The organism is Bacillus cereus group sp. MYBK14-1 (assembly GCF_051916885.1).
Classification (GTDB): domain Bacteria; phylum Bacillota; class Bacilli; order Bacillales; family Bacillaceae_G; genus Bacillus_A; species Bacillus_A cereus.
Map to the genome: position 1 here is coordinate 517,519 of NZ_JBQAHM010000001.1, position 57,464 is coordinate 574,982.

Genomic DNA, 57,464 nt, shown 5'->3' on the forward strand with positions numbered 1-57,464 from the left:
GAACCAGTAAATGAGTTTGAATTAACTGTACCGGAGCAGGCAATTAGTACCGCAATGTATAAGCTCGCTGCCGTTCCAGCAACTTTTGCAGAGCCTATATTATATAATGATTCTTACCAATTAACAGGATCATTACCTGTTGCGAAAACAGAGAATTTTTAAACGCATGCTTCATTCATTTACAGAAGGAGAAGGCATATTTACAACGAAGCCAGCTGGTTTCACAAAGCTTATGGCTCCCTTCCCTACTCGAAAACGTGTTGATTATAATCCGCTGAATCGTAAGGATTATTTACTTCATGTTTTGAAGGCTTATTAAAGTAAAAGAGGTGCAATTCGCACCTCTCTTGCATGTATTAATAGGTTAGTTTGTCCTAACAACTTCTTTAAGTTTTCCTATTATTTTCGCTATAGCCTCAATTGAATTTTCCGTTTCATATCCCCCAACATTTACAGAATGATTCGCATTTTTGACAACTCCAATCTGTAAATTCGTTTTATGTAACTGATCAACTTGATCTGCATTGTATTGATGATCTTTATCCCCCATAACTAAAAACCCTTCGTGATTACTATGCAAGATAGAATCAAAAATCGTATCAAACGTCAGTAACGGTGTCAGTAATATCATTTTCGACTGTAAAAACTCTTCTCTCTTCATTAAATCATTCGCAATTGGAATTGTTCCGAGTGACTTCCCTAAAAATATAGTATCGTTGTATTGCTCAGCTTTTAATACTTCCTTCATTACAGGATTCATATCATCCATCATTATTTTTGTTACTTCTTCCATTGGTTTATTCATTACTTGTTCGTCGTAAGAATAATGAATATGTACAACATCAATTTTATGTTCAAGCATAAGCATCGTCGCGTAATAAAATAACGGCTTATCATAATTGTATCCTGAACCTGAAAACATAAAGCAAACCGTACTAGAACCTTTTTCGATATGTGTGTAATAAATTACTTTGTCATTTATATGTATCTCTTTTTTAATCCCCTTCATCCTTTTCTCCTCCGAATACATTTAATCTTGTAAAATGATATGTTCTGTATGAACTGCTATATTCTTTACTTTCTCTTTTATAAATGCAGGCTGTAAATTATATGCATGTAACTCTTCTACCGGCACCCACTTAAACAAATATGTTCTATCCTCTTCTTCCAAAATATATTGATCCGCTCCATTTGCAGGTAATTCATGTAGCTCTACTTCATAATAAAAACTAATCTCATGAAACTTTTGCTCAGAAAGTGTAAAGAAATTTTCTACTGACCATATTAATCTCTTCCCTTTAATAGGAGCAGCTAGTTCTTCTGCAAGTTCCCGTTGTAACGCATCCTCACTGTTTTCTAACATTTTCACTCTTCCGCCCGGTACGTACCAAAAATCTTCACCGTCACCTTGCAGAATAAGTATTTTATTATCCTGTTTACAAATTGCTCCGACTCGGTAATTAAAACATGTTTCCTCAACTTTAAACGTAAGATCCATCCGTAACGCCCCTTTATATAAATATCGAATTATTACAAAACAATTATGTAATTACTGTACAAATAAGGTTACTAAATTTATCCACTCCATTCAATGGTTTTTGAATTTTCTAAACTATTATTTTTCATCATTACAAGTGTATATACATATGTTACAATCATATTGCACACTAGAAAACATTATGGGGGTACGGATGGAAACGTTATTAATCCAGCAAACTGAGAAATCAAATAAGTTTTGGAAAATCGTTGTGAAAGAAAAAGACTATGTTGTGTTTTACGGAAAAATTGGCACAGCTGGCAGTGTGAAAGCGAAAGAGTTTGAAACAGAAGAAGAATGTATGAATGAAGCTAATAAACTAGTTGCTTCCAAACGTAAAAAAGGATATACAGACCCGTTGCCTGGGGAAGATTACATAAAAGAAAAAACGATAACCGAAGAAGAATTTTGGGAGCTACTTCATCGTGCAAAAACGAAAGGTGAGGACCAAGAAGAACAAATAGAATGGCTTACTTCTCACCTTGCTAAACGTACAGTACATGAAATTGTAGCTTTTGATACGCATATGCATCGCCTTTTGAAAGACTCCTATACCTCCCGTTTATGGGCAGCAGCCTATATTATTATGGGTGGCTGTTCAGATGATACTTTCGATTACTTCCGCGGATGGTTATTATATCAAGGAAAAGAGACATACAAAGCTTGTATTGAAGATCCAGAACGATTAATTCCTGTATTAGAAAATTTGAGTGAGTATGACGTCCCAGAGATTGAAGAACTTACTCTATATTTCGGGCAAGAAGTTTACATGGAGAAGACTGGGGATGAAGATGATACTTACTTTACACTATACCATGTCTTAACAAATGAAGAGTTTGAGGAAGTTGATATCGAGTTAGATTGGGATGAAGACGATGAGGAAGGTTTAAAAAAGATGTTTCCTAAGCTATGGGAGATGTACGGAGAAGAACCAATTGAGTGGTAGATTAATTATTCGTGAAAAAGTGCCTTGTTTCTTTAGTAACAAGGCACTTTTTTTGATACTATATTTAAATTATTATCTTTCCACTCTCCCACCACTCCATAAAAGTCTTTAAAGAAGGAGCAACCCACGTTCTACTATCATTTTCATGGTTCCATACATATATATCATCTCTTTGTACTTTTCCATTCAAAATGGAATAGCCAAACAAATCACCATTTCCCCCATCAGTAAAAAATAATAAACAGTCAAAAGGCATGTATAAATCCTTAAAATCAACTATATTTCTCATACTCATATTTTCAGTTTTAATTTTTGAAGCAGACCATATAAAGTCACCGTATTCACCTTCTATACCGTTTGTTTCCTGTAATAATTGATATAAATCATTCGGTAACTCCACATGTAAACATTTTTGTATATCAGTAAGTTCATCCTTCGTAGCTGGGTTTTTCAAGCTTAAATTTGATGAGATACTGTGAATGGTGTCTTTCCACATCACCTTTTCCTCCTTATGTGCAATCAAGCATATTCAAAGAACTCCGCTAAATTTATTGATACCATCTTTCTAACAATTTCTTCTCCCTCTCGCCTGAAATACCTGCTTTTAATTCCCATTCTTCCGTACTCTCCATCCACTCATACACATCTGTAACTGTCTCTTCTATTCTTCTAAAAGTAAGCCCTTCTTTCACAGCATTCTCGATACTTATAGTAAACCCGCCTTTCCACGGCTTCGTTTCCCCTTCTAATGAAAAAATTTCTGGAAGCCATAAAGGCATTTCTGTCCAAGGCTGCACATTATGTTCATTCATAAACGATTCCTCTACCCAAACGAATTCAGCATCACTATTCATAACCTTTTTACACGTATTTAATAGCTCTTCCATCGTCAAATCATAATTTGGACCTGTTACATTGAATGTACCTGCATTTTTGTTTTCTGCCATGTTTAGTCCCCAATTTGCGACGTCTTTTATATCAACTATCTGCACTGGACGGTCTTTTCTTCCTGGAACTAACACCTTACCTCCTTTTGCTACACGCTGAATCCAATATGGAAGCCGATCTGTATAATCAAACATTCCTGAAAGAAGTCCTGCTCTTACGTGTAAAACACGCCCAGGCCAATACTTCTCTGCTTCTTTTTCACATAATACTTTAAGCGCACCATAATGCTCATAAGGAGATATTTCACCATTTTCTACAGTCTTTATTTGCTCAGCCGTCGGTTCAGGTTGTAATATATAGTCTTCTTTTATGTCATGCGGAATCCAATCTTTATATACGGAAAGGCTTGAGATGAATATATAGTGTTCAATATTATCTTTAAGTACTTCTCCAACATTTCTAATGTGATGTGGAGAAAATCCACATGTATCTATGACAACGTCCCATTTTCGATTTTCTAAACTTGATACATCTCCATTTCTGTCACCGATAAGCTGCTCCACTTCTAGAAAAATCTCCCGGTTTGTTCCACGATTAAATAATGTAACTTCATGCCCTCTCTGTAAAGCCTCTTCTACAAAAGCTCTTCCTAAAAAACGTGTACCACCTAGTATTAAAATTTTCATGGTTCTCCCCCATTCGTGATTAATAACCCTTCCTAATGTTTAACGATTTTTTATTGAGGAAAGTTACGGGGAGCGTTTAAATTTTTCTACAAGCTCACCATTACTCTGTTAAAAGTATATACTCTTTGATTAATCTCCATCTATCATTTGCTTCTGGCACAACTTCAGAAGCCATCACCACCACCAATTCCTTCTCTGGAATACAACAAATCATATTCCCCCCATCACCCATAGCGCAGTATGAAAAGATTCCATCTTCTTCTCGTAACCACCATAAGTAACCATATTGATTTTGGTTCATTTCTGTCGATTCTTTTATCCATGATTTTGATAGAACTTGTTTTCCATTATGAATACCTTCATTCAAATACATCTGTCCAAACTTAGCCATATCCCTAACCGTTAACGTTACTCCCCAGCCGCCCGTCGAAATACCATTTGGATCGTGAACCCATCCTTTCACATCTTTTCCGAATAAGTCATCGAATCCAAATGCTTTCATATTGTAGTTTGGAATTTCGCTCATGCCCAGTGGTTGAAATAAGTACTCATTCGCAAATTCACGTGCACTTTTCCCTGTTGCATTCGTAATAATCGCTGATAGTACATGCGCTCCTGCAGATGAGTATTTAAAAGATCCAATTTTTCCGCCGTTTCCTATCCTATTTAACGTATACTTTACCCAATCTCGTTGCATACATAGTTCTTCTAACGGCTCCTGCCAGTCTACGAAAGGATGTGGAGCTGTCATTGTCAACAGATGTCGTACTGTTATTTCAGATGAATTAACGTTATATTCCGGGAAAAATTCTATTACTCTTTGATCAACGCTTTTTATATAGCCCTTATCTATACATATCCCAATTAGCGCAGAGATTATCGTTTTTGTGACTGACGCTATGTGAAATGCATCATCTGGACCGTAACCGTTATAATATTTTCCAAAAATAACATTACCTTTCTGCACTACTAACATACCATTCATATTTTCATATTCTTCTTTTATAATCTGATCTAACTTTTCAGCAGTTTTCATTATTCCTTCCCCTTTAACCTATAATTAAAAAGGTTCGATAGGTACATATATATCAACTATATGTTTATGCTTTGGATGCTGCTTTGGGTCATTTCTATATACTTCAAAAGGATACGAATCTCTCGGTTTATATCCGCTATTTGGAAGCCACTCACCGTATATAAAGTCCCATGCTCCTTTATATTCATCTTGGCATATTTCAAAATGTCCTACTGCATACTTTCCAGAAGGTATTACCATTATTCCAACGTCGTTCGTTTCTACTGTGGATTCATCTGAAATTGTTACACATAAACTTGTTCTTAAATGATATTCCTCAGTAAATTCATGATGATCGTGGTAAATGGTTAATACTTTCGTATCATCAAATACATGATAGTTTTGCTTAGCTGCGTAATGAAATAGTTTTTCTATCATTTCTGGAAAAGCTATAGTTAACTCCTCATATGTACCGATATGTCTTATGTATGCGACGTTTATATCGTCCGCTGTTACAATTTCAACATTTCCTCGAACCTTCTTACATTCATTGTATTGAGAAATTCCCCTTACGTCTTTGCAATTCTTGCTATTATAGTTTCGATATTGAGACGGACTTACTCCGTAATAATTTTTAAATGTACGGGAGAAAACTGCTGAATCTGTGAAACCAAAATGGTAAGCGATATCCGTAATCGTCATATCCAATCGATATGTAAGAAGGTTTGTTGCCCTTTCTAACTTCAATCGATTTACATATCGTGATAACGGCTCGTCTACTATTCCTTTAAAAATTCGATGAAAATGAAACTTTGAAAATCCAGCTACCTCGGCTAGCTCTTCAATAGATAGTGAACTATTTATGTTTGATTCTATATAATCTTGAACTGTATGTATGCGTCTTACATACTCATTTCTGCTTTGTTTATTTTCCATACTAATACCTCCTCACAACAAAAAGGCTAACTTTGTGCTAGCCTACTTTTACACATTTTTCAAAAATAAAACTCTACTACCGCCATTCCCATCATAATTTGTATGTACCGATACACCCTCTATCTCATCATCCCCAGCCTCAATTTGAAAGCCAATCTCCCTATGAAACTGTATCGATTTTTTATTAACTGGTGACGTGATTGCTTTTACAACTTTACGGTTATTTGCACGTGCGACATCAAAGAAATACGAATACAATGTCGATGCAATTCCTCTTCTTCTATACTTCGGATTGACACCGATAAAATGAACGTACGCTTCCTCTTTATGCGTTTGTGAGAAGAATCCGCATAAGAAACCTAACGTTTCTCCCTCTTCTTCAATAATAAAACTCGTTTCTTGAAAGTGAATGAAGAACAATTTTGGCAACATGGCAGCCATGTCTCTCCCGCCCCACCAATCATTTAAAACAGAATGAATCTTTACATAATCTTCCCCTTGGATGTTTCTTACTCGCATATGTTTCTCCCTCTCACTCACTTCATTTTTTCATAAATTTTAATGACTGTTTCTACTAATAGGATGAATACCCATATCCCGCAAAATACGAGAACTGACTGAAATATAGAACCTAGCATAACAATACTTATTAAACCTAATTCTGATCCTGAAATGGACATTTCATCAAACCCCAGGTTATGTATAAATGGACCAGTTGAAAAAGCCATTAAAATAGATCCTATTAAATAAATCACACTCATTATTTTGAATATTTTTATAGAAAGATACAAAGTTTGTTTTTCTTCCACTTGTGATAATTCGATTTCTCCACTCGCAATTCCTTTTTGTAAACAGTCCTCACATAGAAATTCTTCCTTAATTTTTTTACCACCGTGCAATGTACCTGTAATTTCTTTACAGCGCGAACACTTTCGATTTATCATTTTGTTATCACTCCAATCTCGTAAGATTATACTTATACAATTCTATTTTCACCTTATTATTCCTTTTGTGTATTTTATAGAGAGGTGACGTGTCTTATGATATCTAAACTTATTTTTGGTTATAAAAAGCCTACTGAGCAATATGTATTACGGCCTAGTTGTTATGCAATTATTTTTAACTCAACTTCTTCAAACATTGCTATTATCCAAAAAGGAGACCGTTATTTTTTACCTGGTGGCGGTATGGAAGGTACCGAAACAAAAGATGAATGCTTACATCGTGAACTACTAGAGGAATTAGGATGGGCAATTGAAATTAATCAATATATCGGTAATGCAATGCGATATTTTTATGCGGAAAAAGAAGATACATATTATTTAAACGATGGATTTTTTTATATTGCGAACATGGTGCAGACACAAACTGAAAACTGTGAGGAAGATCATGTTTTGCGGTGGATGTCTCCTTTACTTGCTGTAGAGCTTCTCATTCATGATCATCAAAAATGGGCTGTTGAACAAGCGCTTTTATTACAAAAACCAAAAGGATCTCCTTCTATATGAAAGAGATCCTTTTTATTGTTAACTTACTTTTTTCAAATTGAGAGCTGGCTTTTGAATTCCACCCTTTTTTACAACATATAAGCCGATAAAGATTATAAGTCCGCCAACGAGTTGCATCATGTTGATTTGCTCTCCGATAGTTACTGCCGCGAAGATAACTGCGAACAATGGTACAAGATACATATAAACCATTACTTTCGTTGAGCCTATTTTACTAATACCGACATACCACATTGCAAGTCCGAAGATTGTCGCGAAGACGATTGAATATGCTAGAGACCCCCAGCTTGGCATGTCTACTGGCCACGTTAATGTATTTACGTTGAATAAACAATATACAACGAGAGGTACAATTCCAATTAAAGTTGACCAAGATGTGACTCTCATTGCGGAATATTTTGTTATAAGAGGTTGCGCTAATATTGGGTACCATCCCCACGCAATCGCTGCGACTAATCCAATTATGTTTCCGAGCCACGCATATTCGTAAGTAGCTCCTCCTGTATGCCCTGTTAATAAAACGAATGCTGCACCAACAAAGGCCACTATTGAACCAATTTGTACTTTCATCGAAAAACGTTCTTGTTTGTGCAATACTGCTAATATCCCTGTAAAAATAGGTGACATTGCAATTAATAATGAGGCGTTCGTTGCTGAAGTATATTTTACAGATAGCATAAACATCGTTTGATACATTGCCGTTCCAACGATACCAACTGCTACTAATCGTAACCAATCTTTTCTTTCAATACGTAATGAGCGTTCCATTAAAAATGTAATAAGTAATAATACCGGTGATGCTACTAAAAATCGTAAACTATTAAATTGAATGGATGACATAAATGCCACGCCATACTTTCCTATTGTATAATTTGCTCCCCATACTAACGCTACTGATACTAGGAGCCATTCCATTTGCCATCTTTTCATCCGAATCTCCCCTTCCATATTTAGCATAGTAAAATTGGCTGGATATAACACCGTCCAATTGGCTGTTTTTTTACCCAGCCAATTTGTTATACTTAATGTATATAAGAGATGCGGAGGCGTTTGTATGGAATGGAAGCTAGATAACGACAGTAAAATCCCTATTTATCAGCAAGTTGTTGACTTTATTGAAAAGCGTATTACATACGGAGAACTTCCACCTGGTAGCTTCCTCCCTTCCGAACGGAAATTAGCTATGCAGTTAAATGTAAACCGAAGTACAGTAACGACTGCTTATAATGAACTACGTGCTATGGGGATTGTAGAAAGTACGACTGGTAAAGGGACACGTGTAAGTACACATATGTGGGGCGTCTCTCCAACATTAACGCCGAACTGGAGAAATTTCGTAGAAGGTGGTACTTTTTTACCAAACTTACCGTTACTTCGCCATATTCGTGCGGAAGTACAACAAAATGAAAATATCATTGATTTCGCAAACGGAGAGCTCGGTTGTAACCTCTATCCGCACGATCAACTACAAACGATTTTACGAGAACAACCGTTAACACATTCATTAAGTTATGATCATCCGCAAGGCTATCTCCCGCTAAGACAAGCGGTCGTAAAATATATGAAGGAATATTTAAAAGTTGAAGCGACTGAGCAATCCATTATGATTACATCTGGCGCACAGCAAGCACTTCACCTTATCGTACAATGTTTATTAAATCCCGGTGATGCAGTCGCTTTCGAAAGTCCTTCACACTGTTATTCCTTACCGTTATTCCAATCAGCAGGTATTCGTATTTTCCCTTTACCTGTCGATGAACACGGTATTAACCCAGACGATGTGCAAGAATTATATAGAAAGCATCGTATAAAAATGATCTTTTTAAATCCAAACTTCCAAAATCCTACGGGAACAATGCTTCATCCAAACCGTAGAAAAAAACTGTTATCACTTTGCGCAGACTTACGAATTGCGATTGTTGAAGATGATCCTTCTAGTTTACTTACGCTAGAAAAGAAACAACCTTGCCCTACTTTGAAATCAATTGATGAAAATGGAACTGTCATTTATGTACATTCCTTATCAAAAATGATTGCACCAGGCTTACGAGTTGGTTGGCTCGTTGCCCCGCAGTCTGTAGTAGAAAGGTTATCCGACGCAAGGCACCAAATGGAATTAGGTATGAGCATTTTCCCACAGTGGCTTATGCAACAATTTTTTGAAACTGTACCATTTCAGTCGCATATCGTACCGTTACGAAAACAACTAGCAGAAAAAAGAGACGTTATCGTCCACGCTCTAAACGAGCAACTTCATGATAAAATCTCTTTTTCAAATCCGACCGGTGGAATATACATATGGGGAAAATTAAAAGAACCGATAAACGAAAAACAACTTATTATGCAAAGTTTAAAACAAGAAATTGCTTTTATGCCAGGTAGTATTTTCGGCGCAAAAGATGGTTATATACGTTTATCTTATGGAAAAGTGAATATTAATCAAATTGAGGAAGGTATTTCTCGTTTGCGGGAGGCTATTTTGGTTTGTGAAAAATAACGTGAGATAAAGCTTTCTCGTTTGACAAAAGAAAAATCTACCATTATTATCAACACGAACCTAGTTATAGGAGTGATAAAAATGAAAATTTACGTTGATGCAGATGCTTGTCCTGTAAAAGATGTAATTATTTTTGAAGCTACGAATGCAGAAATCCCTGTAACCCTCGTTACTAGCTTTTCTCATTATTCTAATGCGGAACAACCAAAAGGTGTGGAAACAATATATGTTGATTCCGGAGCAGATGCTGCTGATTACCGAATTATGCAGTTAGCAAAAAAAGAAGATTTAATCGTAACACAAGATTACGGTCTTGCTTCGCTCGCTTTAGCAAAAGGCTGTATCGTACTACACCATAAAGGCTATAAGTATACGAATGATAACATTGAACAATTGTTACAAACACGATATTTAAGTGCAATGGTTCGAAAAAGTGGTAAGCGTACAAAAGGACCGAAACCATTTACAGCAGAAGATAAAGAGAAATTTAGAGCGCTCTTTAAAAGTATGATCGCACTTTAAAAATGAATCGTCTATTTGCTAGGAAAACTTCGCAAAACAAAGAAGAGAATATCGTAATGAACATTCTCTTCTTGAGGTTTACCCGTTTAGAATGAAGGTAAATTATCTAAGTTATTTTCTTTTATTCCATCCGGTTCACTACGTATAATATCTCTGCCATACTTATGAAATACGTCCACATGAGCTAACTTCCCTGATTTTGCTTCATTAAGAGCAGTCATATAATCTAACTCTCTCCCGCTACTTGTTTTAAACGCTATTAAATCTCCATCATCATTTTTACGAACAGCAACAATTTGTTCTGCTCCTGTATTGACTTCATGGCCTACTTCAAATTGAGCTTGCTCTTCTCCTTGATGTAAATAATCATTATACACCTTTTCAAAGTCTTTTTTGTCCATAAAACTCACCTCCAACACATTTTATTAGTATGGTTGGGAGGTAGTGGTTTTATGTACTTTTCTCTTAGAAAAACGTATTTTTAATACCTACGCAACCCTTTCAAAGTCTCCAATATATCATCTGTAAAGGCTGTGCTACCCTCTGTCTCTAAAACTCTAAAATATAAACTTCTTAAGAAAGCTCTAATATTTTGTACTAAAATATCATATTGAGGATGCGGGATGTCTTCAACAATTGCTATACTATGTAACCAGTTGCTCCACTCTTCTTCAGTTAAAAGATTTTGGTTACGTAACGACATAATTGGTGCTACTAATCTCTCATCCTCAAAGTGAATGTATACGTAGTCATGTAAGCGTACCTTCTGACGAACGGCAGCTAGTATTGCATATGAGAACTCACGATTTTGGATTGTACGCGCTAAAGCATCAAGCGCATCTGCTGCATGTGCAGTAGAGTGTGCCCAGCCTTTTCCTTCTACGTAGCCCCTTACATCTTCTTCTAAATATACATATTCCAACACTTGTTCTGCCACACTGTACAATTGTTCTTCCGATAACAACGGTTCTCTTTCATGAACAGATAAAATAAGTGGTGGAATTAATACGGAGAATGCACGTTTAAATACAGAGTCTGTTCCCTTTTCACCAATTTTATAAAATAAATAATCAGGACTAATTGCTTGTAACATTAATCCTCTTAACTCTTTTTGTCTAAATACATCATTTGTAATCCATGTGTGAAGCGTACTATAAATTAAATCATCACGTAATTCAGCATCAGGTGATCCGATATAATCTAGCATCCATTGCGCATATGGATATGCATCTACGTCTTCTGGTACAGCATAATTGTTATTTTTAATTTGTAGTAGTTCTTCTTTTAGTTCGAGTACTTCATTCATTATATTTCTTGTCCCCTTTTTGCGTTTTTTATTGTCTTATCCCCTTTTATTTGCTTCATAAAATTAATTTAATTATAACAATAAACAAAAGGCTATACATATATTTCTGATTATGTATTACGCTCTTTCATGAAATATAACTTCTGGATTTCCTAAATCACTATTCTTAAATATAACATTCGCACACTCTTTTGGATTATGCTCATCTATATACATCTTACAGGCCGCATGATATCTGTTCAAAAACATCTTCTCTGCTTCTTCATAACTTCCAAAAGCTTCAGTTTCCCGCTTAGCACCACGTTTTCTCGCAATCTCAAAATTTGTATCTACAAAGATTTTGTAATCAAATAAATACGCAACGTCTTTTTTCAATAGAAACGTTCCATCTACTATTAATATCATATTTTGCGTGGCCAATAGCGGCTCATTATGTACAGGCATATTCGTTATTAAGTTATGAGAAATCGTTTCATACTGTAAATTTCCGTTAGGTCCTAAAGGCATTAATAATCTTTCTTTGAAAGCTGTATAATCGTGTGCATCTTCATAATACCCTCTTGCAGATTCTTTTCCTTTTGCATAGCGAATCACTCTTGGATTATGAAAATCATCAATGCTTGCGCGTGTTACTGGTAATCCTCGTTTTTTTATTTCTTCTGCTAATTCGTTTGCAAATGTTGTTTTTCCTGATGCTGTAATACCACTTACTCCAACTCTTGTTGGATAGGTTAAGTTTAGCTTTACAATATGATCTGCAATTTCTTTGATTCGTTGTTTTCGGTTCATGATATCTCCCTTTATAATTAGTTTACATAATATAATTATAAGTAACAATTCATGTCACTATTTGTCGGTAAATCGATATCCTTTGTCGAATCGTTGATATATCGAAAAAATCGTTGATATATTTTAAGTTATGATAGATATATTTGAAAAATCGTTGATATATTATTAGCTTACTTCCCCTTAAACCCCCGATATAAGGCCGTCCGTAACTCTTGCTTATACTCTTCAATTTCTGGCATTTCGAGTTCTTCTGCTAATCTGATAGCTAATTCAATATCATACGGTACTCGTACAAGTTGAATAGAAAAGCTCGCCGCTTCTTTTTCATTATATGTTCCTTCAAATATTAAATAGGAAGCTTGCGTTATTTCAAGTGGGTTTCCTACGCTACCGGCATTACATAACGTTTTCCCTCTGAAATTTTGAACGAACGCTTGGTGAACATCACCGTAACAAACGACATCTGGTTTTCTTTCTCCTTCTATATTTTCTGTCAAATCACTATTTTCGAACATACTAATACGTTCTTCTCTTGAAGCGTGTGGTTGAATTCTTTCATATAAACTTCTCGGTGAAGCGTGAAACATACGAATGAGTTTTCCACTCATAAAAAATTCGATTGAAAATGGTAAACTTCTTAAATAATCATTTTGTTCTTCCGATAATTGTTTTTGATGCCATTTTAATGCTTCAAATTCAGTCGGCTTTGTAATAAAATCATCCCAGTTTCCCATTACGACTACTTCACATTCTTTACGAATGATTTCAATTGCTTCACTGGAATGAGGTCCTTTTCCTACTAAATCTCCAAGGCAAATAATGCGCTCGATTCCTCTTAATTTAATATCATTCAACACGGATTCTAATGCTTGAATATTACCGTGAATATCTGAAATTACTGCTATTTTATCCATATAAATTACTCCTTTATTTATTAAATTCGCTTGATTGATACCATTTTGGAATATAAGATGAAAAATGATTATGATCTTCTAAAATTCCATTTAATCTTTCCTTCATATCATCTACTAAATGCGGTGTACTTCGATTCGTCCAAACGATATCCGCTGGGAATGTCATCGCGACGTACAATGTATACAGTTTCCAAAAATGAAGCGATGGTTCGCCTCCGAAATAACCGTGAACTTGTCCAACCGCAAATGGTTTACTTATTCTTATAGTAAAAATCGCTACGTTATAAAAATCGTGTATTGGATCACCAAAATCATATCCACCAAAATCGATAACGATAAATTCCTTATTATGAATCATGCTATTTGCTGGATGGAAGTCATCATGTAAAAATCTTATTGGACGATTTCCCAATAAATCTTTATGATTTTCTACAAAGGTTAATACTGGCTTCAAATCCAGAAAATTCACCTCGTAATCTGTTAGTGCCTCTATGTATCTTTCGTATTTATTCCATCTAGATGTTTCCCATTTATTACTTGCACTTTCTCTTTCAATTGAGTGAATCCTCTTTAATACTTCCCCTGCTTTTCTTCCTGCCTTATACTGTTCTTCCACCGATAACTTCGTTAAACCTTCTTCACCATTTATACCTCGGGTCCATTCAAATACTTGAACACATTTATTTAATTTCTCAATTATTATGAAATGAATTAACTTGGGTGTTGGAATATGTAATGACTCTAATCGTTTCATATACGTATATTCTTCTTGTTTACGTTCAAAATGAACAGCATCACATACTTTTACAAAATAGATTTCTTGATTCTTTAATTCAATTTTATACTTCTCTTCATGTGAAAAACCTTTTGAAATAGCTGTACACGTTGCAATACGAGGCCATTCTAGTATTCTCTCTATCTCTCTAAGCATTTCTTCCAAAGCATTCACCTCTATTAATATATGTACAAACTACCTAGCACTTCATGCTCTCGTTTATTTCCACCTTTAAACTCTACTGCAAATGGATATTCACCATTCTTATTCAAATGTTCTAGTACTAGCCCTTCTCCAATCGGTTCACAAAACTGCACATGAATATCTCCAAATACTACACTTTGACACTCGGCATTCCATTTTTCATTTTTCACAACTGAGCTTGTAGATAGCTCCATTACTTCTTTCCATTTCCGTACTGTTTCTCGAACATTTTTTACTGCGTAATGAATCGTTTCAATTTGTTGCACTTTGTTTTTATGTTCAGTAATCGTCCCACTGTTACGTAAATCGTTTCTTCTTTCTTCGTCCGTTTCATTCCACTGTATAAAGAAAGGTAATTTCGGTCCGTTCTCTTCTTGCTTAACGAATAACATTTTCCATTCTAAAAGTCGGCCATCTTTTCTCATGCGTTTCCCTTCAAATGGCCCTATCGTATGTAAGCCGTACTTATTAAAGTTAACTGCTAGCTCCTCAATTGCATCTGTTCGGATCGCGATTTGTAGCATTCCTTCTCCATTTTGTAGTTTCACCACTGTTTCTTGTACTAATGGATTTTCTGCTTCTTTCGCTTTTTCTTCATGTTGAACTGCTAAAAATTCTATATATGATAAATCAAAATAACTTAAACTATTCCAAGTACCCCAATTCGTATGCTCTCCGCCTAATACAGTATGAAATCCAAGTTCCTGTATTTGTTTTGCCGCTTCCTCCGGTGTACCATGAACTGTGTGAACGAGATGATCAAATCGTAACATGTCTTTCTCCCCTTTCTCTCCATCCTTTTATTGTATATTTTATTTTTCTTTCATTCAATTCAAAAACTTTAAAACCTAGTTGATTTATACGATTAATATGTATTATAATGAAACAAATTTAATTATTGCTGATTGGAAAAACCAAAGGCACTTTTCTCATACGGGAAAAGTGTCTTTTTCATTTATTATTACAGGGGGATTATTTATGCAGAAATTAATTGTCTTTGCTATTATTGGATTTTTCGCTCAACTGATCGATGGAGCACTCGGAATGGCGTATGGGGTAACGTCTACTTCACTATTATTAATGTTTGGTATTGCACCGGCTGTAGCTTCCGCATCGGTTCATTTAGCTGAAGTCGTTACAACTGCAGCTTCTGGCGCATCTCATATCAAATTTGGAAACGTTGATAAATATACAGTTTCCAGGCTTACATTACCTGGGGCAATCGGCGCATTTGTTGGGGCATGTTTTTTAAGCAATTTACCTGGTGATGTAATTAAACCGTACATTTCCGTATTTTTATTTACTTTAGGGGTTTATATTTTATTACGATTCATCATTCAAAAACAAATTGTCACTTCAAATAAGCGTATGTCTGCAAAACAACTTGTGCCGCTTGGTTTATTCGCTGGATTCGTTGATTCAACTGGTGGCGGTGGTTGGGGGCCGATTACGACACCTGTTCTTCTAGCAAGAGGAAATGAAGCTAGAAAAGTTATTGGATCTGTAGATACGAGTGAATTTCCTGTTTCACTCGCTGCAACAATCGGCTTCTTCATCTCACTTGGCTGGGAACAAGTAAGCTGGGTTTGGGTATTTTCTCTCATGCTCGGTGGTATCGTAGCGGCACCAATCGCGGCATGGCTAGTTCGCATCGTTCCTTCTCATTTACTTGGCGTATTAGTTGGTGGTCTTATTATCTTTACAAACATTCGTACACTGCTTACTACATTTAAAGTGGATCCAACTATTATTTCACTTTCTTACGTTGCAGTTGGTCTTGTCGTTATTATTTCTATTTTCATTGCTGTTCGTAATCATTCCAATCGTCCTAATACGTCAACGGCTGAGTATCCGAATGATCAGAAGCAAATGCTACCATAACTATAAAAAATACCGCTCAATTTAGAGCGGTATTTTTTATTTTTCTATTTTCCAATTAATCATCATTTCTGTAGCATTTACTCTCTTCATATGTAACTTTTCTAAAACACGCATCGAACTATAATTATCTAGAAGTGTCTCTGCAATTATTGTTTCTACCTCACCTGTTTTGAAAGCCCAATCGATTAGTTCTTTTACAGCTTCTGTTGCATAGCCCTGATTCCAATATTTCTCAATGATTCCATAGCCAATTTCTACTGTTTGATTCTCGTTTGGTTTCCCTTTAAACCCAATATCACCTAAAACGCTATCATCTTCTTTTCGAAGAACATACCACGCCCCCCATGGTAATAAAGTTGCATCTTTTTTTACATTCTTTACATGCCCTACAATATGCGGGCCGCTATTGTATCCTTGCTCGTTAGCGACTTGAATCCTCTCTTCTGTACACGGCACTATATAGAGCCTTTCTGTTTCTAATTTCATTTTGATTTCCCCTTTTCAATTAAACAATACCTCAATTTTACTAAAAATAAAAAGAATATTCATTCTATTTGTTAAATTTACACTTATTCTTTGAAACGAATTTAAGGAATAATCCTCTTTTGATAGTTATGTCGAATTATATTTTTCTGAATTTTCTTTTAATTTAGAGGGTTTTTCAATATTTTTTGCGAAACATTTGTATAACAATTTTTTCTTTGCTTATTGCTACATAATAGTAGGTTCGGGTGGAGTTTTGCAAGCGTTTCCTATACAATAACCGATATTTTTTGACTTTTCCTAACAAAATATCTTGCAATATATTCAGAAAGTCATTACAATTGCCATATATTAAAAATCTTAGCAATATATAAATCCTCATCAATCCGATGAGGTAGAGGTTGCGACTTTTAATAGTAAAACGGACGAGACACAGAGAATGTCAGCTGACTCCGTTTGAAAGGAAAAGTTGCCGAAGTTTATATTTCTTCTCTGGAAATATGAGCTGGGGCTGTCTCCGAAAGGAACAGAACTGTCACGTTTACAAAATTACCGTGTAAACGTGGGGTGCTATCTTAACGGAAGGGTATGATGGGGTGGTTATTTGTGAAACGTTCCGCCAAATTCCTTTGGCGGTTTTTTGTATTTTTCTCCCCCGCTCCTTCCTAACCTACAAGAAAAGGAGTGTTGAACATGAATAGCGCAACAAATCAATCTACCTCTAAAACGCAAACTACACAAGGACAAGGTGAATTAAAACGCGGATTAAAATCTCGTCACCTTACGATGATTTCTCTCGGTGGTACAATTGGTACCGGACTATTTCTTGCCAGCGGTGGTGTCATCCATACAGCTGGACCTGGTGGCGCATTAATTGCATACGCCGCAATTGGAATTATGGTTTATTTTTTAATGACAAGCTTAGCTGAACTTGCAGCTTACATGCCTGTTACTGGATCTTTTAGTACGTATGCAACAAAATTTGTTGATCCATCACTTGGCTTTGCACTTGGATGGAACTATTGGTATAACTGGGCAATTACGATTGCTGCTGAACTTGCAGCCGTAACATTAATTATGAAATTTTGGTTCCCAGATACCCCTTCTCTTATTTGGAGCGGATTATGTTTAGCTATTATTTTCCTTTTAAACTATTTATCTGTTAAAGGGTTTGGTGAATCTGAATATTGGTTCGCACTTATTAAAGTAGTTACGATTATTATCTTTTTAATTGTTGGTTTCATGATGATTTTTGGAATTATGGGCGGTGAAACGGTTGGATTTAAAAACTTCACTGTTGCAGATGCACCATTTAACGGCGGTATCATGGCAATTATCGGTGTGTTTATGGCAGCTGGTTTCTCATTCCAAGGTACTGAACTATTAGGAGTAGCTGCTGGTGAAACTTCTGATCCAGAGCGTAATATTCCGAAAGCGATTCGTTCAATCTTTTGGCGTATTCTTTTATTCTATATCCTTGCAATTCTCGTTATCGGTTTATTAATTCCTTATACAACTGAAAGCCTTGCTGCAAGTGATGTTACAGTAAGTCCGTTTACACTTATTTTTGAAAAAGCGGGCGTTGCCTTTGCTGCTTCTGTTATGAACGCTGTTATTTTAACGGCAGTACTATCTGCTGGTAACTCTGGTATGTATGCATCAACTCGTATGCTTTGGGATTTAGCTCGCCAAGGAAAAGCACCAAAGTTTCTTGGTAAATTAGATAGCCGCGGTGTACCTGTTAACGCATTAATCGTAACATCGATTGTCGGTAGTATCGCTTTCATTGCTTCTTTATTCGGTGACGGTGTTGTATACATTTGGTTATTAAATGCATCAGGAATGTCTGGCTTTATCGCTTGGGTCGGCATTGCAATTAGTCATTACCGTTTCCGTAAAGCATATATTGCACAAGGAAAAGATTTGAAAGACTTACCATATAGAGCAAAATGGTTCCCATTTGGTCCAATCTTCGCATTTACACTTTGTATCATCGTAATTTTAGGACAAAACTACGGCGCATTTATGGGTGAATCAATCGATTGGAATGGCGTACTCGTTTCTTACATCGGTTTACCACTCTTCTTAGTACTATGGTTAGGATATAAATTTACGAAAAAAACAAAAGTGATTCCACTTGATAAATGTGAACTAAAATAAAGTGAAACGAGCAAACAAATTTGTTTGCTCGTTTTTTGTTGCAAACCTCTTTGCTTCCCTATTGCTCCTGTTTTTGCCATAATAGAAGAAATATAAATAAAAGGTTGGGATACAATGAACATTCGCATTACTGATGAAGCAAAAGCAGCTATACATAGATTAGAACGTGAAGACAAAAAGATCATTCGCATTAGAGGAACAATGACAAACTCTTGTAGTATTTTCGTTGATGTCGATTTAATTTGGGATACATTTAACGCAGATGATGTTGTATATGAAGATGCGGAGCTTATCGTACAAATGGATTCATTTACGAAAGACTACACTGGTGATACAGTGAAGCTTGATTATAAGACGACAGGTTTTAGTATTACGACTCCGAGTGAGACTTTGGTTTATGGATTGTCGATTAAAAAATAAAAATTGTTTTCATTTGACCACCGAGGTGAAAAAATGGGTAAATATGTTCCGTTAAAATTTTTATTTAATGAAGAATTAGCAGAAAAAACAGCTGATTCTATTTGTAAACACGATCCTTGTTTCTCTAAAAGCATCTTTGTAGATTCTGTAGCTTGTAAAGTTGAAAATTTAGAGTTAAAACAGCGTATTGAAGTAATTGCAGATGAATTACACAATGCTTTACAAAAAGATTTTAATGCTGCAATACATATATTACTGAAAACATTAGGACCAGAAAATACAACAGAAGTAGGCACATTTACAAATGGATATATGTACATGCCTGTTGCAAAATACGTTGAAAAATATGGGCTTAACGATTTTAAAATCTCGTTTAATGCAATGTATGAAATAACGAAAAGGAATACTGCTGAATATGCCATTCGGCCCTTTCTTGAAACATACCATGAAGATACACTAAACATATTACAACAGTGGATTCATGACGAAAACAGCCACATTAGGAGATTAGTTTCTGAAGGTACAAGACCAAGGCTTCCTTGGGCTAAAAAAATAGGAGCTCTAAAAGGTGATTTTCAGTACAATTTACAACTTCTTGAACCATTAATGAATGACCCTTCTAAATATGTTCAAAAATCTGTAGCCAATCATATTAACGATATTACGAAAGAAGATAAAGAACTCGTTTTTCAGTGGTTACAGCAATTACGTGATAAACAGCATCCTATTAATCCTTGGATTATAAAACATGGGTTAAGAACAGTTATTAAAAATGGTACTTTACCAAAAGATTTTTGTTTTTAAGTATTTTAAACAAAACCGCTTATGCTTCAAAAATGAAGTATAAGCGGTTTTCCTTTTGAATACAGAAATAACAAACGTAAAAAGCACTTTAAATTTCTTCTTTATATCATTATTTTACTAGCTCTTCTATGTTATTACTTTCCTTAATTTTTTCGGATGATAGCCAGAGTGAATAACTTGTTCCATCCTTGTTCCTTAAAAATATGTTAAATTCCTTATTATATAGTTCTTCTTTAAGAATAGTGACTACCTTTCTCAAATCCTCTATTACATATGGATCATTTCTATATTTTATCTCACTGTCATTGAAAACTAATGTCAATTCATACTCTAGACAATTGCCGTCTTTCGGGTGTGGACAAATAATATCCTCAATTTCAAAGTGGCTATTTTGTATCTCATTTAATCTTTCGCCTACTTTGGTTTCAGTTTGAACCAAATATGTCCAATAACCGTTTACTGTGTTTTTCATTGTTAAAAGCAGTTCTTCTTTCGTTATAGCTTTTTGTATATTTTGAAAAGGGAAACCTATAGATTTACCATTATAATCCTCAATTTCAAGTTTTGTTATCTTTCTATTACTCTTCTGAATGAATTGGATTAGAGCATATAAACGATCTAATTCTTTTGATTGGAATTGACTGTAATCAATCTTGTCACTCATTTTTAAAGTTAATAATAACGTATCCGTTGGTTTCTCCTCTATATCATCATCCACTATATATTGAAAAACATTTTTATTTTCAGGTTCCACGTAACCTAATTTTTTAATTTCTTCTAGCATTGGTTTAAATTTCTTATATTCCTCATATGTTTTTTTTCCGTATTGATATTCATCACCTTTTATTCTTGAGTATACTAAGCCATCAACCTCTACTCTAAATTGAATATTTTTATTGTTTTTCGCTTGAACAGTATGGTATGTATGCCCCATATTCCCTTCGTGTATAGCACCCCAATCTGTTACAATCACATCAATTCCGTGCTTTTTTTTCACATATTTTTTCACCTGATCTTCATCTTCATAATTACAACCACTTAAACATAAGAAACATAACAATAGTAACATTACATTTTTTATTCTTTTCATATAGCACCTTGCCCTCTTTTCGCATAAACAAAATATTCCATATATAAAGAATACTAAATCGTTGAATGTTTTCAAAGAATTAAAATATTTTTACAATCAGTTTATATATTTATTTCTTTTATTAATGGCTCTAATAAATTTTACTATTGATAATCGAATATAATAAAAAGAAACCTAAATTTAAGGTTTCCCATTTTTACCAATAATTCAGATTTTAATAGATATTTTTTAGCCAAGTAATAATTCGTAGTACCTGAACCGGCTCAAACCAAGTAATGAAAAACAGGACAACAAAGAAAAAGATAAGTGATATGAATTTTACTCTTCCATCTTCACGTCTAGCAATTGCTATAAAACTTAGAACCATTCCAATTTAAAAAGAAATATACCCTAATAGGATAATAGGCTCAGAATAGCTATCTATTATCCTATTTAATCCAAATAATAATAGTCCAAAAGTCATCAAGATTATTGAAAACACACTAAATTTTTTCATAATTCAACCTCCAATATAATTTTACTATTTTATGGAGAGAATAATTTTTTATGCGTATGAATGAACAATTACACTATAAAAATAGATAACTCAATTTATTTTTTCATTAAACAACTGCCTTCTTTTATTCCTTCAAAGGATTTCCACTCAATTATCCCGAATATATAAATAACCATTCTCACAAGGAGCGAATTTATATGAATCTATTCGAACACGAAACGTAAAACCGCTTCTCTTTCATAAGAGGTCCTCCCGTTCTCCTTTCTCATCATATCATTCATTGAAAAATAGGAGGACATAATTATGAAACGTGATCCATTATTTTTAACTTTATTAGAAAGTGCAAATACACATTTTAGCGGTTGGGATTTTTCTTTCATTTCAGAAACGGGTCGAATGAAGAGCGAGCCTTTATCGTGGTCGTACGGCAGTACTGCTTTCCAACTTATGCAACGCGCTAAATCAATGCTAGATATGGGGACTGGCGGCGGAGAGTTTTTATCTATGTTACAACCGTTCCCGTCAACTATTTATGCTACTGAGGGCTACGCTCCAAACGTGCCAATTGCTCGAAAGAAATTAGAGCCTTTAGGGGTTACTGTTGTAGAGGTGAACGATGATACTGCATTGCCATTTCAAGATGGTCAGTTTAATCTAATCCTAAACCAACATGAATCATATGCTGCTTCTGAAGTAAAAAGAATCCTTTCTCAAAATGGGATTTTCCTTACACAACAAGTTGGTGGTCTCGATTGTGTGGAACTTAATGAGCAATTTAACGCACCGCTAAATAACGAATTTGCAAGTTGGTCACTTGAAGCAGCATGTAGTGAGTTAGAGGAAACTGGATTTACTATTTTAGAAGCAAAGGAAGAATTCCCTTTCCAACGATTTTATGATATTGGCGCTATCGTCTATTATTTAAAAGCAATTCCGTGGCAAATTCCTGATTTTACTGTCGAAAGGTATTATGAGGAGTTATATCGTATACATGAAATTATCTTACAAAAAGGATATTTTGATGTGAAACAACATCGGTTTATCATTAAGGCGATTCGTGACTAACGGAAAAGAGGTGGCAAAGCCACCTCTTTTCCGTTTACGTATGTTCTCTACTCTTTCACCATAAGAAAAGTTATATCATACATATTACAATTCTGACCAATAAATTGTATTTCTGAAACATATAATCACTTCGTATATATAATGAGAACAAAAACGTGATTTTTCACTATCCTCTTCTATTGAGAAATGAGTTGTTTTTCATATCGCTTGTTCGCATCATCTTCTGTCAAACATGCAGTTGTGTAATTAATAATATTCCGGTTATCGTACGTGAATATATGTTTTAACTTATTTTCTTCTGTTATTACTGTCGGTAAGTATTTTGGTAAGTTGCTAACTACACCTCTATTATCACCATCTAATATCCAATCAATTTCTTTCCATTCTAATAATCCTTCAGCCGTACGTAATGGTGTATTCATTTGCATTCCATCTGGAAAATCAGCAACGAACACATACATTCCTTCACTAGCCTGGGGCTCATCTTTACCTTTAAAAACAACAGTCCCTTTATACGTTACACTTGAAAGTTCTATACCCGTTTCCTCAAACGTTTCTCTAATTATTCCTTCGTATGGCGTTTCATTCTCTTCTATTTTTCCTCCAACACCATTCCACATCCCCATATTCGGCTTTTTATTTCTATTTAATAGCAGTATTTTATCGCTTTTTCTAATAAAACAAATTGTGTATTTGTACATACGATCATTTCCTTTCATTTTCCACATGAGTTATTTGGCTTATTTTCAAGTAAAAACACTCGCCTTACAATTCCTTACTACATAATATATAGTACAACTTTCATGCGTAAACACTTTACGTCAAACGAGAGAATCCTTTTTAGAAAGGAGAATTTAAAATCGATAATATAAGCAATGAATTTCTAAACCAATATTACAACAGCCTCGTGTGGTTAAACGATACACACTGGTTCGGGGTTCCAATCTGTAAACTTCCCTCTGATCTCTTTTTGTATCAAGAAATTATTTATGAATTAAAGCCCGATTTAATTATTGAATGCGGGACTTTTCACGGTGGTAGTGCACTGTATTTAGCTTCTATGTTAGATTTAATTGGAAAAGGTCACGTACTTACTATCGATATAACTCCGCAGCCAAATCGGCCATCACATAATCGGATTACGTATTTAACAGCATCTTCTGTTTCTGTGCAGGCCATCCAAACAATTGTAAGCATGCGCAAACCTAATGATGTGGTTTTAGTTATTTTAGATTCTGATCATAGTAAAGAACATGTCTCCAAAGAACTATTACTATATAAATCTATCGTCACTACTGGCAGTTATATGATTGTAGAAGATACCTCCATTAATGGAAATCCGCTTCTTCCCGATTGGGGTCCTGGCCCGATGGAAGCTGTGGATGAGTTTTTAACTAAAAATAATAACTTCATAATCGACGAGTCTAAACATAAATTTTTCATATCATTTAATCCAAAAGGTTTTTTAAAGAAAATAAAGTGAAACTTTAATAAGTGGGGTTTTGCTCATCCCCCACTTATTCTATCATTTTCATTTTTGAAAAAGGATAATATACAAATTCCACCTTGCCTATTATGTTATCTTCTTCAATATATCCTAAGCCATTTCGACTATCTCTACTTACTTCGCGGTTATCTCCCATTACAAATAACTTATTTGGCGGAATTTTTGTCTTTTGAAAATTATAAAACACTTGTGTGTTGTTAAATAAATCTTTGTTTGTATATGGTTCTTCTTGCTTTTTATCGTTCACATATACCTTTCCGTTCGTTATGTTAATTACATCACCAGGAAGCCCTATTACACGTTTCACATAATATTTCGATTCATCCTCTTCTTTTATAATGACAATTTCTCCGTGTTGTAAATTAGAAAGACGTACTACCGCTTTATTTACAAATACGTAGTCTTCTTCATATAAAGTCGGCTGCATCGATTCCCCTTCCACCTTACATAAAGTAAAAGAATGGTAGCCTATGACTATCACCAATATAAATAGTATGTACTTTCCCCAGCCTCTCTTAATCTCCTTTTTCATATCCATTCCCACCTTATAAAGCGCTTTTTAACTCAAAAAATATATCACTGCACAATATGTTTCCATGCAGTGATACTATTTTTACTGTGCCTTGTTCGGTTGTTCTACTGGAATTGAATTTGCATTTGATCTATTTGTTTTTAATTCAAAATACGCATCCAAAATCTCTTTACCAATCGCAGAATTAATTCCTGATTTATCATCATTCACCCATGGTACAACAACTGAAAAAGCTACTTCCGGATCAGCATCATATGGTGCATAACCGGCAAGAGTTAAATTATAACATTTTTTTCGGTTGTTGTTCTCATCTCTTCCAATATCACTTTCTCCACCATATACTGTCTCAGCTGTTCCTGTTTTTCCCGCTGGTTTATATGGTAGACCTTTAAACGTTCCGGTACCTGTTCCGTCAGCTTCTTGAAAAACTCTTCTAAATCCTTCTTTTACATGATTAATGTACGAAGTGTCCATATCCACTCTATTTAATACAACTGGTTCAATCGACCGAACGACTTTTCCTACATCCTCTGGTCTATTCGGTTGCTCTCTAACTTCTTGTACAATTTGTGGTTTCATTCGGTAACCGCCATTTGCAATTGTGGAAATATATTGTGCAAGCTGAAGCGGCGTATATGTATCATACTGTCCAATCGCGTAATCAAGTAAAAATCCAGGTATGTTATCAGTTCTACCTACTTGACCAATTGATTCATTTGGCAGGTCAATACCAGTCGACACACCTAGGCCAAATTGTCTAAAATAGTAGCGCATTTTATTAAATGTTTCTTGTTTAATGTCTAATGGATTGTTTGGGACATAATTAATGCCTGCCATTTTTAAAGCCGTATTAAACATATAAACGTTCGATGACACTTGCAAAGCTCTTAAATCATCAATATCCCCAAATTCTTTCCACGATTTCTTCGGCTTAGAACTTCCTTTAAAATACATTGGCGCATCAAAGAAATGTGTATACGGCTTAATCGCTTCTGTTTGATATCCAGTTAATACAGTAGCCCCTTTTACAGTTGACCCTAACTCATAAGAACTTGTCATCGTTCCTAATGCATAATCTTCTATTTGCATCCCGCCATCTTTATTTACAATTTTCTTTCCTGCCATTGATAAAATTTGACCGTTTTTCGGATTCATCATTACTACGAACGCACGATCCATCATCGGCTCTGCAGCATGAAAGGCTCGTAAATTCTTTTCAAGGCTTCCCTCTACTCTTTTCTGTAAATCCATATCGACTGTTAACATCAAGTTATTTCCACTTTTTCCTTCAGTCACTTTTTCTGTTCGAACAATCTTCCCTGCTTTATCCATAATATTTTTAGACTGTTCCTTCGTTCCATGTAGTGCATCTTCATATTGTTTTTCAATGTAACTTTTACCAATACGGTCGTTTCGATTATAATCACGAACTAAATAATAATCTAATTGTTCTCTTGGCAATCCTTCATTTTCATTAGAAACGCTACCTAGTATAGAGCGCAGTATTTTATCATTTGGGTATTCACGTTCCCAATCTACTGTCGTATCTACCCCTGGTAAGCTTGCCAACCTTTCACTAACGACAGCATATTCATTTTGACTTACATCTTTTTTAACGATTTGCGGCGTCATTTTATATCCCGCATTCATTTTGCTTTTAATTACTAATACTTCTATATCTTCCTTTGAAAGCTCATTTAATTCTTCTTGTGTAATTCTTTCCCGGCGCAGTTCTTCTACTTTTTTATCTAACTCTTTTCCTTCTATTTCTTGCTTTCTAAATTTACTCTCATCTTCTTTCGTTACTTTCGCTGCTGCCCGCTTTTCATTTAACTGCATCCAAAAATCTTTCTTATCTGTCTCTGTTAACTTATCCATGTCCTCTTGCGACATTTCAATTAGCTTAGCTAAATCTCTTGCTACTTGTAAAACTTCTTTCGAGTCTACTCCTCTCATTTTCGTATATGTAACGGTTCGCAATGGTTTATTATTTACAATAACGTGACCTTGTCGATCAAACATTTTCCCTCTAGGAACGGGAGTACTTACCGTTACATCTTCCTTTTTGTTTACTTCATTTCTATACGTTTCTCCATCAATGATTTGTACTTTACCTAATTGAATTATAATAGCTGAAAATAAAAGAAAGACAATAAAAAATAGTACATTTAACCGAAATGGAATATGAGTCTTTTTCTTTTTCGATTGTTTTTTCTGCTCCTTTTTCTGTCTCATTTCGCTCCCTCGCTTTATTCTATTAACATTTCTACGCAAAATCATTATGTATCAAATTTATTTATATGATATATATAGAATTTTATATTAATTATAAAAGAAATAAAAGATTTAATTTTCAGTTTTTTGTTTTTACATCCTATTTATTACCATTCCCTTAATGCACAATAACATGAATATTATTCTAAAAGAAAAATGGGGCAAATTGATTTTTATAAATTATAGAGATGTTGTTACTACATTATCAAAATGTTTTCATATGGCTTAAAACAGTGATTACTCAAATAAAAAACTGAGGCAGATACCTCAGTTTTTTCGATAACTTATTTCATTGAAGATAACCCTTCAACAAACTCACCAATCTTATTTTGAAAAACAAAATCAAAGTTATATTCCTGTCCTGTTAACTCTTCATTTACTAAAATAGTTGTTGCTCCTACTTCCCTCTTTGCGATTTCCGGGAATGAAGCGACAGGTTGTACTTTTAATGACGTTCCCATAACGAGAAGTACACCTGTTTCATATAAACGTTTCATCGCATTTTGATATTGCGGCAATGTATCTCCGTATAAAACAACATCTGGATTTAAAATAAAATTACACTTCTCACAACGCGGTACTTCATGATCAATCATATACTGTAAATCATAGCCTGATTTACATTTTGGACAATGTGCTGTTTGAAGTGTTCCATGTAAATCAATGACATGCTTACTGCCACCTAATTGATGTAAACCGTCAATATTTTGCGTTAAAATCGTAATATCTTTCCCTTGTTCTTCTAGCTCAGCTAAAAAGCGATGGCCACGATTTGGTTTATATTGATGGAACGTATTAATTTGAAAGATTTCTTTATAATGCTTCCAAAATTCTTTCGGACTTCGGTTATAGTACCCTCTTGATAAGTACATCTCCACATTCGCATCAGCATACAATCCATTTGCTGAACGAAAATCTGGAATACCACTTTCCGTACTTGCACCAGCGCCTGTTAATACTGTAATTTTCTTCGCTTTTTCTAAAATTGAACGTACTTCTTCAAATTGTTGCACAAAAATCACCTCTATGTATTTTCCTATTCTTATTATACCAGTTGTTTACAGGAGGTGTTGTACAATTCATTTTACTTAATGCGTTGCGCCCCCAACCTCTACAATATCTACCTTAACTGTCGTCGTTACTTCGATTGCCAATTCTATCCCCTTACGAATAGTAGAAAGTGACATACTCGGTTGCCCTGGATAATTACTCGCTTGTTCTGGTAAAAACGGAATATGAATGAATCCGCCTTTTATTTTCTTATCATGTTTCTCTAGTTCATGCATAAGTCCATAGAATAAGTGATTACAAACGAATGTGCCTGCCGTCTGTGAAACAGATGACGGTATACCCTCTTCGCGAAGTTTTTTTACGATTGCTTTCATCGGAAGTGTAGACCAATACGCAATCGCTCCTTCTTCTACAACCGGTACATCTACCGGCTGATTCCCTTCATTGTCAGCGATTCTTGCATCATCAATATTAATTGCGATACGTTCTATCGTAATATCTGGTCTGCCCCCAGCTTGTCCAATGCATATAATAATTTCCGGCGCTAGTTCTTCTATATACTCTTTTAATACGCTTATTGATTTATGAAATACAGTTGGTACTTGTTTGCTTATTATCTTGTATTCTCCAATTGTTTTTTCATGCAAACCTTTTGCTACTTCCCAAGCTGGATTGATATTTTCTCCGCCGAACGGATCAAACCCTGTTAATAATACTGTTTTCATAGTTTTATCCTCCTAATTAGAAACGATATACTAGGCCGTACATAATAAACATATTTATGATAAAAATTGAAAGAGCAATTGGTACTTGCGCTTTAATAACCGCATTTTTATCCTTTAGCTCTAAAAGCATCGCAGGTACGATATTAAAGTTTGCTGCCATTGGAGTAAGCAGCGTTCCGCAATATCCAGCAAACATACCGAGTGCTGCCATAATTGCTGGGTTTCCGCCGTGCATTTGAACTATTAAAGGTAAGCCAATTCCGCCAGTAATAACAGCAAACGCTGCGAATGCATTTCCCATTACGACTGTAAATAGCATCATGCCTAAACAGTACGCCATAACAGCAACGAACGGATACTCTGTCGGTAGCACTTGTCCGACTAAGTCTGAAACAACTTGTCCAACGCCAGACTTCGCGAATATACCGCCAAGTGCTGCTAACATTTGTGGTAAAATTACAGCCCAGCCAACAGCTTGCAATAGTCTGCTTCCTTCTTGTACAGGTGTTGTTATTTTTGATTTTGTAATACGCATCGCCGCGACGAATGCGAGTAATGCACCAAGCGCTAATGCAACTAATGTTACTTTATCTGGATCAACAAGAGAGACATTTCCCCATTTAATTTTCCCTAAGGTCAACGTACCGATAATTGTAAAAATAGGAATTAATAGTGCAGGCATAAAAATTTTATTTTTTAATTTCTCAGCATGTTTCACACGTTCTTGTACTGGAACTTCTTTTTCCTCTGATTTTGTTACTTTATTTAGCGAGGCTAAAACGACCATAGCGAGCACGATACAGCCAACGTAAAACGAAGGAATTACATTTCCGAATAAAAATGTAACTGCAAACAATGCCCAAAATAAACTAGAACCGAATCTGTTTGGATGTTCACGATCGAATGCGATACGAACAGCGATAAAAGCAACGATTATCCCTAATACATAATAGATTGTATCCATTGTGATGATGTTCATATTAGATTGCCTCCTTCTCTTCTTTTCCTTCTGCCTTCATTGTTTTCTCTATATATTTATCAAACCTTCTAAATCTAATCCAGCTTACAATAAGTGCAGATATTGCTGTCGGAATGCCCCAAAGTGCCATATCCCATACTCCGACATGCATACCTACTGAATCGAAGAATCCTTTCATTAATAAAATAGCTCCAGTTGCGATGAAAATATCTTCTCCGAAAAACCAAGCTGTATTTTCAGCAGCTGCTGCGTTTGCTTTAATCTTTTCTCTTAATTTTTCAGGAAGTTTACCGTATTTACCTTGCGCGGCCCCTTCTGCCATCGGTGCAACGAGCGGCCTTACTGTTTGCGCATGCCCACCAATATTAAGCCCTAGTGCTGCTGACGATTCTCTTATCGTAAAATATGACATTAATACTCTTCCAGTTGTTGCTCCTTTTGATTTCGTTATAAGTGCTTCTGCTCTTTCTTTTAAACCGTAACGCTCTAAAATTCCGATTACCGGTAAAGTTAATATAATTGGCATAGACATATATCTATTTTCTATGAAAAATTTACCGAACATGCTGATCACATCATAAAAACTTAATCCTGAAACCATACCAGTAACAATACCTGCAACCATAACTACTAAAAGTGTATTTAATCTAAATAAAAAGCCCACTGCAACAAGTAGTATCCCGATTAATTTAATCATTTCTAGCACTTCCTCTCATTTTTTATTTCGGTGTACAAATAGAAACTTCGTTAAGTTTGAATGTTCTGTATATTCTTTCTGCAAATTGCACTGCTTTTTCCCCATCACCGTGTAAACAAATCGTTTGCGCCTGAACTGCTACTTTCTCTCCATTGACCGCATATACATAGCCTTCTTTCACCATTTGAAGTACTTGCTTTATCGCTTCGTCTTCATCTTTTATAAGCGCATTTTCTTCTGTACGGCTCGTTAATGTACCATCTTGCTTATATGTACGATCCGCAAAAGCCTCTTGTACGAGAGTTACTTTGTATTTTTCTGCAGCCTGTATAAACGCCTCGCTATTTGCTAATCCATAAAGTAATAGACTTGGATTTATATGATAAATTGCCTTTGCAATTGCATCTGCAATTTCCGGATTAGACGCCGCCATATTATATAAGGCACCGTGCGGCTTTACATGCTGCATTTTCCCGCCTGCCGCTTTCACAAATGCGTCTAATGCGCCTGTTTGATATAAAACATAATCGTATACTTCACTTGCTGAAACATTCATGTTTCTTCTACCAAATCCAATTAAATCAGGAAATCCAGGATGCGCCCCTACTGCTACGTTATGCTCCAAAGCTTTTTCAACAGTTTGACGCATAATAGACGGATCACCCGCATGAAAACCGCAAGCAACGTTTATAGAGGAAACGAACGGAAGAATTTCATCACCATTCCCCATTTTATAAGCGCCAAAACTTTCTCCTAAATCACAGTTTAAATCGATTGTAGTCATAATGTATTCCTCCTAATTTTAGCTTCGTAAAGCGATGAATTTCTTTAATAGATTCATATTTACTTCTTGTTCTATGTACAATTGTTCCGCTTCTTCAAGCGTAATTTTCTCAAAAGAAACATAGTCCCCCGGCTTTAGCTGGGCAAGAAGAGGTAAATCTACTGAAATGATATTTCCCATTCTCGGATAGCCACCTGTCGTTTGCCTATCTACCATTAATATAATCGGCTGTCCACCATTAGGAACTTGAATGGTTCCAAATGTAACAGGACTCGATAAAATCTCTTTTTCTTCAATCCTATTTAAAACTTCTCCCTCAACCCTATAGCCCATACGGTCAGCATAATTAGATACCTTATACTCTTTCGTAAAAAATGCCTTTCTACTTTCTTCTGTAAATTGATCGTATTCAAAGTCAGCTATGACACGAAGCTTAGGATGTTTTTTATACTTTGGTAGTACACTGTTGCTAATTGCCCATTTCGTTTTTATACGCTCATCTTTTTGTAAGTCTTGTATGAAACGATTCGCCATTTCTGGTTGTGCACCAATTTGGAAGTAGTCACCCTTTTTCAGCATTCTTCCTTCTATACCACCAATCGTAGCACGTATGTACGTACTTTTGCTTCCCATTGTACGCTCAATATGTATTCCACCCGCAAAGGTCACATACGCTCTGCAACCACTTTTCACTTTTCCAAAACAAAGCATACTACCTTCTTCCGCTAAAATGGGACGCCATAACGGGATACGTTCTCCATTCAATAACGGTTCCATATCTGCTCCGCCAATCGCAAGTAAAGTCGTTTTCTTTATTAACAATTTAGGTCCCATAATCGTCATTTCGAGTCCCGCTTCATTCTCCTCATTACCAACTAACATATTGATCATCCGAAGTGCACTTTGATCCATAGTCCCGCCAACTGGTACACCGTATTGTTGATAATGAGATCGCCCTAAATCTTGGACTGTTGTAAACATTCCTGCATGCAAAACCTCTACATCCATTCTTTAGCCCCCTCAAGTGATACGTACTCTTCCTTCGTTATTGGGATAAATCGTAAATACATACCGCTTTGAATAAAGGTTGGTGTTTCTTCTTCCGGATTAAATAAGGAGATTGGTGTTCGACCAATAATATTCCATCCACCCGGTGTTTCAAGTGGATAAATACCTGTTTGATTTCCGCCGATTCCTACCGAACCAGGTGAGATTTGTAACCGCGGTATTTCTTTTCTAGGTGTTTCTAATTCTTTTGATAGTCCTCCTAAATACGGGAACCCTGGTGTAAAACCTAACATATATACAAAATATGTAGTTTCACTATGTATTCGAATCACATCTTCTACTTGTAAACCTTTATAATGTGCAACCTCTTCTAAATCAGGTCCATATTCTCCCCCGTAGCACACTGGTATAGAAATATGTTTCACATCCTGTTTTACTTCTTCTTTATAAGAATCACACAGCTCCTTTATATACTGGCGAACGTAATCATGTGACCTTTCACGTCTCTCATTTCCCTTCCATACTTCGTATACATTGTAGTAAACAGCTAATGAAGTAAACGACGGAACGCACTCTATCATTCCTGCAAACGGATGTTGCTGCAGTGCTTGAAATAACCGCTGTACTTTCTCATATATATCCCTCTTAATTTCTTCACCAAATATAACAATAATTGCTTGATCCCCTAACGCAGAAAATTTCATCCTACTCCCTCTTTCTATGCCAAAAAGCCGAGTTCTTTCGAAATGCGATGCGCTGTTTCTTTCACCTTCGCAATAAAATATGAAATGTTACTTTCGTTGTACTCAATTGCTAATCCCGAAATACTAATGCCTGCTACAACCGTTCCATCGCTCGCGAAAATGGGTGCTGCTATCGCGGCTGTATGATTTTCTAACTCAGCATAACTAATGGTGTAGCCTTCCTTTTTTGCCATTTGCAACACTTCTAACAATTGTTTCTTATCCACGATTGTTCCATCTGCAAACTGTTTTAAATCCACTTCCTCTATGTATCTCCGTTTCTCTTCCTCAGAGAAATACGATAGTAAAATTCTTGGACATGCGCCAGCATAAAGCGGTGCTCTTCTTCCAACCGCCGTATACACGCGTACCGGCTGAACACCTTCCATTTTTTCAACATAAATTGCGTCATTTCCATCCTGAATTATTAAATTAACTGCCTGTCCTAAACTATCTCTAAGTTCTTTCATATAAGGAATTGCTATATTTCTTACTGATAATCGTTGTGAAACAAGTTGACCGAACCGTAAAAATACGACCCCTAAACGATATTTCCCCTTTTCGTTTTTTTGTAAAAACTCCATCTCTTCCAACGAGCCAATTAAACGATAAACAGATGTTTTCGGCATATTTGTAAGCTGAACCATCTCTGTTAAACTTAGCTCTTCATGCTCATAAAACAACTCCAAAATATCCATTGTCTTAACTGCCGTTTTATTTATACTCATTCTATCTCCCTTTCGTTCCGAATTACGGAACTTAAATTCCGTTTTTCGAAACAAACATATAATTTAAAATTATAAAATATTCTTTCAATTCAATCAATAGATTTTAAGCAAATAAAAAAGTATGGAAGAATATCTCTCCCATACTTCACCACACTTTATAACGCTCTTACTTGTTCCAACGGCCAGAAAACAGCTTGTCCTTTTCCGACAATTTCATCTTCTGAAATAAAGCCAAACATGCGACCATCCTTAGAAACTTCACGATTATCCCCTAAAACAAATACTTGGCCTTCTGGCACTTTCGTTTTCCCAGTGATTTGTTCTAACGTAAAGTCTGGAGTTAATACACGGCCTACTGCTTTTTCTTTAAACTGTTTTAAATATGGTTCTTCCATCGCTTTTCCGTTTACATATAAAACATCATTTTTATACTCAACTGTATCGCCTGGCAAACCAATTACTCGTTTTACTAAATCGTATCCTTCTTTCCCGTGGAAGACGATAATATCAAAGCGATCTAATCCACTTATACTATAACCAATCTTATTCACGAGAACTCTTTCGTTATTTTTTAAAGTGGGCATCATTGATTCACCTTGTACTAAAGAAGGTGTAAATAAAACACCGCGAATAATAGCAATTAATACAAGGGTAAAACCTATCGTTTTAGCCCAAGAGAATAATTCTTTCTTCGTATTTTCCTTCATCGTTTCTCCTCTTTCTTAAGCACTTATTTTATTATTTCAACTAATTCTTGTACTAAATTAGGATCTATTTCAGAAAAACATGATTTTCCTTCTCTTACCGCTGTACCGACATGCGCCTGCGTGATTCCGGTTTCATCTAGCAATCGCTTTATATTTTCTTTCGTCACGCCAGCTCCAGCTACAAGCTGAATTTGACCCTCACTTACCTTTTGCATTTCTGTAAGCACCGGAATATTCTCTACTATATTTCCTTGTCCACCTGAAGTTAAAACGTGAGTCACTTTATGAAACTTCTTTAAAGTGCTCATCGCTTCTACTGGATTTTTTATATCATCTATCGCACGGTGGTACGTTACATTTATTCCATCTACAACAGATAGTAAATCCGCTAATTTCTCTTCATCCACTTCATTTCGTTCGTTTAATACGCCTAATACTACCCCAGCTGCTCCTAACTTCTGTGCAACTATAATATCTTCTTTCATCATTTCAATTTCTTCTTCCGTATATGTAAAAGACTTCGCATGCGGACGAATCATAACATGAATTGGTATACTTACTACTTCTACCGCTTTTTTTATAAAAGCATAACTCGGTGTTAAACCACCTTCTGTATAAGATGAAATTAATTCAATCCGCTTCCCGCCAGCACTTTCAATTCGTTTTACATCTTCTAAACATGTTGCAATAACCTCTAGCATGAGATGACCTCTTTTCGTGCTTTTTTCTTATTATAACATTAGTAAAAATAAGAAGCCTAGCTTTCTCCTTTAAAACTTAAAAAAGAAGAATGAAAAGAAAGATTTTTTATTGGCAACGATTATTGGTAACATCCTATTATTCATGTACACTCCTACCATAATGAAAAAAGCCCTTCATTTTGACGGATTTTTCTAATTTCAAGCTTTTCTTTCCTCAGTTTTCAGATCAATGCCTAATTGATCTTCCAATAACTTTACACCTTTCTTTGTAAGATGGACAGCTCGGTTCTTATCCGTTTTCGTAATCCATCCCTGTTCAAAAAGCAGTTTTGCAATTGCAGACCCTAACCAACCAGAAATATGGTAACGCCGTTCACTCCAATCAAGGCAAGGTTTTGCAAATACCCTCCTTTTTGTATCTGCCTCATCAACATTTATTCCAAAATTCAGAAACCATTTCTTACCTTGTTCCGTTACAATGTATTCTCCATCCTCTAAAATTATAAATTGCCTATCTAGTAATTTTTCAGTTATCTCTACACCGAGTTTGCCTGCAAGATGATCATAACAAGTTCGAGCATAACGAATTTGTTTTAGTTGGCTTGATTGTTTTAAAGAGCGAACTTGAACTGTTGGTGCAATTGTCCCTAACTTTTCAAGCACTTCTGCAACTTCTTGATTAGCAAGTCGATAGTAACGATGTCTACCATGTTGTTCAACTGTAAGTAAATTCCCTTCTACTAATTTAGAAAGATGCGAACTAATTGTTGGATGTGACACTTTTGCCATATAAGCCAATTCACTAGCAGGTAGTGCCTGATTATTCATTAGACAATCTAAGATGATTGCTCTTGTAGGTTCAGCAATTAGTTTAGCTATATATGAGATATTCGGATATACATTCATATTTCGATGATACCCTAACTATTAAATTGATACAATTATTTTAAGTTTAATAGTAAAGGAGAATGTATTATGAATGCAATTGATCTTAGTATATTAAATTTAAAAGAAACGAGAAGGCGCTCAGAAAAATTATGGAATTCTCTTCCCGATAATTTTCTTAATTGGAAGCCTGATCCTGAGGCTATGTCCTTTGGTGAAATGATTCGTCACGTATGGAGCTCAACTTTTTACTATCATATGATTATAAAAAACAACGGTTCAATAAACGACATACGTACCCCGTATGATGACGAGCCAATTACTTGTGTAAAAAAAGAAATTGAATTGGCACAATCACACTTTACTGACTTCATAGAATATGTTCAATCAATAAGCATAGCCGAGCTAGATTCAAGACTTATTGATCGAAGCGATGTTGGCTATCAACGATATTTAGGTGATATGCTATTACGAATTGCCTATCATGATGCGGTACATGCGGGTCAATTTTTACAATATTTGCGAATGGTTAACTTGGAAAGACCTTTAATTTGGGATTAAATACGAAAAATGTTTATACAGCCTCCAAACTGGCATTACAATAAGAATTTTTCAACAAGAAACAATCACAACACCATGATAATCATTTATATTAAAAACCTACATCTCCATTAAGTACTTCATACACATAAAAAGCACGGGTTTGATTACTAATCAAACCCGTGCTTTCAAAACAACTATAATATCCATAAACAATAAAATGTAAACTTCAAAAATCACGACCGAAACGCCGCATCCGCAAGCATAGATAATGTTGCATCATCCATCGGTGGATTGTGTAATCCTGCTCTGACATTTAAATAGTAACGATGGAGCGGATTTTTTTCTGATAGACTTTTTGCTCCTACGATGCGCATTGATTTATCCACTATGGATATCGCCGCATTTGTTACGGCGTATTTCACTGCCGCTAATTCTGCTTGCAGTGACAGTTTATCTTCTGCCTCATCGTATTTTTTCGCAATTTGATATAAAAAGACGCGAGCTTGCATAAGCTCGAGTTCTAATTCTCCAACTAATCTTCTAACATTCGGTAATAAACTAATAGAATGGTTTAAACTATTTGGTTTGTATGATCCCGCAAACTGAACTGCATAATTTCTTGCTGATTGTGCAATTCCTAAATAACATGCTGGTATATGTAGCAACCAGCCAATACCCTTTTGTTTCACTTTCCCGCCTTTTACATCCGTAAAAAAGCGGTTGTCTATCTCTACATTTTGTAAAACAAGGTCGTGGCTAGCAGTCCCTCGCATTGCAACGCTATCCCACGTTTCTTCAATAGATACACCGAGTGTATTTCTTGGAATAACAAACTCACCAACTTCTTCACGGCCTTCCATACTTGCTGAAATAATAAAATAATCAAGTACTGGCGCCATCGTTGTAAAAGTTTTTCTTCCATTTATAATCCACTTCTCGCCTTGTTGAACCGCTATTGTTTCTGGTTTGCCGCCACGCGTCGGACTCCCTGTTTTCGGTTCTGTTGCTGCCCTGTTAAAGAGCGCACCATTACGTACTTCTTCGCAAAACCATTTGAACATCTCATCATTCCAAGAGCGATTTTCCGCTAGCTCCTTCACAATGCCAAGATGCCAGCCAATCGATAATGCAGTAGCTCCACAGCCTTCCGCGATTTTCTCTTGAAATAAAACGAAGTCATATAAAGAAATGGTACTACCACCAAATTCCTTCGGTAACGTTAATTTCGTATATCCGATATCTTTCAAATCATTTATATTTTCATACGGAAATGATCCTAATTCACTTAGCTGATGCTCCCTTTCCATGAACTTCGGAATCAATTTATTTATTTTCTCAATAATTAAAGACTGTTCTTCTGTTTCAACAAATGAGAGTGCCATACTATAATCTCCTTTATCCCGCTATTTGCGGGCAGTAAAACTCCCACCTAAAAATTCAGGTGAAGCAAAGGAAGTTAGGTGGGAGATCAACTGCCCGTAAACGCCCGATTGGTTCAACTAATAATCAGTGAGAAACCCACCCACTGATTAAAGTTTCACTTTATGCTCGATTCATAAACCGTTCATTTTGTCATTATGATTATATGAAGCTACCTCTCTATTGTTTCACTATTCCGATAAAAATACAATGTTTTTGACTAATAAGAAAAGTTCCTATTTAAGGATAGATCCTTTTCTTATATTAGTCCCCCTTCAATGCTTTTAATGGCAAAGAGGTTACATATCCAATATACGAGAATAATTCTTTAAAGAAGAATGGTATTTCTGTATCTAACGTTTTATATGCTGATGTCGGCGTTGGTGAAGCATATGCTTCAATATTAATATGTTTTGCGATTCTCATTGCGCGTTTCATATGAAGTGGATCACTTACAATCGTGTATGTTTGTATGCCGTTCTCTATTCCAACTTGCTTCGCATTCTTTAAATTTTCTTCAGTGAAAAGGGATTTTGTTTCAATTAAAATATCTTCCTCTTTTACACCTTGTTTCATTGCATATACTCTTGCAGTACGTGCTTCCTCAAGTTCTGCCTCGAACTTTGTACCACCTGTAAAAATAATCTTTTTAATATTTCCGTTCTTATATAAAGAAATCGCATGATTAATTCTTTCTTTAAATACAGGAGATGGTTTTCCGTTCCATGAAGCTGCGCCTAGTACGATACCAGCATCCGTTTTCACGTCATCATTTGCTTTAAAACGATAACTCCAAATATCGTAAGCTGCATAACTTACATATAAAATAGCAGAACAAATCATTAGTAAAAATACTTGAAAGATTCGTCTTTTCTTACTCTTCTTATTTTCTTTCATTTGTAATTGCCTCCGTACATCATCCATACTTCTATAAAAAACATTTATATCAAATCGTTTTGTTTGAGTTTATTTAAAAGAAGGAACTTTACTTGTTATTTATGTATAAAAGGGTTTTCATTTAAAATTGAGGATTATCAATTCATTTTCATTTGCGGTTTTCATTACATTTTTTAAATTCATAAGTTTATTACCATACAACTACATTGTAACGAATTTTTTCTCAGAAGGGAACGATGAAACAAAAGGAATTAAAATAAAGTAGCATTTTGTAAGAAAAAAGGTATATTTTTCATGTCTCACGAACAATATACCTTTCAAAACACGAATTATAACTTTTCTTTATACAACTCTAATTTTTCTAACAATTGTTCTTTTATGCCTGGCCATTCACTCGAGATAATACTGTACACCACCGCATCTCTCACATAACCATTCGGTAATTTTCTTTCATTTCGAAGCACACCCTCTTTTACTGCGCCTAATCTTTCAATTGCTCGTTGGGCTTTTTCATTTCTTGCATCCGTCTTAATTTGTACCCTAAGCATATGCAGTTTTTCAAAAGCATACTGAAGAAGCATATACTTACACTCTGTATTTATACTCGTACGTTGCACACTCGGATGATACCACGTTTGCCCTAACTCAACTGTCTTATCTTCTACTGAAATATTATATAACCGTGTACTTCCTACAATCTTATTCGACTGTTGATCTACGACTATGAAAGGTATTTGAGTACCTCTTCCGTAACCCTTTATTGCTTTTTGAACGTATTGTTGCATATCTTGCACACTATCCATTTTAGAGATTAAATACGCCCAAATATCCCGATTTCCTTCTACAATCGAAAACAAAGTTTCGACATCAATATTATCCATTAACCGCAACTTTGCTCTTTCGTGAATAATTTCCATTTTTAAGCCCCCTTTGTTGTTACTATAACACATCATTAACATAGTTTTATTAATATATATTAATGAATTAGCGCCATAAACATATAGTACATCTAAAAATAAAAAATACGATGCCTTTATTCAAGCATCGCACTTATAATTTCACACTACCTACGCTTTTACGATAAATATTCATTTACACAATTTAGTAAACGCCATATATTCAGAACTTACATTATAGTTCAAAGCAACAAATAAGCAATCGGCGTAATAATAAGCAACGTTAAAATCGTTCTCTGCACATATAAAATAATAAGTTCAGATACTTTTAATGGAATATCTGTTGATAATATACAAGGAATGGAAGCGGAGAAAAACAAAATAGATGATACGGAAACAACTGCAATAACAAACTTTGTCACAAGTGGTGCATTAACTACTAATAATGACGGTAAAAACATTTCTGCAATACCAACTGATGCGGCTTTAGCAGCTAAGTCTGCTTCTGGTAATTGTAATAGCCATGTAAACGGATAGAAAATATAACTAATCCAATCAAATATTGGCGTGAACTTCGCTAAGACGATACCAATTAATCCTACTGACATAATGGATGGTAAAATTCCCATTGTCATAATAAATCCGTCTTTTAAATTCACTGCAATATTTTTCATAATGCTCGGTGCAGACTTTGATACTTCTAACGCATCTTCCCAAGCACGTTCTAACATTTTCTCTTTATAAACAGGCTCTGGGAACCCTTCTTCTGTTACATATGTATCTGGTTTTCTACTAAGGGGCGGGATTCTTACGGTGATAGCAGTCACGATGAATGTTACAACAAGTGTAGTCCAAAAATAAACATTCCATAAATGCATAATATCTAATGTTTTTGCGATGATGATCATAAATGTAGCGGATACTGTAGAAAATCCTGTAGCGATAATCGCCGCTTCTTTTGTCGTATACTTTCCTTCTTTATACACGCGGTTCGTAATAAGAAGGGCAAGCGAATAACTTCCAACGAAGGACGCAACTGCATCAATCGCCGATCTCCCCGGCGTATTCCATAATGGCCTCATAATCGGACGACAAAATGTACCGATAAATTCAAGCAATCCATATCCGACTAATAACGCTAAAAACGCCGAGCCAATTGGAACGAGCAAACTTACTGATATGACTAGCTTCTCATACAAAAACGGCCCAATATCTGGCGCAAAGAACCAAGCTGGTCCTACTTTTAAACAATATAATATGCCAAAAACAACGCCAACTACTTTTAAAATAGAAAAACAAATGTCTACGATAGATGCATTCCATTTCTTCGTATAAAATGGATAAATCGCACCAATCGCCATAACAAATAATGCATAATAAGGTACTACGCCAGGAACCGAAGCCCTAATCCACGATACGATATGATCAATCATAATAGACGATGCACCGTTTATCGTAACAGGAACGAAAAACATAAACACTCCAACAAGACTAGCAAGTATAAACCGAAGAATAATCCCCTTCTCTCGCCCTGTCTTAATTACATTACTCTTTAATTCAATTTCACTCAAAATTCCACACCCCCTATTATCTAAATATTCTGTATAATTATGTTATATTCCTTCTTTCCGTTTCTACTATTTAATCATGTGAAAAACCCTATTTTGAAATAGGGTTTTCTATTACCCTTTATAATCATCCACAATCACTTGAATGACACGATAAGATTCTTCGACCACCTTCTCATTACTATCCCTATTTGCGTCATATGTAATTAACGCCTTCCAAAGTGCCCATCCTCTCGCTCTATTCCACGTTTCTTCATCCATGCGTAATACTTCTTTAAATACATTTCTACTATTTTCATCAAAAAACGTCCACGCCATCGCTGCATCACAAGCAGGATCTCCTACACCTAAAATACCAAAATCAATTACAGCACAAAGCTTTCCATCTTTAACGAGTAAATTCCCTGGCGCTACATCTCCATGAACCCAAACTGGCTTACGGTCCCATGTTGAACTAAGTGCTACATTCCAAAGGTGCTTTAATAATGCCTCGTCAAAAACATCCTTATTATTTTCAATAGCAACTCTCGCCTCTTCATCATATACAGATATAAGTCCGCCTCGGTAAAAATTATGTGTTCCAGCTAAAGGTCCGTTACTCGCATTTATAGATTGCAATTCTACTAAAAAAGATCCTAAGTCCGCCGCAAATTCATTTAAATCCCGAACGTTTTGTTTCGTAACTGTTTCTCCCTCTATCCACTTATTAATAGACCAAGGCAATGGATACGCTTCAGACGGATTTCCTTTCGCAAGTGGGGTAGAAATTGGTAAAGAAAGCCCCTTACTCAATATAGGAAGCCAACTATTTTCTTTCTCTACTTGCGGTGCATATGCCACATCACTTGGCAATCTTACACTCATCTCATCCCCTAAGTGAAACGTCCTATTATCATGCCCACTAAACTTTACAGGTTTCACTTCTAAATGGGCCCATTCAGGAAACTGTTCCTGTATTAACTTTTCCACTAAACTTACGTTAATTGGATGCATTCACATTCTCCTTTTCTTTTGAAACTTACTAAGCCCATCCGTACTTCCAACATATTCAAAACTATTTTTCTTATAAAAATCATTTAACGTACGATTATGCCCCACGCAATCTAACTTCAAATACTCTTTATCACATTGCACATTCTCTTCTACCCACCGTAAAATCCATTCTCCTATTCCATTTCCCTTATACTTCCGTTTCACCGCAAATCTATGAATATATAATGAATTAGAAACTTCCTCTTTACCAAAAATATGTTCATCCCATTCATTTTGTTTAGGAGAAACTGTAACCGTACCAACTATTTCATCTTCTTTCAGAACAACATATGTATATTTCTCTCTTATACATTCTAGTATTTCAGCCGTAGCTTCCTCTCCTAAAAGATACTGCCACTGATCCACTTCTTTATATTGTAGCCATTGTGCTACCTCTTTTAATAAAATGATAATACTATCACTTTCATTTTCAGTAGCAATTCGAATTGCATATTCTTTACTTATATTTCTCTCCATATTGCCTTTCCCCTTTCAATTTGCTACCATACTGACAAACGCGTTCTACCGTCGTTTTCGTCTGTAACATATTTCACATAAAATCCTTGTTTCCGTGCGTTTTCATACATTAATTCAATCGCTTTTTGATCTTTCGCATAAATTTGTATGTATTGAGCATCCACTGCTAATACGATTAGCTCACACTTACTTTCCTTAAACTCTTCATATGTTTCAATATCTATCGCTTTTTCTCCTTTAGGATATGCTTTTAAATCTGCAAAAATAAGATAATATATGTTGTCTTTAACTAACTTTTTCAATGCTAACCCTTCCACTACACTTGGTTCTTCTGGAAATAATGCCTCATCCAATTCACCACGTGCTATTAAGTAGGACTCCTCATCCCTCACTCGCCAATCAAATACAGTAATATCAATTGGCTTTAATACTTTCCAAAGTAAATTATCATATTCATCTAGTATATCTACTGTAATCCCTCTTTTCATATGCTTGCTCCTAACTTATTCATTTTCGTTTCATACATTATATATCAAATGTAATTACTATATTTTGTCGATACATATGTACATCATAAAAAACCGCTCCACTACTAGCGAAACGGTTTCCTTCTGCTTACATTTAAATATTTCATTCAATTGTTGCACTACGTTTTAAAATATTTTTTAATATATGCACCACATCAGTCGTTCATTCTTAATGCTCACTTCGACTTCACGAAGTAATATAAAAACCATACTGCATGATTTTGTTCATCCGCAGCTATTCTCCGTAACAACTCTTTCAAATGTGCATCCGATGTCTCATCTGAAATTTCCAAATAAAAATCTACTGTTTTTTGTTCATCTTGTATAGCGAACTCTAATCCTTGTAAATACGTATTTGGGCAGTCTTCAGTAATTTGTGGTTTTGGCTGCCTACCAGTTAAGTTCGTATAAATTTGTACAAAGTTGTGGAAATGCTTTATTTCATCATTACGAATTTCAAGAATTTGTTTTTGTTCTACTTGATTTGGAGCCATATTCGCTAATTTTGCATAGCAGCTTATAGCGCTATACTCTCCATTAATAGCTTTTTCAATATCACTAATTAACTTATCATTCTGCCTATACCAATCATAATAATTCGAATTATACATCATATCCCCCCATACTTTCGCTTAACATTTTATGCATTTAGAAATAGTAGGAGCCTGTGTATATAACGGGACGGCTTTAGATTGAAAGAAAAGTTTGAGAAAAGGGTCTATTTTGTAAAGGAATTGCTTATTCATAAAGTGAAACTATAATCAGTGGGGATTTTACTACACGGCAAATAGCGGATAAAATATCACTATTTTTTTGTACGCTGTTGCTATAAATTCGCGAATGAATCAGGTTTCCAACCAGATGTGGTGTTGAGATGCGAAGCTATTATGAATCCAGTCATATAACTAGGAGGTACCACTATGCCATCTTTATTTAAAACTATGGCCTTCCAGCTGAAAACCGAAAGACTTGAGCTTAGTATGTGGGAGGAATCCGATTCCGTTTGGCTGAGCAAATTAATTGGCGAACGTGGCGTGGACATTCCAGCCGTTGATTCCGTTCGTAACCGGCTTATTGAGATGCGCAAGAAGGCAGATGAAAATGGTATTTCCCTTCTCACTATTCGAAGGAGAGACGAAGGCGATTTCATTGGGTACTGTGGCTTAATTATCGGTCGTTCCACACTTGAAGAGCCGGAGATTGCATACGAGTTGTTCCGCAGCGCTCATGGTAAAGGTTATGCGACTGAGGCCGCATCTGTTGTACTGGACGCGGCGATTGCTACTGGGCGCCAAAGACTTTGGTCGACTGTAGGTGCTTGGAATATCGCTTCCCTCCGGGTACTAGAAAAGATAGGATTTAAGCGGCATCACAGTACGTGGGATGATGAACGTGGTGAGATTGTTTGGAACGTACGCGATCTTTAAAGATTTCGCCTTAATTCTAAACACTACACTTTTCAACAATCAAGCATTTACATTGAGAAAAAATCACAAACAAGCCGTTTCACTAATTAGTGAAACGGCTTGTTTTTAAGCGTTCAATTCTGTTTTATGCCCTTTTACTACACTACGTTTGAGTGCAGTTGCTAATATAGTAACCATACTTACTATACCAATCCAAACGAGTACAGTAACAGGTGTATTCCAGCTTAACCCTTTTCCGAAGAAGAAGATTTCTCTTAGGCCTTCAATCATAAATTTCATTGGTAACCATGAGTAAACCCAGTCTTGATAAAACGGAGACAACATCTCAGGTGCTAATGATAATAACGGTGCCCCGAAGAATAGTAATAAAGCGAATAAACCGATTCCTTTTAGCCCAACTAATGATAGTACTGCAGATATCATTAAGAAGAAACTAAAAGAAGTAATGGATAAGAATAGAACTGTATCCGTGAAGTTCGAAATATTTAACCCTACCATCCCATCTGCAATCCATGTAAGACCAAACCCAATTACAAGTGTCGCAATAGCTCCTGTTACGATTTGTTTTACTTTTAACAGAAAGTTTTCTTTTCTTGAGCTTACTGGCATTTTACTAATCGCAATAAAAATAATCGCTGCACTAGCTAAACTTGCAATCCATAACGGCTGGAATAATGATATTGGTGAGTTACCGTTCGCACTATTTTTGCCGACCTCATTCACATTTTTCACGTTCTTTACAATAGGTGTTACTAATTTCTCAGCTTGATCTGTTGTTACAGTAGCTCCTTTTGCTTTCAACCCTTCTAATATTTGTGTACGAACAGTATTGTTCATATTATCAACAATCGCCTGTAATATTTGCCCTGCCATAGTTGATGCAGCCGTATTCATTCCTTGATTAATATATATTTCTATCTCAGGTGAAGATGGCTGTGGTGTTCGTAACGACGCTTGTTTTGCGCTAAATTCTTTCGGGATGACTAATGCCGCGTAATACTCTTTATTGTTTAATCCCTTTTGAACGGCTTCTTTATTTTTTACTTCTACCCACTTCACTGCGGGTTCTTCCTCTGATTTCGCTGTTTTTTTCATGTTATCAACGATCGTTTGCCCCATATTCATTTTCGGTTGATTTGGAATTTCTACACCTTGATCCTCATTTACAATTGCAATTGGCAAGTTTTTCGGCTGCGGTTGAACAGTTGGAAATAGCGTTAATGAAAAAATAAAAACAACAAGTAGTGCAATAACTGGTGATAAAAATAAAAGTTTATTTTTAAACATTTTCTTTTCTCCTCCCTTAATTTGATCTATAATAACCAACAACGTGTTGTTTATTTATATTTTGAATTATATGTTCGAGTTGAACCTTATACAATAATCAAAAATCGTGAATGTGTTGGTTATAAGACACATTTTCCAAATGTGTTGAGTAAAATTAAGGAGGGATATGCTTTGCGCGATAATAATTTAGATTTGCGTGTTGTTCGTACGAAAACTGCCATACGAAATGCATTGGTGGAGCTAATTGAAGAAAAAGGTTTTGACGCCATTACAGTGAAAGATATTACAACGAATGCAAACATTAATCGCGGTACTTTCTATGCGCACTATCAAGATAAATTTGATTTAATGACAAAATGCCAAGAAGACATTATGTACGAGTTTTCTAGCATTGCTAAACAGAAATTCCCGGAAGTTATTGCTGACCTTGGATCAAATCCTTCTCCAACAATGCCATTTATACTTATCACTTCTATTCTTGAATTTCTAAATGAAAATAGTGATTTTATGAGAGCTGTACTAAGTCCGAAAGGAGATTTATCTTTCCAAACAAAACTGAAAGACTTTATGTGGAAAACATTATTTGAAGATACGAATGGTCCTCTCATTAATAAGGAGAATTTACTTGTTCCAAGCGAATATTTAACTTCTTATATGGCATCTGCACATATAGGTGTCATCCAACAATGGTTAAATAATGGACAAAAAGAAACACCTGAGGAGATTGCTCGTATTTTATCAACAATCGCCGTTCATGGACCTTTTTATGCGGCTGGTTTAAAGAAATGAGTTGTTGCAAAATAAAAGATCATCCACTATTTATAGCGGATGATCTTTTATTTCATTACAACACTTCAATATACCCTTCTGTTCCATGTACTCGTATTCGTTGCCCATCTTTTATTAATTTCGTAGCATTCTCTACCCCGACAACTGCTGGTAATCCATATTCACGTGCGATAACCGCTCCATGGGTCATCAGCCCGCCGACTTCAGTGACTAATCCTTTTATAGATACAAATAATGGTGTCCAGCCAGGGTCAGTAAACGCAGTAACTAATATATCTCCTTCTTCTAAATTCGCTTCTTCCATGTTTAAAATAACGCGAGCTCTTCCCTCAATCACTCCTGAAGAAACAGGCAGGCCTACAATCGCGTCAGCTGGAAGGTTTTCACGTTTATATTTACCTGTAATGATTTCTCCATCAGACGTCATTACACGCGGAGGCGTTAGTTTTTCATATAATTTATAATCATTTTTTTGTTTATGAATAATTTCGTAATCTAGTTTCTTCGTGCGAACAACTTCGTGAAGCTCTTCAAAAGTTAAATAGTAAATATCATCAACTTCATGAATAACACCGCTCTGCACAAGTTGCTCAGCTTCTTTCAATAACGCCTGCTTATATATGAAATAACGATTAATCATACCGTATTTTGGATATTCACGATAGCCAATAAAATTACGGATATTACGAATCATTCGCTTCGTTTCTTCTACTTTTTGTTTACTATCCGGCAAGTGCTGCAATCGGTCTAATAATTCTTCTTCTTTTTTTAAAGCTTCTTGCAGTCCTTCTTCAAACTTCCGCTTACTCGCACCATATTCAAAGTCTCTTATATTATTTAATATCATTGGGATAATGGTTGTTGGCTTCTCACTCCAGCGCGTTTTCGTAATGTCGATTTCTCCGCTACATCTCATTCCATATTTATTTAGAAAAGCAATGATTGTATCTCGAGCTTTTTCTCCGCCGTTATACTGAACAAGTTCATCTAAAAAGTTATCCTCTTCTACATGTTGTAAATACGCAATAACTTCTGGATACGGCCGAATCACATCAGCAACATCCATTAATGCTAGCCCCATTTCTGACGTAATATTATTTTGTACCGATTGAGAAAGCGCGTCTGCTACATTCTTTTCGCCTAGCCATTGCTCCATTTTTTCATTGATCCAAGCCGAAGCATTCATACCTGCCATAATGACCGCTATACTTTGCGGGTTAAATAATACTTTCTTTAATTGCTGAATGTCTTCTAAAATAAAATCAAGTACATCCACCCCTGATTTCGTTTGCATGTTTCGTTTTAACTCTTCGATTGATGCTTCACTATTCTTTATTAAATCTGTAACGATTGCTGAATCAATTTCGATTTCTGGTTGCGAACTTACTGGTGGCTTACTTTTACTAGCACTCTTTTCTTTTTCTTCATTCGGTAATAATTTAATAAAATGATCTCGCTCGATTATAGTCGTTAATGCATCTCTTACGAGTGGATCCGACTTCCCTAAAGTGTTTACTAAATAAGCTCTGCTAGCAGGTAAAGCTAATTGTTGCGTAGCATCAACAAATAGCCTTCCTCCCGCTTTACGCATAGGAGCACTAGTCGTTAACAGGAAAAAAGATAACCCTAGTGGTTTCATCGCATCGGTCATCATTTGTTGGTGACCAACCGATATATACACATGATTTCCCCCATCATTTACTTCTGGTATTGGATATAAAGTCGTAATGGGGCGACTTTGGACAATATAAAATGTATCATCCACTAAACACCATTCAATATCTTGCGGACAACCAAAATAAGCTTCAATCTGTCTTCCGATACTTGCTAGTTGTAAAATTTGTTGTTCAGACAATGTTTGAATTTTTTGCTGAGCCGGATCAATCTGTTTTGTTTCTGTTCCGCCTTCTTGTAAGCCATAGATAGCTAATTTTTTAGTTGCGATCATCTTATCGACGATTTCGCCTTCTTTTACTTTATAATTATCAGCAGAGACCAGTCCTGATACTAATGCCTCACCAAGTCCAAAACTGGCATCGATTGATAACACCTTCCGGTTAGAAGTAATCGGATCAGCGGTAAATAAAATTCCTGAAGCCTGCGGGAAAACCATTTTTTGAACAACAACACATATAGAAACTTGATTATGTTCAAAACCATTTTGCATACGGTACATGACTGCTCGCTCTGTAAATAAAGAAGCCCCGCACTTTTTTACATGCTGTAAAATTGCGTTTTCTCCGATAATATTTAAATACGTATCTTGTTGCCCAGCAAACGAAGCATACGGTAAATCTTCAGCCGTAGCACTAGAACGCACGGCATACGCATGTTCATTTCCAAAACGTGAGAGATAATGAGCTACTGATTCCACTACATCAACTGGAATTTCCACCGCCATAATGACTTCTCTAATCTTCTTACTAATTTCACCAATTTGATCTCGTTCCTCAATTTTTAGCATTTTTAATTGATTCAACAAAGTTTGAAATGCTTCATTTTTTCCGATGGCCTGTTCATACCCTACCGTTGTAACACAAAATCCTTCTGGCACTTGTATCCCTTGAATATTGGATAACTCCCCTAAATTCAATCCTTTTCCACCAACAAGTGAAAGCTGCATTTTTTCTATTTCCTGAAAACCGAGAACGAAAGAACTCATTTGGCACCTCTCCTTACTATTCATGTGTTCTTGATTGTAGCAGTAGTAAATACGAATAAACAGTCTATTTCGAACTTGATTTACATGATATAATTAAGTTAGGAAGAGATTAAAAAATGCCCCAGTTGCATAATGAAGTAACTGGGGCTCCTTATTTCCGCTCAATTTTAAATTATAATTTATTCACAACTAACTTCAATGTACTTCTGTTTTTCCCCTTTTTTCTAAAACGCCATTAATTATCACACACAATTCTTACCTCGACAAATAGTATATAACCCGAAATACGCTTTAGTTTAACCTCCTGTGAGCCTTTTCACAGGAGGTTTTATACATACATATATTATTTATAATGAATTAGTTCTCCTATTTTCCCAAAAAAAGGATGATTGTATTGGAAATGAAAAAGCTTCAAGGAATTTATGATGATGTTATTAGTTTAGGGGAAAATTGTTATACCGCTATTCATCTGAAAAAATATAGGCTGCGGAAATATTCAGGTCCTCTAGATTGGTTTGAATCACCCAATCTTTCTTCTATCAATACATTATTGAAAAATAATTTTATAGACTTTATGGATTTAAAAAACATGCACGCAATGCCGGAACAAAATATTGTGTTTAATGATGGTGTGATACAACCTGTTTTTTCTCATATTATAAAAGACACAAAATATAACGTAACATCTTATCATGATTTCCCTGTTATTCCAAATGAAGATTGGTTCATCACATACCATGATTTTAAACAAAAATTAGATCGAAGAATTGATAACTTTTACGAAAAAATTCATCATTCACAATCCATTTTATTTGTTAGATGGGGCGGAAACTTGACTGAAGCACTAGAATTACAAACCGTTTTATCGAATATTGTTAAAAATAATTTTAAGATTCTTTTACTCTATCCAACAGGACTTGAAAATGAAATAAACGAATTAGAATGGGGGCTTGATCATGTTTTCCCTATTCAAGTTTCAAGTAATTATCAAAATAAAAGAACTTGGTATATCCTCTTAAAAGATATACACTTAAACTCAAAATAATAGTAGAAACTACGACTTTACAATCAATATTTTTTGTTTGCACTTTATATAAATTGATATGTCTCCACATTAATTCTAGGAGTAAATTATTGTTTTTTTAATCCCCCACTCATTCTTTTCTCAGATCCTCCAAAATGGATTTGAGAAATTAGGGAACTATAATGTCGTATTAACATATATTAAGGGGGATAAAAAGTGGACAATGAGATGAATTATGGAAGTGATTATAAGTTTATTCCAGCAACTTCAATTGAAAGTGGTCATGGCATCGAAGTATTGCCTGATTTATTTTGTTACACGATTCAAATCGTCAACATCTGTTTTGTTGGAAATCCCGAGAGCAATGATTTTGTTTTAGTTGATGCTGGAATGCCTAAATGTGCAAATGAAATTATCTCTGTCGCTGAGGATCGATTTGGTACAAACAGCCGCCCAAAAGCAATTATTTTAACTCACGGGCATTTTGATCATGTTGGTGGAATAATTGAACTCATTAAGTATTGGGATGTTCCCGTCTATGCCCATCAAATGGAGATACCTTTCCTGACCGGACAACAAAGCTATCCTGAACCAGATCCAACAGTTGAAGGTGGTATGGTAGCGAAAATGTCCCCTCTGTTCCCTAACGAACCGATTGATTTAGGAAGTAGCATAAAAGTACTTCCTACAGATGGAACTGTTCCCCATATGCCAGAGTTTAGATGGATTCATACACCAGGACACACTCCAGGTCATATTTCATTATTCCGAGAAAAAGACCGAACATTAATTGCTGGGGACGCTTTTGTTACGGTGAAGCAGGAATATCTATATAAGGTAATTACTCAGGAACAGGAAATAAGCGGTCCGCCTCGTTATTTAACAACAGACTGGAAAGCCGCTAAAGAGTCAGTTATTAAGCTAGAGAAGTTAAAGCCTCTAACCGCTGTTACTGGACATGGGATACCGATGTCAGGTGAATTGCTATCAACAAGCCTCAATACACTCGCTCAAGAATTTGATAAAATTGCTACACCTGATTATGGAAAATATGTAGATAAAAACATAAATTAAACAAAAAACTAAAATGTATCACAAAATCAAAACGTCAAAGGATATTAAAATATGTAAAAAACAATAATCTTAGACAACATCTTTATTTTAAGAATGGAACTATCCTTATTGAATAAAACTCGATATTCCGCAAACACTACCTGTAGTGTAGCCTGCTTCTTACCCAGGTTGTACTTCTTACCATAAAAAAGAGCAGTCATAATAAATAACTGCTCTTTTTACTTTTAACATACTTTTTTAAATTTTGTTCATACCATACTTAATCCATAATACGATTTAACTAAATTTTATTTCAAAGTTTTTAGTTTCAAAAAATCCGATACATCTCATGACCTTACTACATTATTAACTTTTGTTCTCTGTCTGCTACCCCTAGACCATTGCAAACAAAGTATAAAAATAAGAACAATATCAATGAAATCCCCGCCATAATACATCAGCACGCCTCCCATTTCGGCTTGTTCAGTAACTACACCAGTAGGCGGATGAGCATATATGTATTTTGATAATATCCCATGACCAGCTGATGCAATTATTAAAATAATTGATCGGTACATATAGCTATACCTATGGGATATTAAATCAACATAAATCATTGATGTGGTAAACAGATATCCTGCAATAAAAACGTGGAAATGTATGAACAAATGAAGAAGTATACTTTCGTGCATCATCGAGTATAAGCTAGTCGTATAGAGAATCCATAGTCCTCCTAAATTAAGCAAGGTTGCGATGATTGGATGAGTAAGAAGTTGTAGAGGCCTACTCTTTAGTATCCTTGAAAGACGTCGTGCTGCTTTCACATTGAGCGTTCGTAAAAAAAGAGTCATTGGAGCGGCTAATGCTATAAAAATTGGAGCAAGCATCCCAAGGAGTAAATGCACAAGCATATGCACTGTGAAATCATTATGAGCACGATGAGCTAAGGGCCCAACAACTGCTATTGCCACACAAATAAGTCCTAAAATCCAGAAGACACTTCGATATAACGGCCATCGTTTGTAATGGCGATTTGATAAAATCGTGGCTACTATATAAATTATTAACATAATTAAAATGAATACGAATAGTAAAATATCCAGTGCATTCCATATTTCATGATGAAGATGGTTATTGTTCATTTAAGCTTTTACCTCTCAATAATCTTTCATCAGTTCTTGTCTGAAAAACTAGCAGAATGCCAATTAAGAGCATTACAGTCGCAATTATGTTCCATATTACGTCGTAGATAAGAACATTATCTACGTATCGAATCTGATGTATTTTCATTAGTTTATGTTGAATTATACCGTCATATAATTGAAATCCACCACTACCAAGCATTAATCCGCTCCACCATCTTTTCAACCAAAATGCATTTCTACGACGAAGATCAGCAACCATAAACAAGGAACCAATCGTTGCAAACCAACTAAAAGCATGAAAAAGACCATCTGAAATGAGTCCAATATCTGTTGTAGATTTATCATAAAAATGGTGCCAATGCAGCAGTTGATGAAAAATAGTTTCATCTATAAAAGCTACTAACCCTAGCCCAAACAAGATACCTGACCATAGATTACGGGTCAAATAAACAGAAGAGGTTAAATAGCTTGTATTATCAGTTTTGGTAACCATTAAATCCTATCCTTTCCACTAATGTACATTATTATTTTTCCCAAAAGAAAAATGTGCTAAACATACTTAGTGCCAAAGGAAAATAACATTCAACTAGATGTATCATATAAATACTTATTCTCAAGCATATTTAATATTTGGTTAAAACTCACTAAAAAAGCTTTAAGAGGTTCACTATTCTAAAATAGCGCTAGTACAATTTCTTTAACACTTTAGAATGAATCTATATTTTTAGCATTTAATCAATTTATTAACAATGGAAATTACCATTGAGTCTTAACTAATTGACCTATAAATAAACTATAGTTTTCCTCTAAAGATAATTTCCATATCTTCATTTTAATATTGCATTTGTATTGCCTTTTGCACATTTTGAACATCATTTTTTAATAGTTGTTTTAAATCGTAAGCTGGATAGTAACCACGTTCGTACATAAAGTTAAAAACCTGCGCATGTAATTGTATAGCACCATTTATTTGACGGGTTAAAACTTCTCTAAGACGGGGCGTTGCAGTTTCAGTAATTGCAATTGCATAATTTCGAACAGATGTCTTTGCTAATCCAAGTAAATCTCCGGCGTAAAATCCAGTGTCATCACGATGCTGCGCTTGAAATCCAGGAGCATAAGGATAAAATTGTACTAACTCTTGTAAGTTGTTTTGGATGACATTTATAGCTTTAATATATAACGATTGAAGTGCTTGATCTGATACATTCCTAACTGATTTTTTTAATTTGATTAAACCGTTTGCTTGAAATGCTACTAATTCATGTAACTCCAATGTTTCATGCCAAGCTAGCTGATTAGGATAAGACATAGATGTTCCCCCTTAATATTCATTCATGCCACACTATGCAAAAAAATTCAAAAAGGGCCTATACTACTGAATTCATTTCAATCTAATTCATGATTACTTTTCATCCTTCTATGTTAATCACAATAAAGTATCCTTAATTCCTCTTCCCTACTTTTTTATATCCTTAATTTTGATTTTCAAAATGACTTCTTCGCCTTTACAATCTATAAATTTAATTTTTTCTTCCTTGAAAACCCCCATCATAATACATCCTTTCTTGTTTCGTTATAAACTATATTAGTTAGAAAATATAAATGTGAACATTGTACCTACATATTCCTTTTATATTTTTTAAATTTTATAGCTACTTAAATTTATACGTTATTAAAGATCCACTATTAAAGTAACTACATTGAAGGGGATTTTTCATTAAATCATTTTATTTTTATAGATTAAAAAATAATTATTCTAGCCGTGTTAGTCACCTATTCTTAAATAATTAATAGGTTATATATTATGACTTAGGAGGGATAAAAAGATGACTATACTTTATGATAAAGACTCTTTACAAAAAAATATTATTACCCTTCCACATTGGCAACGAGAAGCTTTCCGTTCTTTTAAATTAAAAATGACAGATAAAGATAAATTGTTTCCTTGTATACCAGCTCAACACGGCTTTACAGCCAATCACCTCCGGTACGGATTCATTGGTGATCCTAGAGATACGAATACTAGCGAGGACTTTGCCACATTACTTAAAGAATATACGGAATGTTCTAGAGACACAGGTCAATACGCCTCACTTATTGTTTTTATTCATACACCAATAGATTTACTGCGAGAAACTACAGTTGAAGATTTTGAACATATGTATTGGTCTCTACTTAATACAACCAGTTGTTTGGACGAGATGGAATGGCCTACGCACATTCCAAATGACCCTATGGAGAATACTTGGGAATTTTGCTTTCATAATGAATCATATTTCGTTTACTGCGCTACACCTGCCCATGTCAATAGACAAAGTAGACATTTTTCATGTATGATGCTCGCTTTAACACCTAGATGGGTTTTACAGGGAGTTATGAATTCTGAGAAACGCAGTCGAAAACTAAAAGACGTAATACGCCAACGTCTAGCCGCTTATGACAAAGCTCCTATTCATCCCTCTCTTAAAGATTATGGTGAAAAAGATAATTATGAATGGCAGCAATATTTTTTACGTGATGATGAAACCGTCCCATCCAAGTGTCCATTTTCTCGAATCATAAAATACTTTCATAAAAATAAGTAATTCACTCCGTTTTTTATTATTTAGTTGTACAAACTTTAACCACTGAATAGATTTAATATAGATCAAATTTAGTGGGAGGAGCATATTATACGTGGGCATATTTTTAAGCTATGTTTTCTTAGGTTTATCATTATCTGCTCCAATGGGACCTATAAATGCTGCGCAGCTAGAAAAAGGTATTAGGAGTGGGTTTTTTCACGCTTGGATTCTTGGCATAGGAGCCTTACTTGCAGATGTTATCTACATGGCACTTATTTATTTAGGTGTAATTCATTTCCTCGAAAAAGATATTATAAAACTTTTCTTATGGTCTTTCGGAGCTTTTGTTTTAATCTATACAGGCATTGAAAGTTTAAAAAATGCGAATCAAATTAGTATTAGTAATACTAGAAATGATGATTCAATTATTAAAAGCTTTTTTTCTGGTTTTTTTATGTCTTTATCGAATCCATTGACAATTCTATTTTGGCTTGGAATTTTCGGCTCTATATTAGCAAAAGCCGCTTCTTCCTATAATAAAGAGCAGCTTTTGTTATATAGCTTTGGTACTATTTTAGGTATTTTTATTTGGGATATTACGATGGCGAGTACATCTAGTATATTTCGTAAAATTTTAAATACGCGTATATTGTCTCTTATAACAGTAATATCTGGAATATCACTTATTATTTATGGATTATATTTTGGTTTTCAAACTTACCAAATCATTTTTCAATAGCTTCTATTATTTAGTTGTTATATACTACTCATATTGTGTAAAAATAGATTCTTCATATAGCTGTATTCCTTTTCCTTGAGACAAAATGAACAATTATAGTAACAATAATAACTATTCCTAAAAACAACAAACTCACTAGGAAACCAAAACGCGTTGTTTTTTGCAATAATGTCCCACTAACAGCTAGTGCAATCATTATAAGACCAATAATGCTTTTTATCTGCATCCAACCTTTTGGATTCATTAATCTCCAAAATGAAAGAAGAATGAGACTCCATGTATATAACAACATTAATCCAGCTGCAGTTGTTACATATTCATATATATTTTTCGGTAGTAATAAAGCACTAAGGATAGAGGCACCAAGTCCAATTATAATAAGAATTAGGGCTGGGAATGAGATGTTTTTTTTGTTTTTTTTAGCAAACATTGCAGGTGCATCACCTTCTTCAGCTAAGTTCATGAGTACACTTGTCACTGCAAATAATGAACCAACTAATGTTGAAAAACCCGCTAAAATTAATACTACATTTAAAATAAATGGCACATACGGCAAATTATAGTCTTGTAATGCTACTACAAAAGGGCTTTCTTTCGTATTAAACTGGTTTAATGGAACCATCATAATTGCCAACCCTAAAGAGACTACGTAAATAATCGTTAAAATCATTAACATTACTCTTCCTGATTTTTGTGCATCTTTAGGGTCTTTCAGTCTTATTGTCATTAACCCCATAATTTCGATTCCTCCAAATGCATAAAATGCATAAATTAGAGAGGACCAAGTGCCTTTTAATCCATTTGGGAACCAGTCTTTAAAATTCCGCGGAATTTGTGCTTTATATAAACCACCTTTTATAAATCCTAAAATAACTAAAATAGCAATTACAATAAACCCTATAATAGCAGCGATTTTTATAATAGCCATCCATTTCTCTAAACGTTCGAATATCTTTACCCCTATAAAGATAATTAATATAGCCGCTACTCCATATATAGCAGCAAATATCCATAACGGTATTTTAGGAAACCAGTAGCGTGAAAAGATTCCTAACGCACTTAACTGGCTGCCCATAATAAGCAGTTCAGAACACCAATATGTCCATCCATGACTAAAACCCGCCCAATTTCCAAAAGCTTTTTTTGAATAAATGCGAAAAGATCCTTTTTGCGGATCTTCTACAGCCATTTTTGCCAATGCTTCAAATA

The 57,464-nt window shown here is 35.1% G+C and carries 62 protein-coding genes, 2 pseudogenes and 1 riboswitch (2 of these 65 only partly in view); of the genes and pseudogenes, 18 read left to right on the forward strand and 46 right to left on the reverse strand.

Annotated features, from left to right (window positions below):
• A pseudogene (locus ACTFR3_RS02675) lies at positions 1–319 on the forward strand (GTP-binding protein) (it extends 1,626 nt beyond the left edge of the window).
• Positions 320–364: 45 nt separating this feature from the next.
• Here ACTFR3_RS02675 and ACTFR3_RS02680 read toward each other — a convergent pair.
• Both ACTFR3_RS02680 and ACTFR3_RS02685 read right to left on the reverse strand, forming a co-directional pair.
• Entirely contained in the window at positions 365–1,009 is a 645-nt protein-coding gene (locus ACTFR3_RS02680) for an alpha/beta hydrolase (RefSeq protein ID WP_440044138.1), read from the reverse strand.
• A 21-nt stretch (positions 1,010–1,030) separates the two neighbouring features.
• On the reverse strand, positions 1,031–1,498 hold the full coding sequence (locus ACTFR3_RS02685; RefSeq protein ID WP_000366244.1) for an NUDIX hydrolase: 468 nt from the start codon (positions 1,496–1,498) through the stop codon (positions 1,031–1,033).
• A gap of 193 nt (positions 1,499–1,691) precedes the next feature.
• Between ACTFR3_RS02685 and ACTFR3_RS02690 the strand changes: the two genes are divergently transcribed.
• A complete protein-coding gene (locus ACTFR3_RS02690; RefSeq protein ID WP_440044140.1) occupies positions 1,692–2,483 on the forward strand; it encodes a DUF4240 domain-containing protein in 792 nt (263 codons plus the stop codon).
• 64 nt (positions 2,484–2,547) lie between these two features.
• Here ACTFR3_RS02690 and ACTFR3_RS02695 read toward each other — a convergent pair whose 3' ends face one another.
• The 6 genes from ACTFR3_RS02695 to ACTFR3_RS02720 all read right to left on the reverse strand — a co-directional run bounded on the left by ACTFR3_RS02695 (position 2,548) and on the right by ACTFR3_RS02720 (position 6,952).
• Positions 2,548–2,979 (reverse strand): SMI1/KNR4 family protein, encoded by a 432-nt coding sequence (locus tag ACTFR3_RS02695; protein ID WP_400154803.1) that lies wholly within the window; start codon positions 2,977–2,979, stop codon positions 2,548–2,550.
• Between the two features lie 52 nt (positions 2,980–3,031).
• Positions 3,032–4,057 (reverse strand): SDR family oxidoreductase, encoded by a 1,026-nt coding sequence (locus ACTFR3_RS02700; RefSeq protein ID WP_400154804.1) that lies wholly within the window; start codon positions 4,055–4,057, stop codon positions 3,032–3,034.
• A 100-nt stretch (positions 4,058–4,157) separates the two neighbouring features.
• The gene (locus tag ACTFR3_RS02705) at positions 4,158–5,093 is read right to left on the reverse strand and encodes a serine hydrolase domain-containing protein (RefSeq protein ID WP_400154805.1); all 936 of its coding nucleotides are present in this window, start codon (positions 5,091–5,093) and stop codon (positions 4,158–4,160) included.
• A gap of 24 nt (positions 5,094–5,117) precedes the next feature.
• Positions 5,118–6,008, reverse strand: coding sequence for an AraC family transcriptional regulator (locus ACTFR3_RS02710; RefSeq protein WP_440041562.1), 891 nt, complete (start codon positions 6,006–6,008; stop codon positions 5,118–5,120).
• A 48-nt stretch (positions 6,009–6,056) separates the two neighbouring features.
• Positions 6,057–6,527 (reverse strand): GNAT family N-acetyltransferase, encoded by a 471-nt coding sequence (locus tag ACTFR3_RS02715; RefSeq protein WP_001266040.1) that lies wholly within the window; start codon positions 6,525–6,527, stop codon positions 6,057–6,059.
• Positions 6,528–6,544: 17 nt separating this feature from the next.
• A complete protein-coding gene (locus tag ACTFR3_RS02720; protein ID WP_440041561.1) occupies positions 6,545–6,952 on the reverse strand; it encodes a DUF3980 domain-containing protein in 408 nt (135 codons plus the stop codon).
• A 96-nt stretch (positions 6,953–7,048) separates the two neighbouring features.
• On the opposite strand from ACTFR3_RS02720, the gene ACTFR3_RS02725 reads away from it, so the two are divergent.
• Positions 7,049–7,516, forward strand: a complete 468-nt coding sequence (locus tag ACTFR3_RS02725; RefSeq protein ID WP_000623966.1) for an NUDIX hydrolase — start codon at positions 7,049–7,051, stop codon at positions 7,514–7,516.
• A gap of 18 nt (positions 7,517–7,534) precedes the next feature.
• Here ACTFR3_RS02725 and ACTFR3_RS02730 read toward each other — a convergent pair whose 3' ends face one another.
• Positions 7,535–8,446 (reverse strand): DMT family transporter, encoded by a 912-nt coding sequence (locus tag ACTFR3_RS02730; RefSeq protein WP_017674170.1) that lies wholly within the window; start codon positions 8,444–8,446, stop codon positions 7,535–7,537.
• 124 nt (positions 8,447–8,570) lie between these two features.
• Here ACTFR3_RS02730 and pdxR point away from each other — a divergent pair, with 124 nt between their 5' ends.
• The gene (pdxR, locus tag ACTFR3_RS02735) at positions 8,571–10,013 is read left to right on the forward strand and encodes a MocR-like pyridoxine biosynthesis transcription factor PdxR (protein ID WP_017674171.1); all 1,443 of its coding nucleotides are present in this window, start codon (positions 8,571–8,573) and stop codon (positions 10,011–10,013) included.
• 81 nt (positions 10,014–10,094) lie between these two features.
• On the forward strand, positions 10,095–10,535 hold the full coding sequence (locus ACTFR3_RS02740; RefSeq protein WP_000708761.1) for a YaiI/YqxD family protein: 441 nt from the start codon (positions 10,095–10,097) through the stop codon (positions 10,533–10,535).
• Positions 10,536–10,621: 86 nt separating this feature from the next.
• Here the strand turns inward: ACTFR3_RS02740 and ACTFR3_RS02745 are convergent, their stop codons facing one another.
• The 6 genes from ACTFR3_RS02745 to ACTFR3_RS02770 all read right to left on the reverse strand — a co-directional run bounded on the left by ACTFR3_RS02745 (position 10,622) and on the right by ACTFR3_RS02770 (position 15,296).
• Positions 10,622–10,936 carry a DUF3892 domain-containing protein gene (locus ACTFR3_RS02745; protein WP_000358176.1) on the reverse strand — a complete coding sequence of 105 codons (315 nt, stop codon included), beginning with the start codon at positions 10,934–10,936 and terminating at the stop codon, positions 10,622–10,624.
• 80 nt (positions 10,937–11,016) lie between these two features.
• Entirely contained in the window at positions 11,017–11,841 is an 825-nt protein-coding gene (locus ACTFR3_RS02750; RefSeq protein WP_001006674.1) for a DUF2785 domain-containing protein, read from the reverse strand.
• A gap of 117 nt (positions 11,842–11,958) precedes the next feature.
• Positions 11,959–12,630, reverse strand: coding sequence for a hypothetical protein (locus ACTFR3_RS02755; protein WP_119683613.1), 672 nt, complete (start codon positions 12,628–12,630; stop codon positions 11,959–11,961).
• 170 nt (positions 12,631–12,800) lie between these two features.
• A complete protein-coding gene (locus ACTFR3_RS02760) occupies positions 12,801–13,544 on the reverse strand; it encodes a metallophosphoesterase family protein (RefSeq protein WP_000357656.1) in 744 nt (247 codons plus the stop codon).
• A 13-nt stretch (positions 13,545–13,557) separates the two neighbouring features.
• Positions 13,558–14,484, reverse strand: coding sequence for an aminoglycoside phosphotransferase family protein (locus tag ACTFR3_RS02765; protein WP_440044141.1), 927 nt, complete (start codon positions 14,482–14,484; stop codon positions 13,558–13,560).
• 14 nt (positions 14,485–14,498) lie between these two features.
• Positions 14,499–15,296, reverse strand: coding sequence for a VOC family protein (locus ACTFR3_RS02770; RefSeq protein WP_058839144.1), 798 nt, complete (start codon positions 15,294–15,296; stop codon positions 14,499–14,501).
• 97 nt (positions 15,297–15,393) lie between these two features.
• On the opposite strand from ACTFR3_RS02770, the gene ACTFR3_RS02775 reads away from it, so the two are divergent.
• On the forward strand, positions 15,394–16,404 hold the full coding sequence (locus ACTFR3_RS02775) for a sulfite exporter TauE/SafE family protein (protein WP_002024365.1): 1,011 nt from the start codon (positions 15,394–15,396) through the stop codon (positions 16,402–16,404).
• A 36-nt stretch (positions 16,405–16,440) separates the two neighbouring features.
• Here ACTFR3_RS02775 and ACTFR3_RS02780 read toward each other — a convergent pair whose 3' ends face one another.
• On the reverse strand, positions 16,441–16,890 hold the full coding sequence (locus tag ACTFR3_RS02780) for a GNAT family N-acetyltransferase (RefSeq protein ID WP_440041559.1): 450 nt from the start codon (positions 16,888–16,890) through the stop codon (positions 16,441–16,443).
• Positions 16,891–17,274: 384 nt separating this feature from the next.
• Positions 17,275–17,468, forward strand: a riboswitch (Lysine riboswitch).
• A 112-nt stretch (positions 17,469–17,580) separates the two neighbouring features.
• On the opposite strand from ACTFR3_RS02780, the gene ACTFR3_RS02785 reads away from it, so the two are divergent.
• The 3 genes from ACTFR3_RS02785 (at position 17,581) to ACTFR3_RS02795 (ending at position 20,271) form a co-directional block, all read left to right on the forward strand.
• Positions 17,581–19,047: an amino acid permease gene (locus ACTFR3_RS02785; protein WP_001083395.1), complete on the forward strand. Its 1,467-nt coding sequence runs from the start codon at positions 17,581–17,583 to the stop codon at positions 19,045–19,047.
• Positions 19,048–19,161: 114 nt separating this feature from the next.
• On the forward strand, positions 19,162–19,467 hold the full coding sequence (locus tag ACTFR3_RS02790; protein WP_002026004.1) for an iron-sulfur cluster biosynthesis family protein: 306 nt from the start codon (positions 19,162–19,164) through the stop codon (positions 19,465–19,467).
• A gap of 33 nt (positions 19,468–19,500) precedes the next feature.
• Positions 19,501–20,271, forward strand: coding sequence for a DNA alkylation repair protein (locus ACTFR3_RS02795; RefSeq protein ID WP_440041558.1), 771 nt, complete (start codon positions 19,501–19,503; stop codon positions 20,269–20,271).
• A 109-nt stretch (positions 20,272–20,380) separates the two neighbouring features.
• On the opposite strand, the gene ACTFR3_RS02800 is transcribed toward ACTFR3_RS02795, so the two are convergent.
• Positions 20,381–21,361, reverse strand: coding sequence for a hypothetical protein (locus ACTFR3_RS02800; RefSeq protein ID WP_326235059.1), 981 nt, complete (start codon positions 21,359–21,361; stop codon positions 20,381–20,383).
• A gap of 214 nt (positions 21,362–21,575) precedes the next feature.
• Positions 21,576–21,857: pseudogene (locus ACTFR3_RS02805) on the reverse strand (hypothetical protein).
• Between the two features lie 303 nt (positions 21,858–22,160).
• Here ACTFR3_RS02805 and ACTFR3_RS02810 point away from each other — a divergent pair.
• Positions 22,161–22,922 carry a class I SAM-dependent methyltransferase gene (locus ACTFR3_RS02810; RefSeq protein ID WP_242291986.1) on the forward strand — a complete coding sequence of 254 codons (762 nt, stop codon included), beginning with the start codon at positions 22,161–22,163 and terminating at the stop codon, positions 22,920–22,922.
• Positions 22,923–23,098: 176 nt separating this feature from the next.
• Here the strand turns inward: ACTFR3_RS02810 and ACTFR3_RS02815 are convergent, their stop codons facing one another.
• Positions 23,099–23,623 carry an NUDIX hydrolase gene (locus ACTFR3_RS02815; RefSeq protein ID WP_002182860.1) on the reverse strand — a complete coding sequence of 175 codons (525 nt, stop codon included), beginning with the start codon at positions 23,621–23,623 and terminating at the stop codon, positions 23,099–23,101.
• 158 nt (positions 23,624–23,781) lie between these two features.
• Between ACTFR3_RS02815 and ACTFR3_RS02820 the strand changes: the two genes are divergently transcribed.
• A complete protein-coding gene (locus ACTFR3_RS02820) occupies positions 23,782–24,405 on the forward strand; it encodes a cephalosporin hydroxylase family protein (RefSeq protein ID WP_440041605.1) in 624 nt (207 codons plus the stop codon).
• Positions 24,406–24,439: 34 nt separating this feature from the next.
• Here ACTFR3_RS02820 and lepB (ACTFR3_RS02825) read toward each other — a convergent pair whose 3' ends face one another.
• The 13 genes from lepB (ACTFR3_RS02825) to ACTFR3_RS02885 all read right to left on the reverse strand — a co-directional run bounded on the left by lepB (ACTFR3_RS02825) (position 24,440) and on the right by ACTFR3_RS02885 (position 36,224).
• Positions 24,440–24,961: a signal peptidase I gene (gene lepB / locus ACTFR3_RS02825; protein ID WP_002094069.1), complete on the reverse strand. Its 522-nt coding sequence runs from the start codon at positions 24,959–24,961 to the stop codon at positions 24,440–24,442.
• Positions 24,962–25,042: 81 nt separating this feature from the next.
• Positions 25,043–27,196: a peptidoglycan D,D-transpeptidase FtsI family protein gene (locus tag ACTFR3_RS02830; protein WP_440041556.1), complete on the reverse strand. Its 2,154-nt coding sequence runs from the start codon at positions 27,194–27,196 to the stop codon at positions 25,043–25,045.
• 323 nt (positions 27,197–27,519) lie between these two features.
• Positions 27,520–28,257, reverse strand: a complete 738-nt coding sequence (locus ACTFR3_RS02835; protein ID WP_074554685.1) for an NAD-dependent protein deacylase — start codon at positions 28,255–28,257, stop codon at positions 27,520–27,522.
• A 66-nt stretch (positions 28,258–28,323) separates the two neighbouring features.
• Entirely contained in the window at positions 28,324–28,971 is a 648-nt protein-coding gene (gene pcp / locus ACTFR3_RS02840) for a pyroglutamyl-peptidase I (protein ID WP_000859708.1), read from the reverse strand.
• A gap of 16 nt (positions 28,972–28,987) precedes the next feature.
• A complete protein-coding gene (locus tag ACTFR3_RS02845; RefSeq protein ID WP_001021658.1) occupies positions 28,988–29,950 on the reverse strand; it encodes a DUF979 domain-containing protein in 963 nt (320 codons plus the stop codon).
• A gap of 1 nt (position 29,951) precedes the next feature.
• Positions 29,952–30,647 carry a DUF969 domain-containing protein gene (locus ACTFR3_RS02850; RefSeq protein ID WP_000593392.1) on the reverse strand — a complete coding sequence of 232 codons (696 nt, stop codon included), beginning with the start codon at positions 30,645–30,647 and terminating at the stop codon, positions 29,952–29,954.
• A 22-nt stretch (positions 30,648–30,669) separates the two neighbouring features.
• Entirely contained in the window at positions 30,670–31,431 is a 762-nt protein-coding gene (gene pxpA / locus ACTFR3_RS02855; protein WP_440044143.1) for a 5-oxoprolinase subunit PxpA, read from the reverse strand.
• An 18-nt stretch (positions 31,432–31,449) separates the two neighbouring features.
• A complete protein-coding gene (locus tag ACTFR3_RS02860) occupies positions 31,450–32,439 on the reverse strand; it encodes a biotin-dependent carboxyltransferase family protein (protein WP_440044145.1) in 990 nt (329 codons plus the stop codon).
• The gene (pxpB, locus tag ACTFR3_RS02865; protein ID WP_059303677.1) at positions 32,430–33,143 is read right to left on the reverse strand and encodes a 5-oxoprolinase subunit PxpB; all 714 of its coding nucleotides are present in this window, start codon (positions 33,141–33,143) and stop codon (positions 32,430–32,432) included. The genes ACTFR3_RS02860 and pxpB overlap by 10 nt, the downstream gene beginning before the upstream one ends.
• A 14-nt stretch (positions 33,144–33,157) precedes the next feature.
• Positions 33,158–33,910 carry an IclR family transcriptional regulator gene (locus tag ACTFR3_RS02870; protein WP_059303676.1) on the reverse strand — a complete coding sequence of 251 codons (753 nt, stop codon included), beginning with the start codon at positions 33,908–33,910 and terminating at the stop codon, positions 33,158–33,160.
• A 155-nt stretch (positions 33,911–34,065) separates the two neighbouring features.
• Positions 34,066–34,617 carry a signal peptidase I gene (gene lepB / locus ACTFR3_RS02875; RefSeq protein WP_000662501.1) on the reverse strand — a complete coding sequence of 184 codons (552 nt, stop codon included), beginning with the start codon at positions 34,615–34,617 and terminating at the stop codon, positions 34,066–34,068.
• A 23-nt stretch (positions 34,618–34,640) separates the two neighbouring features.
• Positions 34,641–35,318 carry a copper homeostasis protein CutC gene (locus ACTFR3_RS02880; protein ID WP_000895121.1) on the reverse strand — a complete coding sequence of 226 codons (678 nt, stop codon included), beginning with the start codon at positions 35,316–35,318 and terminating at the stop codon, positions 34,641–34,643.
• 198 nt (positions 35,319–35,516) lie between these two features.
• On the reverse strand, positions 35,517–36,224 hold the full coding sequence (locus tag ACTFR3_RS02885) for an ArsR/SmtB family transcription factor (RefSeq protein WP_001103806.1): 708 nt from the start codon (positions 36,222–36,224) through the stop codon (positions 35,517–35,519).
• A gap of 69 nt (positions 36,225–36,293) precedes the next feature.
• Between ACTFR3_RS02885 and ACTFR3_RS02890 the strand changes: the two genes are divergently transcribed.
• On the forward strand, positions 36,294–36,764 hold the full coding sequence (locus ACTFR3_RS02890) for a DinB family protein (protein WP_000991272.1): 471 nt from the start codon (positions 36,294–36,296) through the stop codon (positions 36,762–36,764).
• A gap of 215 nt (positions 36,765–36,979) precedes the next feature.
• Here ACTFR3_RS02890 and ACTFR3_RS02895 read toward each other — a convergent pair whose 3' ends face one another.
• The 8 genes from ACTFR3_RS02895 to ACTFR3_RS02930 form a co-directional block, all read right to left on the reverse strand.
• A complete protein-coding gene (locus ACTFR3_RS02895; RefSeq protein WP_059303675.1) occupies positions 36,980–38,128 on the reverse strand; it encodes an acyl-CoA dehydrogenase family protein in 1,149 nt (382 codons plus the stop codon).
• A 301-nt stretch (positions 38,129–38,429) separates the two neighbouring features.
• On the reverse strand, positions 38,430–39,062 hold the full coding sequence (locus ACTFR3_RS02900) for a YdcF family protein (RefSeq protein WP_000662215.1): 633 nt from the start codon (positions 39,060–39,062) through the stop codon (positions 38,430–38,432).
• Positions 39,063–39,391: 329 nt separating this feature from the next.
• On the reverse strand, positions 39,392–39,979 hold the full coding sequence (locus ACTFR3_RS02905) for a GNAT family N-acetyltransferase (RefSeq protein WP_000402578.1): 588 nt from the start codon (positions 39,977–39,979) through the stop codon (positions 39,392–39,394).
• A gap of 221 nt (positions 39,980–40,200) precedes the next feature.
• Positions 40,201–41,529 carry a YjiH family protein gene (locus ACTFR3_RS02910; protein ID WP_059303674.1) on the reverse strand — a complete coding sequence of 443 codons (1,329 nt, stop codon included), beginning with the start codon at positions 41,527–41,529 and terminating at the stop codon, positions 40,201–40,203.
• A 111-nt stretch (positions 41,530–41,640) separates the two neighbouring features.
• Positions 41,641–42,519 (reverse strand): aminoglycoside phosphotransferase family protein, encoded by an 879-nt coding sequence (locus ACTFR3_RS02915; RefSeq protein ID WP_059303673.1) that lies wholly within the window; start codon positions 42,517–42,519, stop codon positions 41,641–41,643.
• On the reverse strand, positions 42,520–43,035 hold the full coding sequence (locus ACTFR3_RS02920; protein ID WP_059303672.1) for a GNAT family N-acetyltransferase: 516 nt from the start codon (positions 43,033–43,035) through the stop codon (positions 42,520–42,522). It abuts the gene before it with no gap.
• 23 nt (positions 43,036–43,058) lie between these two features.
• Entirely contained in the window at positions 43,059–43,523 is a 465-nt protein-coding gene (locus tag ACTFR3_RS02925) for a DUF2691 family protein (RefSeq protein WP_059303671.1), read from the reverse strand.
• 215 nt (positions 43,524–43,738) lie between these two features.
• On the reverse strand, positions 43,739–44,173 hold the full coding sequence (locus tag ACTFR3_RS02930) for a ferritin-like domain-containing protein (protein ID WP_000282830.1): 435 nt from the start codon (positions 44,171–44,173) through the stop codon (positions 43,739–43,741).
• A 309-nt stretch (positions 44,174–44,482) separates the two neighbouring features.
• Here ACTFR3_RS02930 and ACTFR3_RS02935 point away from each other — a divergent pair, with 309 nt between their 5' ends.
• Positions 44,483–44,989: a GNAT family N-acetyltransferase gene (locus ACTFR3_RS02935; RefSeq protein ID WP_001139523.1), complete on the forward strand. Its 507-nt coding sequence runs from the start codon at positions 44,483–44,485 to the stop codon at positions 44,987–44,989.
• A gap of 105 nt (positions 44,990–45,094) precedes the next feature.
• Here the strand turns inward: ACTFR3_RS02935 and ACTFR3_RS02940 are convergent, their stop codons facing one another.
• The gene (locus tag ACTFR3_RS02940) at positions 45,095–46,276 is read right to left on the reverse strand and encodes a YhgE/Pip domain-containing protein (RefSeq protein WP_059303669.1); all 1,182 of its coding nucleotides are present in this window, start codon (positions 46,274–46,276) and stop codon (positions 45,095–45,097) included.
• Between the two features lie 171 nt (positions 46,277–46,447).
• Here ACTFR3_RS02940 and ACTFR3_RS02945 point away from each other — a divergent pair, with 171 nt between their 5' ends.
• The gene (locus ACTFR3_RS02945; protein WP_059303668.1) at positions 46,448–47,065 is read left to right on the forward strand and encodes a TetR/AcrR family transcriptional regulator; all 618 of its coding nucleotides are present in this window, start codon (positions 46,448–46,450) and stop codon (positions 47,063–47,065) included.
• 55 nt (positions 47,066–47,120) lie between these two features.
• On the opposite strand, the gene ppsA is transcribed toward ACTFR3_RS02945, so the two are convergent.
• A complete protein-coding gene (gene ppsA / locus ACTFR3_RS02950) occupies positions 47,121–49,727 on the reverse strand; it encodes a phosphoenolpyruvate synthase (RefSeq protein WP_440044147.1) in 2,607 nt (868 codons plus the stop codon).
• A gap of 385 nt (positions 49,728–50,112) precedes the next feature.
• Between ppsA and ACTFR3_RS02955 the strand changes: the two genes are divergently transcribed.
• Positions 50,113–50,772, forward strand: coding sequence for a DUF1796 family putative cysteine peptidase (locus ACTFR3_RS02955; RefSeq protein ID WP_050552316.1), 660 nt, complete (start codon positions 50,113–50,115; stop codon positions 50,770–50,772).
• A gap of 195 nt (positions 50,773–50,967) precedes the next feature.
• Positions 50,968–51,825 carry an MBL fold metallo-hydrolase gene (locus tag ACTFR3_RS02960; RefSeq protein WP_000368273.1) on the forward strand — a complete coding sequence of 286 codons (858 nt, stop codon included), beginning with the start codon at positions 50,968–50,970 and terminating at the stop codon, positions 51,823–51,825.
• Between the two features lie 326 nt (positions 51,826–52,151).
• Here ACTFR3_RS02960 and ACTFR3_RS02965 read toward each other — a convergent pair whose 3' ends face one another.
• The 3 genes from ACTFR3_RS02965 to cotF all read right to left on the reverse strand — a co-directional run bounded on the left by ACTFR3_RS02965 (position 52,152) and on the right by cotF (position 54,261).
• Positions 52,152–52,946, reverse strand: a complete 795-nt coding sequence (locus ACTFR3_RS02965) for a cytochrome c oxidase assembly protein (protein ID WP_001063489.1) — start codon at positions 52,944–52,946, stop codon at positions 52,152–52,154.
• Complete coding sequence (locus ACTFR3_RS02970) at positions 52,936–53,442, reverse strand: DUF2243 domain-containing protein (RefSeq protein ID WP_000256787.1); 507 nt, start codon at positions 53,440–53,442, stop codon at positions 52,936–52,938. The genes ACTFR3_RS02965 and ACTFR3_RS02970 overlap by 11 nt, the downstream gene beginning before the upstream one ends.
• A 339-nt stretch (positions 53,443–53,781) precedes the next feature.
• Positions 53,782–54,261: a spore coat protein CotF gene (gene cotF / locus ACTFR3_RS02975; RefSeq protein ID WP_000121390.1), complete on the reverse strand. Its 480-nt coding sequence runs from the start codon at positions 54,259–54,261 to the stop codon at positions 53,782–53,784.
• Between the two features lie 517 nt (positions 54,262–54,778).
• Between cotF and ACTFR3_RS02980 the strand changes: the two genes are divergently transcribed.
• Together ACTFR3_RS02980 and ACTFR3_RS02985 are read left to right on the forward strand one after the other, a co-directional pair.
• Positions 54,779–55,537, forward strand: coding sequence for a YqcI/YcgG family protein (locus tag ACTFR3_RS02980; protein ID WP_059303666.1), 759 nt, complete (start codon positions 54,779–54,781; stop codon positions 55,535–55,537).
• Positions 55,538–55,628: 91 nt separating this feature from the next.
• The gene (locus tag ACTFR3_RS02985) at positions 55,629–56,255 is read left to right on the forward strand and encodes a LysE family transporter (RefSeq protein ID WP_000510848.1); all 627 of its coding nucleotides are present in this window, start codon (positions 55,629–55,631) and stop codon (positions 56,253–56,255) included.
• A gap of 52 nt (positions 56,256–56,307) precedes the next feature.
• On the opposite strand, the gene ACTFR3_RS02990 is transcribed toward ACTFR3_RS02985, so the two are convergent.
• Positions 56,308–57,464, reverse strand: partial view of an amino acid permease gene (locus ACTFR3_RS02990; RefSeq protein WP_000128218.1) — the 3' portion only. Its footprint extends 187 nt past the window's final position; 1,157 of the gene's 1,344 nt are visible here — the last part of the coding sequence; its start codon lies off the right edge, out of view; the stop codon is at positions 56,308–56,310.

Coding starts and splice junctions, on each gene's coding strand:
- ACTFR3_RS02700 (WP_400154804.1), bottom strand. CDS start 4,057: ATGAAAATTTTAATACTAGGTGGTACACGTTTTTTAGGAAGAGCTTTT.
- ACTFR3_RS02785 (WP_001083395.1), top strand. CDS start 17,581: ATGAATAGCGCAACAAATCAATCTACCTCTAAAACGCAAACTACACAA.
- ACTFR3_RS02795 (WP_440041558.1), top strand. CDS start 19,501: ATGGGTAAATATGTTCCGTTAAAATTTTTATTTAATGAAGAATTAGCA.
- ACTFR3_RS02810 (WP_242291986.1), top strand. CDS start 22,161: ATGAAACGTGATCCATTATTTTTAACTTTATTAGAAAGTGCAAATACA.
- ACTFR3_RS02720 (WP_440041561.1), bottom strand. CDS start 6,952: ATGATAAATCGAAAGTGTTCGCGCTGTAAAGAAATTACAGGTACATTG.
- ACTFR3_RS02680 (WP_440044138.1), bottom strand. CDS start 1,009: ATGAAGGGGATTAAAAAAGAGATACATATAAATGACAAAGTAATTTAT.
- lepB (WP_002094069.1), bottom strand. CDS start 24,961: ATGAAAAAGGAGATTAAGAGAGGCTGGGGAAAGTACATACTATTTATA.
- ACTFR3_RS02925 (WP_059303671.1), bottom strand. CDS start 43,523: ATGAAAAGAGGGATTACAGTAGATATACTAGATGAATATGATAATTTA.
- ACTFR3_RS02935 (WP_001139523.1), top strand. CDS start 44,483: ATGCCATCTTTATTTAAAACTATGGCCTTCCAGCTGAAAACCGAAAGA.
- ACTFR3_RS02980 (WP_059303666.1), top strand. CDS start 54,779: ATGACTATACTTTATGATAAAGACTCTTTACAAAAAAATATTATTACC.
- pdxR (WP_017674171.1), top strand. CDS start 8,571: ATGGAATGGAAGCTAGATAACGACAGTAAAATCCCTATTTATCAGCAA.
- ACTFR3_RS02895 (WP_059303675.1), bottom strand. CDS start 38,128: ATGGCACTCTCATTTGTTGAAACAGAAGAACAGTCTTTAATTATTGAG.
- ACTFR3_RS02965 (WP_001063489.1), bottom strand. CDS start 52,946: ATGAACAATAACCATCTTCATCATGAAATATGGAATGCACTGGATATT.
- ACTFR3_RS02920 (WP_059303672.1), bottom strand. CDS start 43,035: ATGGAGAGAAATATAAGTAAAGAATATGCAATTCGAATTGCTACTGAA.
- ACTFR3_RS02770 (WP_058839144.1), bottom strand. CDS start 15,296: ATGTTACGATTTGATCATCTCGTTCACACAGTTCATGGTACACCGGAG.
- ACTFR3_RS02690 (WP_440044140.1), top strand. CDS start 1,692: ATGGAAACGTTATTAATCCAGCAAACTGAGAAATCAAATAAGTTTTGG.
- ACTFR3_RS02740 (WP_000708761.1), top strand. CDS start 10,095: ATGAAAATTTACGTTGATGCAGATGCTTGTCCTGTAAAAGATGTAATT.
- ACTFR3_RS02850 (WP_000593392.1), bottom strand. CDS start 30,647: ATGATTAAATTAATCGGGATACTACTTGTTGCAGTGGGCTTTTTATTT.
- ACTFR3_RS02905 (WP_000402578.1), bottom strand. CDS start 39,979: ATGGAAATTATTCACGAAAGAGCAAAGTTGCGGTTAATGGATAATATT.
- ACTFR3_RS02800 (WP_326235059.1), bottom strand. CDS start 21,361: ATGAAAAGAATAAAAAATGTAATGTTACTATTGTTATGTTTCTTATGT.
- pcp (WP_000859708.1), bottom strand. CDS start 28,971: ATGAAAACAGTATTATTAACAGGGTTTGATCCGTTCGGCGGAGAAAAT.
- ACTFR3_RS02880 (WP_000895121.1), bottom strand. CDS start 35,318: ATGCTAGAGGTTATTGCAACATGTTTAGAAGATGTAAAACGAATTGAA.
- ACTFR3_RS02780 (WP_440041559.1), bottom strand. CDS start 16,890: ATGAAATTAGAAACAGAAAGGCTCTATATAGTGCCGTGTACAGAAGAG.
- ACTFR3_RS02730 (WP_017674170.1), bottom strand. CDS start 8,446: ATGAAAAGATGGCAAATGGAATGGCTCCTAGTATCAGTAGCGTTAGTA.
- ACTFR3_RS02890 (WP_000991272.1), top strand. CDS start 36,294: ATGAATGCAATTGATCTTAGTATATTAAATTTAAAAGAAACGAGAAGG.
- cotF (WP_000121390.1), bottom strand. CDS start 54,261: ATGTCTTATCCTAATCAGCTAGCTTGGCATGAAACATTGGAGTTACAT.
- ACTFR3_RS02715 (WP_001266040.1), bottom strand. CDS start 6,527: ATGCGAGTAAGAAACATCCAAGGGGAAGATTATGTAAAGATTCATTCT.
- ACTFR3_RS02745 (WP_000358176.1), bottom strand. CDS start 10,936: ATGGACAAAAAAGACTTTGAAAAGGTGTATAATGATTATTTACATCAA.
- ACTFR3_RS02685 (WP_000366244.1), bottom strand. CDS start 1,498: ATGGATCTTACGTTTAAAGTTGAGGAAACATGTTTTAATTACCGAGTC.
- ACTFR3_RS02900 (WP_000662215.1), bottom strand. CDS start 39,062: ATGAAAGAAAATAAGAAGAGTAAGAAAAGACGAATCTTTCAAGTATTT.
- pxpB (WP_059303677.1), bottom strand. CDS start 33,143: ATGAAATTTTCTGCGTTAGGGGATCAAGCAATTATTGTTATATTTGGT.
- ACTFR3_RS02885 (WP_001103806.1), bottom strand. CDS start 36,224: ATGAATGTATATCCGAATATCTCATATATAGCTAAACTAATTGCTGAA.
- ACTFR3_RS02790 (WP_002026004.1), top strand. CDS start 19,162: ATGAACATTCGCATTACTGATGAAGCAAAAGCAGCTATACATAGATTA.
- ACTFR3_RS02870 (WP_059303676.1), bottom strand. CDS start 33,910: ATGAGTATAAATAAAACGGCAGTTAAGACAATGGATATTTTGGAGTTG.
- ppsA (WP_440044147.1), bottom strand. CDS start 49,727: ATGAGTTCTTTCGTTCTCGGTTTTCAGGAAATAGAAAAAATGCAGCTT.
- ACTFR3_RS02725 (WP_000623966.1), top strand. CDS start 7,049: ATGATATCTAAACTTATTTTTGGTTATAAAAAGCCTACTGAGCAATAT.
- ACTFR3_RS02930 (WP_000282830.1), bottom strand. CDS start 44,173: ATGTATAATTCGAATTATTATGATTGGTATAGGCAGAATGATAAGTTA.
- ACTFR3_RS02705 (WP_400154805.1), bottom strand. CDS start 5,093: ATGAAAACTGCTGAAAAGTTAGATCAGATTATAAAAGAAGAATATGAA.
- ACTFR3_RS02775 (WP_002024365.1), top strand. CDS start 15,394: ATGTATTATAATGAAACAAATTTAATTATTGCTGATTGGAAAAACCAA.
- lepB (WP_000662501.1), bottom strand. CDS start 34,617: ATGAAGGAAAATACGAAGAAAGAATTATTCTCTTGGGCTAAAACGATA.
- pxpA (WP_440044143.1), bottom strand. CDS start 31,431: ATGACTACAATCGATTTAAACTGTGATTTAGGAGAAAGTTTTGGCGCT.
- ACTFR3_RS02860 (WP_440044145.1), bottom strand. CDS start 32,439: ATGGATGTAGAGGTTTTGCATGCAGGAATGTTTACAACAGTCCAAGAT.
- ACTFR3_RS02815 (WP_002182860.1), bottom strand. CDS start 23,623: ATGTACAAATACACAATTTGTTTTATTAGAAAAAGCGATAAAATACTG.
- ACTFR3_RS02830 (WP_440041556.1), bottom strand. CDS start 27,196: ATGAGACAGAAAAAGGAGCAGAAAAAACAATCGAAAAAGAAAAAGACT.
- ACTFR3_RS02955 (WP_050552316.1), top strand. CDS start 50,113: ATGATTGTATTGGAAATGAAAAAGCTTCAAGGAATTTATGATGATGTT.
- ACTFR3_RS02695 (WP_400154803.1), bottom strand. CDS start 2,979: ATGTGGAAAGACACCATTCACAGTATCTCATCAAATTTAAGCTTGAAA.
- ACTFR3_RS02750 (WP_001006674.1), bottom strand. CDS start 11,841: ATGAATGAAGTACTCGAACTAAAAGAAGAACTACTACAAATTAAAAAT.
- ACTFR3_RS02760 (WP_000357656.1), bottom strand. CDS start 13,544: ATGGATAAAATAGCAGTAATTTCAGATATTCACGGTAATATTCAAGCA.
- ACTFR3_RS02845 (WP_001021658.1), bottom strand. CDS start 29,950: ATGAACATCATCACAATGGATACAATCTATTATGTATTAGGGATAATC.
- ACTFR3_RS02755 (WP_119683613.1), bottom strand. CDS start 12,630: ATGAACCGAAAACAACGAATCAAAGAAATTGCAGATCATATTGTAAAG.
- ACTFR3_RS02970 (WP_000256787.1), bottom strand. CDS start 53,442: ATGGTTACCAAAACTGATAATACAAGCTATTTAACCTCTTCTGTTTAT.
- ACTFR3_RS02710 (WP_440041562.1), bottom strand. CDS start 6,008: ATGGAAAATAAACAAAGCAGAAATGAGTATGTAAGACGCATACATACA.
- ACTFR3_RS02915 (WP_059303673.1), bottom strand. CDS start 42,519: ATGCATCCAATTAACGTAAGTTTAGTGGAAAAGTTAATACAGGAACAG.
- ACTFR3_RS02940 (WP_059303669.1), bottom strand. CDS start 46,276: ATGTTTAAAAATAAACTTTTATTTTTATCACCAGTTATTGCACTACTT.